The 55,389-nt window shown below is 71.8% G+C and carries 53 protein-coding genes and 1 other RNA gene (1 of these 54 only partly in view); 20 read left to right on the top strand and 34 right to left on the bottom strand.

All coding sequences use genetic code 11. The annotated features are described in order from the left end of the window. A protein-coding gene (locus A7B18_RS02225) for a hypothetical protein (protein WP_146009429.1) crosses the window boundary here: on the top strand, positions 1-11 show its 3' end. Its footprint begins 232 nt before the window's first position; only the last 11 of its 243 coding nucleotides appear in the window; its start codon lies off the left edge, out of view; its stop codon occupies positions 9-11. A 19-nt stretch (positions 12-30) separates the two neighbouring features. Here the strand turns inward: A7B18_RS02225 and A7B18_RS02220 are convergent, their stop codons facing one another. After that, the gene (locus A7B18_RS02220; RefSeq protein ID WP_102125038.1) at positions 31-1,158 is read right to left on the bottom strand and encodes an NADH:flavin oxidoreductase/NADH oxidase; all 1,128 of its coding nucleotides are present in this window, start codon (positions 1,156-1,158) and stop codon (positions 31-33) included. A 72-nt stretch (positions 1,159-1,230) separates the two neighbouring features. Here A7B18_RS02220 and A7B18_RS02215 point away from each other — a divergent pair, with 72 nt between their 5' ends. Next, positions 1,231-1,644, top strand: a complete 414-nt coding sequence (locus tag A7B18_RS02215) for a GNAT family N-acetyltransferase (protein ID WP_102125037.1) — start codon at positions 1,231-1,233, stop codon at positions 1,642-1,644. Positions 1,645-1,793: 149 nt separating this feature from the next. On the opposite strand, the gene A7B18_RS02210 is transcribed toward A7B18_RS02215, so the two are convergent. The 8 genes from A7B18_RS02210 to A7B18_RS02175 all read right to left on the bottom strand — a co-directional run bounded on the left by A7B18_RS02210 (position 1,794) and on the right by A7B18_RS02175 (position 10,949). Continuing rightward, the gene (locus tag A7B18_RS02210) at positions 1,794-2,882 is read right to left on the bottom strand and encodes an XdhC family protein (protein WP_102125036.1); all 1,089 of its coding nucleotides are present in this window, start codon (positions 2,880-2,882) and stop codon (positions 1,794-1,796) included. 360 nt (positions 2,883-3,242) lie between these two features. After that, positions 3,243-5,594 (bottom strand): aerobic carbon-monoxide dehydrogenase large subunit, encoded by a 2,352-nt coding sequence (locus tag A7B18_RS02205; RefSeq protein WP_102125035.1) that lies wholly within the window; start codon positions 5,592-5,594, stop codon positions 3,243-3,245. 76 nt (positions 5,595-5,670) lie between these two features. After that, positions 5,671-6,177: a (2Fe-2S)-binding protein gene (locus A7B18_RS02200; RefSeq protein ID WP_102125034.1), complete on the bottom strand. Its 507-nt coding sequence runs from the start codon at positions 6,175-6,177 to the stop codon at positions 5,671-5,673. Beyond that, the gene (locus tag A7B18_RS02195; RefSeq protein WP_102125033.1) at positions 6,174-7,049 is read right to left on the bottom strand and encodes an FAD binding domain-containing protein; all 876 of its coding nucleotides are present in this window, start codon (positions 7,047-7,049) and stop codon (positions 6,174-6,176) included. Before A7B18_RS02195 ends, A7B18_RS02200 begins: the two co-directional genes overlap by 4 nt. A 220-nt stretch (positions 7,050-7,269) precedes the next feature. Continuing rightward, a complete protein-coding gene (locus A7B18_RS02190) occupies positions 7,270-8,058 on the bottom strand; it encodes an ABC transporter permease (RefSeq protein WP_102125032.1) in 789 nt (262 codons plus the stop codon). A gap of 97 nt (positions 8,059-8,155) precedes the next feature. Beyond that, the gene (locus A7B18_RS02185; protein ID WP_102125031.1) at positions 8,156-8,959 is read right to left on the bottom strand and encodes an ABC transporter permease; all 804 of its coding nucleotides are present in this window, start codon (positions 8,957-8,959) and stop codon (positions 8,156-8,158) included. Positions 8,960-9,059: 100 nt separating this feature from the next. Beyond that, positions 9,060-9,857, bottom strand: coding sequence for an ABC transporter permease (locus A7B18_RS02180; RefSeq protein ID WP_102125030.1), 798 nt, complete (start codon positions 9,855-9,857; stop codon positions 9,060-9,062). 81 nt (positions 9,858-9,938) lie between these two features. After that, positions 9,939-10,949 carry an ABC transporter ATP-binding protein gene (locus tag A7B18_RS02175; protein WP_102125029.1) on the bottom strand — a complete coding sequence of 337 codons (1,011 nt, stop codon included), beginning with the start codon at positions 10,947-10,949 and terminating at the stop codon, positions 9,939-9,941. Positions 10,950-11,086: 137 nt separating this feature from the next. Between A7B18_RS02175 and A7B18_RS02170 the strand changes: the two genes are divergently transcribed. The 5 genes from A7B18_RS02170 to A7B18_RS02150 all read left to right on the top strand — a co-directional run bounded on the left by A7B18_RS02170 (position 11,087) and on the right by A7B18_RS02150 (position 17,328). Next, positions 11,087-11,836 (top strand): spermidine synthase, encoded by a 750-nt coding sequence (locus A7B18_RS02170; RefSeq protein ID WP_102125028.1) that lies wholly within the window; start codon positions 11,087-11,089, stop codon positions 11,834-11,836. 218 nt (positions 11,837-12,054) lie between these two features. Continuing rightward, on the top strand, positions 12,055-12,654 hold the full coding sequence (locus tag A7B18_RS02165) for a chromate transporter (protein WP_102125027.1): 600 nt from the start codon (positions 12,055-12,057) through the stop codon (positions 12,652-12,654). Then, complete coding sequence (locus A7B18_RS02160; protein ID WP_102125026.1) at positions 12,651-13,178, top strand: chromate transporter; 528 nt, start codon at positions 12,651-12,653, stop codon at positions 13,176-13,178. Before A7B18_RS02165 ends, A7B18_RS02160 begins: the two co-directional genes overlap by 4 nt. 280 nt (positions 13,179-13,458) lie before the next feature. Then, positions 13,459-16,479, top strand: a complete 3,021-nt coding sequence (locus A7B18_RS02155; RefSeq protein WP_102125025.1) for a winged helix-turn-helix domain-containing protein — start codon at positions 13,459-13,461, stop codon at positions 16,477-16,479. Positions 16,480-16,560: 81 nt separating this feature from the next. After that, positions 16,561-17,328: a 3-hydroxybutyrate dehydrogenase gene (locus tag A7B18_RS02150; protein WP_102125024.1), complete on the top strand. Its 768-nt coding sequence runs from the start codon at positions 16,561-16,563 to the stop codon at positions 17,326-17,328. 90 nt (positions 17,329-17,418) lie between these two features. On the opposite strand, the gene A7B18_RS02145 is transcribed toward A7B18_RS02150, so the two are convergent. From A7B18_RS02145 to A7B18_RS02130, 4 genes are all read right to left on the bottom strand, one after another. Further along, positions 17,419-18,654 carry a polysaccharide deacetylase family protein gene (locus tag A7B18_RS02145; RefSeq protein WP_245872717.1) on the bottom strand — a complete coding sequence of 412 codons (1,236 nt, stop codon included), beginning with the start codon at positions 18,652-18,654 and terminating at the stop codon, positions 17,419-17,421. Positions 18,655-18,659: 5 nt separating this feature from the next. Next, entirely contained in the window at positions 18,660-19,727 is a 1,068-nt protein-coding gene (locus A7B18_RS02140) for a hypothetical protein (protein WP_102125022.1), read from the bottom strand. A 125-nt stretch (positions 19,728-19,852) separates the two neighbouring features. Then, positions 19,853-21,001, bottom strand: coding sequence for a heparan-alpha-glucosaminide N-acetyltransferase domain-containing protein (locus A7B18_RS02135; protein WP_102125021.1), 1,149 nt, complete (start codon positions 20,999-21,001; stop codon positions 19,853-19,855). 287 nt (positions 21,002-21,288) lie between these two features. Then, complete coding sequence (locus A7B18_RS02130; RefSeq protein ID WP_102125020.1) at positions 21,289-23,349, bottom strand: M3 family metallopeptidase; 2,061 nt, start codon at positions 23,347-23,349, stop codon at positions 21,289-21,291. A 104-nt stretch (positions 23,350-23,453) separates the two neighbouring features. On the opposite strand from A7B18_RS02130, the gene A7B18_RS02125 reads away from it, so the two are divergent. Further along, positions 23,454-24,470, top strand: coding sequence for a GNAT family N-acetyltransferase (locus A7B18_RS02125; protein ID WP_245872706.1), 1,017 nt, complete (start codon positions 23,454-23,456; stop codon positions 24,468-24,470). Between the two features lie 55 nt (positions 24,471-24,525). Here A7B18_RS02125 and queA read toward each other — a convergent pair whose 3' ends face one another. Together queA and A7B18_RS02115 are read right to left on the bottom strand one after the other, a co-directional pair. Then, positions 24,526-25,596 carry a tRNA preQ1(34) S-adenosylmethionine ribosyltransferase-isomerase QueA gene (gene queA / locus A7B18_RS02120; RefSeq protein WP_102125019.1) on the bottom strand — a complete coding sequence of 357 codons (1,071 nt, stop codon included), beginning with the start codon at positions 25,594-25,596 and terminating at the stop codon, positions 24,526-24,528. A 10-nt stretch (positions 25,597-25,606) separates the two neighbouring features. Next, positions 25,607-26,161 carry a LabA-like NYN domain-containing protein gene (locus A7B18_RS02115; protein WP_102125018.1) on the bottom strand — a complete coding sequence of 185 codons (555 nt, stop codon included), beginning with the start codon at positions 26,159-26,161 and terminating at the stop codon, positions 25,607-25,609. A 166-nt stretch (positions 26,162-26,327) separates the two neighbouring features. On the opposite strand from A7B18_RS02115, the gene A7B18_RS02110 reads away from it, so the two are divergent. The 4 genes from A7B18_RS02110 to A7B18_RS02095 all read left to right on the top strand — a co-directional run bounded on the left by A7B18_RS02110 (position 26,328) and on the right by A7B18_RS02095 (position 33,125). Beyond that, positions 26,328-27,623 carry an aspartate aminotransferase type Ic gene (locus A7B18_RS02110; protein ID WP_102125017.1) on the top strand — a complete coding sequence of 432 codons (1,296 nt, stop codon included), beginning with the start codon at positions 26,328-26,330 and terminating at the stop codon, positions 27,621-27,623. Positions 27,624-27,718: 95 nt separating this feature from the next. Beyond that, a complete protein-coding gene (locus tag A7B18_RS02105) occupies positions 27,719-28,231 on the top strand; it encodes a MarR family winged helix-turn-helix transcriptional regulator (RefSeq protein ID WP_102125016.1) in 513 nt (170 codons plus the stop codon). A gap of 53 nt (positions 28,232-28,284) precedes the next feature. After that, on the top strand, positions 28,285-29,937 hold the full coding sequence (locus A7B18_RS02100) for a VOC family protein (protein ID WP_102125015.1): 1,653 nt from the start codon (positions 28,285-28,287) through the stop codon (positions 29,935-29,937). Positions 29,938-30,332: 395 nt separating this feature from the next. Next, positions 30,333-33,125: a M16 family metallopeptidase gene (locus A7B18_RS02095; protein ID WP_102125014.1), complete on the top strand. Its 2,793-nt coding sequence runs from the start codon at positions 30,333-30,335 to the stop codon at positions 33,123-33,125. 75 nt (positions 33,126-33,200) lie between these two features. Here the strand turns inward: A7B18_RS02095 and A7B18_RS02090 are convergent, their stop codons facing one another. From A7B18_RS02090 to A7B18_RS02080, 3 genes are all read right to left on the bottom strand, one after another. Beyond that, the gene (locus A7B18_RS02090; protein WP_102125013.1) at positions 33,201-33,920 is read right to left on the bottom strand and encodes an SDR family oxidoreductase; all 720 of its coding nucleotides are present in this window, start codon (positions 33,918-33,920) and stop codon (positions 33,201-33,203) included. A 77-nt stretch (positions 33,921-33,997) separates the two neighbouring features. Further along, positions 33,998-34,234 carry a hypothetical protein gene (locus tag A7B18_RS02085; protein ID WP_102125012.1) on the bottom strand — a complete coding sequence of 79 codons (237 nt, stop codon included), beginning with the start codon at positions 34,232-34,234 and terminating at the stop codon, positions 33,998-34,000. Positions 34,235-34,319: 85 nt separating this feature from the next. Next, positions 34,320-34,811 (bottom strand): hypothetical protein, encoded by a 492-nt coding sequence (locus A7B18_RS02080; protein ID WP_102125011.1) that lies wholly within the window; start codon positions 34,809-34,811, stop codon positions 34,320-34,322. 118 nt (positions 34,812-34,929) lie between these two features. Between A7B18_RS02080 and A7B18_RS02075 the strand changes: the two genes are divergently transcribed. Both A7B18_RS02075 and A7B18_RS02070 read left to right on the top strand, forming a co-directional pair. Continuing rightward, positions 34,930-35,583: a MazG family protein gene (locus tag A7B18_RS02075; RefSeq protein ID WP_102125010.1), complete on the top strand. Its 654-nt coding sequence runs from the start codon at positions 34,930-34,932 to the stop codon at positions 35,581-35,583. Next, a complete protein-coding gene (locus A7B18_RS02070) occupies positions 35,580-36,200 on the top strand; it encodes an NUDIX hydrolase (protein ID WP_180969984.1) in 621 nt (206 codons plus the stop codon). Before A7B18_RS02075 ends, A7B18_RS02070 begins: the two co-directional genes overlap by 4 nt. Positions 36,201-36,224: 24 nt before the next feature. On the opposite strand, the gene A7B18_RS02065 is transcribed toward A7B18_RS02070, so the two are convergent. From A7B18_RS02065 to mraZ, 7 genes are all read right to left on the bottom strand, one after another. Continuing rightward, positions 36,225-37,247, bottom strand: coding sequence for a PEGA domain-containing protein (locus A7B18_RS02065; protein WP_102125009.1), 1,023 nt, complete (start codon positions 37,245-37,247; stop codon positions 36,225-36,227). 261 nt (positions 37,248-37,508) lie between these two features. Then, positions 37,509-38,681, bottom strand: a complete 1,173-nt coding sequence (locus A7B18_RS02060; RefSeq protein WP_102125008.1) for an ABC transporter permease — start codon at positions 38,679-38,681, stop codon at positions 37,509-37,511. Positions 38,682-38,882: 201 nt separating this feature from the next. Further along, the gene (locus tag A7B18_RS02055; protein ID WP_102125007.1) at positions 38,883-39,575 is read right to left on the bottom strand and encodes an RlpA-like double-psi beta-barrel domain-containing protein; all 693 of its coding nucleotides are present in this window, start codon (positions 39,573-39,575) and stop codon (positions 38,883-38,885) included. Positions 39,576-39,992: 417 nt separating this feature from the next. After that, a complete protein-coding gene (locus tag A7B18_RS02050; protein WP_102125006.1) occupies positions 39,993-41,348 on the bottom strand; it encodes a peptidoglycan D,D-transpeptidase FtsI family protein in 1,356 nt (451 codons plus the stop codon). Next, entirely contained in the window at positions 41,339-41,695 is a 357-nt protein-coding gene (locus tag A7B18_RS02045) for a hypothetical protein (protein ID WP_102125005.1), read from the bottom strand. The genes A7B18_RS02050 and A7B18_RS02045 overlap by 10 nt, the downstream gene beginning before the upstream one ends. Continuing rightward, positions 41,692-42,597, bottom strand: a complete 906-nt coding sequence (rsmH, locus tag A7B18_RS02040) for a 16S rRNA (cytosine(1402)-N(4))-methyltransferase RsmH (protein ID WP_102125004.1) — start codon at positions 42,595-42,597, stop codon at positions 41,692-41,694. The genes A7B18_RS02045 and rsmH overlap by 4 nt, the downstream gene beginning before the upstream one ends. Positions 42,598-42,602: 5 nt before the next feature. Then, positions 42,603-43,031 carry a division/cell wall cluster transcriptional repressor MraZ gene (gene mraZ / locus A7B18_RS02035; protein ID WP_102125003.1) on the bottom strand — a complete coding sequence of 143 codons (429 nt, stop codon included), beginning with the start codon at positions 43,029-43,031 and terminating at the stop codon, positions 42,603-42,605. Between the two features lie 662 nt (positions 43,032-43,693). Here mraZ and A7B18_RS02030 point away from each other — a divergent pair. Both A7B18_RS02030 and A7B18_RS02025 read left to right on the top strand, forming a co-directional pair. After that, positions 43,694-44,290 carry an SGNH/GDSL hydrolase family protein gene (locus A7B18_RS02030; RefSeq protein WP_245872716.1) on the top strand — a complete coding sequence of 199 codons (597 nt, stop codon included), beginning with the start codon at positions 43,694-43,696 and terminating at the stop codon, positions 44,288-44,290. A gap of 71 nt (positions 44,291-44,361) precedes the next feature. Beyond that, positions 44,362-44,715, top strand: a complete 354-nt coding sequence (locus A7B18_RS02025; protein ID WP_102125001.1) for a DUF423 domain-containing protein — start codon at positions 44,362-44,364, stop codon at positions 44,713-44,715. A 91-nt stretch (positions 44,716-44,806) separates the two neighbouring features. Here A7B18_RS02025 and rnpB read toward each other — a convergent pair. The 4 genes from rnpB to A7B18_RS02005 form a co-directional block, all read right to left on the bottom strand. Continuing rightward, an RNA gene (gene rnpB / locus A7B18_RS02020) (RNase P RNA component class A) lies at positions 44,807-45,242 on the bottom strand. 109 nt (positions 45,243-45,351) lie between these two features. Further along, the gene (locus A7B18_RS02015; RefSeq protein WP_102125000.1) at positions 45,352-46,134 is read right to left on the bottom strand and encodes a pseudouridine synthase; all 783 of its coding nucleotides are present in this window, start codon (positions 46,132-46,134) and stop codon (positions 45,352-45,354) included. Further along, entirely contained in the window at positions 46,131-46,502 is a 372-nt protein-coding gene (locus A7B18_RS02010) for a hypothetical protein (protein ID WP_102124999.1), read from the bottom strand. Before A7B18_RS02010 ends, A7B18_RS02015 begins: the two co-directional genes overlap by 4 nt. Positions 46,503-46,507: 5 nt before the next feature. After that, the gene (locus tag A7B18_RS02005; RefSeq protein ID WP_180969982.1) at positions 46,508-47,755 is read right to left on the bottom strand and encodes an MFS transporter; all 1,248 of its coding nucleotides are present in this window, start codon (positions 47,753-47,755) and stop codon (positions 46,508-46,510) included. A 97-nt stretch (positions 47,756-47,852) separates the two neighbouring features. Here A7B18_RS02005 and truB point away from each other — a divergent pair, with 97 nt between their 5' ends. Continuing rightward, positions 47,853-48,785 carry a tRNA pseudouridine(55) synthase TruB gene (truB, locus tag A7B18_RS02000; RefSeq protein WP_102124997.1) on the top strand — a complete coding sequence of 311 codons (933 nt, stop codon included), beginning with the start codon at positions 47,853-47,855 and terminating at the stop codon, positions 48,783-48,785. A 19-nt stretch (positions 48,786-48,804) separates the two neighbouring features. Then, entirely contained in the window at positions 48,805-49,677 is an 873-nt protein-coding gene (locus A7B18_RS01995; protein ID WP_102124996.1) for an alpha/beta fold hydrolase, read from the top strand. A 6-nt stretch (positions 49,678-49,683) separates the two neighbouring features. On the opposite strand, the gene gatA is transcribed toward A7B18_RS01995, so the two are convergent. The 4 genes from gatA to A7B18_RS01975 all read right to left on the bottom strand — a co-directional run bounded on the left by gatA (position 49,684) and on the right by A7B18_RS01975 (position 53,249). Further along, positions 49,684-51,165, bottom strand: a complete 1,482-nt coding sequence (gatA, locus tag A7B18_RS01990) for an Asp-tRNA(Asn)/Glu-tRNA(Gln) amidotransferase subunit GatA (protein WP_102124995.1) — start codon at positions 51,163-51,165, stop codon at positions 49,684-49,686. A gap of 69 nt (positions 51,166-51,234) precedes the next feature. Next, complete coding sequence (locus A7B18_RS01985; RefSeq protein ID WP_102124994.1) at positions 51,235-52,005, bottom strand: DUF4388 domain-containing protein; 771 nt, start codon at positions 52,003-52,005, stop codon at positions 51,235-51,237. A gap of 102 nt (positions 52,006-52,107) precedes the next feature. Next, on the bottom strand, positions 52,108-52,641 hold the full coding sequence (gene scpB / locus A7B18_RS01980; protein WP_102124993.1) for an SMC-Scp complex subunit ScpB: 534 nt from the start codon (positions 52,639-52,641) through the stop codon (positions 52,108-52,110). Beyond that, positions 52,638-53,249 (bottom strand): L-threonylcarbamoyladenylate synthase, encoded by a 612-nt coding sequence (locus tag A7B18_RS01975; RefSeq protein WP_102124992.1) that lies wholly within the window; start codon positions 53,247-53,249, stop codon positions 52,638-52,640. The genes scpB and A7B18_RS01975 overlap by 4 nt, the downstream gene beginning before the upstream one ends. A gap of 72 nt (positions 53,250-53,321) precedes the next feature. Here A7B18_RS01975 and pilC point away from each other — a divergent pair, with 72 nt between their 5' ends. Continuing rightward, entirely contained in the window at positions 53,322-54,542 is a 1,221-nt protein-coding gene (gene pilC / locus A7B18_RS01970; RefSeq protein ID WP_102124991.1) for a type IV pilus assembly protein PilC, read from the top strand. A gap of 246 nt (positions 54,543-54,788) precedes the next feature. Here pilC and A7B18_RS21800 read toward each other — a convergent pair whose 3' ends face one another. Then, positions 54,789-54,950 (bottom strand): hypothetical protein, encoded by a 162-nt coding sequence (locus tag A7B18_RS21800; RefSeq protein ID WP_180969981.1) that lies wholly within the window; start codon positions 54,948-54,950, stop codon positions 54,789-54,791. A gap of 49 nt (positions 54,951-54,999) precedes the next feature. Between A7B18_RS21800 and A7B18_RS23060 the strand changes: the two genes are divergently transcribed. Next, positions 55,000-55,272 carry a helix-turn-helix domain-containing protein gene (locus A7B18_RS23060; protein ID WP_102124990.1) on the top strand — a complete coding sequence of 91 codons (273 nt, stop codon included), beginning with the start codon at positions 55,000-55,002 and terminating at the stop codon, positions 55,270-55,272. Positions 55,273-55,389: the final 117 nt, after the last annotated feature.

Below are 55,389 nucleotides of genomic sequence, written 5' to 3'. Positions count from 1 at the left end.
TGCCGAACTGACGGCCCTGGCGCCTGCCCCTCACCACCCCGCCCGCGCGTACACGTCGGGCAAGGTGGGGGTCAGGCCGAACTCGCGTGCGGCCCGCTGCGGCCAGTGGGGGTCGCGCAGGAAGGGGCGGCCCAGGGCCACGAGGTCGGCGGCACCCTCCTGGAGGACGCCCTCGGCCTGGGCGGGGGTGTCGATCAGGCCGACTGCCATCGTCAGCAGGTCGGGCACCTCGCGCCTCACGCGGGCGGCGAAGGGGGCCTGGTAGAGCGGGCCGGGGGTGATCTGCTGGGCGGGCGTCAGGCCGCCGCTGCTCACGTCGAGCACGTCCACGCCCTCGAAGCACAGGGTCCTTGCCAGGGTGACGGTCTGGTCCGCGTCCCAGCCGCCGGGCGCCCAGTCGGTCGCGCTGAGGCGCACGAAGAGGGGCAGGTGCATCGGCCACGCCGCCCGCACGGCCCGCACGACCTCCAGCAGGAAGCGCGTGCGGTTCTCGAAGGAGCCGCCGTACTCGTCCGCGCGCGCGTTGGCGAGGGGCGAGAGGAACTGGTGCAGGAGGTAGCCGTGCGCGGCGTGAATCTCCACGGCGTCGAAGCCCGCCATCTGCGCCCGGCGGGCGGCGGCGGCGAAGTCGGCGGTCACCCGGCGGATGTCGTCCGGGGTCATGGCGGTGGGGTGCGGGTAGGCGTCGTTGTAGGCCTCTTCGCCCGGGCCGATGACGGGCCAGCCCCCGGCCTCGGCAGGCACCGCGCCGCGCCCGCGCCACGGGGCGGAGGTGCTCGCCTTGCGGCCCGCGTGGGCGAGCTGCACCCCGATCAGCCCGCCGAAGCGGTGCACGAAGTCGGTGATGTGCCCCAGCGGCACGATCTGCTCGTCGGTCCACAACCCGAGGTCTTCCGGGCTGATGCGGCCCTCCGGGGACACGGCGGTCGCCTCGGTGAAGATCAGCCCCGCCCCGCCGAGCGCGAACTGCCCGAGGTGGGTGAGGTGAAAGTCGTTTGCCAGCCCGTTTTGCGCGCTGTACATGCACATGGGCGAGACGACCGCCCGGTTGGGCAGGGTCAGGCTGCGCAGTTTGAGCGGCGTGAGCAGCAGGGGCGGGGTCGCCCCCCCGCCGGACGTGGAGGTCGTGACGCTCACCGTGATGCCGGGCTGGGTCATGCCTCCGAATCTAGCCACCCCCCGCCCCCCTGCGCCAGATGGCGGACGCTTCATGTGGGGGAAACTGGGCGGGTGGAACTTCGGGACTCCCTGGACGGCATCGGCCCCACGCAGCTACAAGGCTTCTTCGAGGGGTGGCCGGACCCGCCCTCGCCTGAGACGCTGCGCCGCCTTCTTTCCCAGTCGTACCGCGTCTCGCTCGCGGTGGACGGGCAGGGGCGGGTCGTCGGCCTCGCCCAGGCGGTCAGCGACGGGGTGCTCACCGCCTTCGTTCCCCTGCTCGAAGTCCTGCCGGAGCACCGGGGCAAGGGGGTGGGCACGGCCCTGATGCGGCACCTCCTCGGTCAACTCGCGCACCTGTACGCCGTGGACCTGGGTTGCGAGGGCGACCTCGTGCCATTCTACGAGCGGCTGGGGATGCAGCGGGGGAACGCGATGATCCTGCGGAGATACGACCGGCAAAGCGGCACGCCCTCCGGGTTGTGACCCGTGGACGGGGTGGGGTACGGGCGACCACGCCGTCGAGAGGGGGCTGGACAGGCGCAGGCACGGAAGGGGTGAGGGGGACGCGCTCCCCGGCCCGAGAAGAACAGTCCGCCTCCACGGGAGAGGCCGAGCCGCGGGGGCGCCCAGGTTCAGGTCCCCGGCTGGGGCGCCGTCAAGTACCGCCCCGGGTCTTTCAGGAAGCGGCGTTTGCAGTTGGGGCAACTGAAGTAGTAGCGCGTGCCCTCGTGGTCGGCGAAGTGCAGCGCCCCCGCGATCCGCACCCGCTCGCCGTCCACCGGGCTGACGGCGAACTCCGAATCGTTCTCTGACCCGGACACGGCAAGCTCGCTTCCCCGAGGCGTCTCGACCGGCGGTGGGGGCGAGCTCCCGACCCCCCGGGCCTCCACGTCACGCCGCCCGCCCCGGCGCTCCTCGATCAGCCCGGCCAGGATGGACACGGCGACCTCGCCGGGGGTGCGCGCGCCCAGGTCCAGGCCCGCCGGGGCGCGGACGCGGGCGGTCTGCTCGGGGGTCAGGCCCTGGAGGTGCAGCAGTTCCAGCACGCTCGCCGCCCGGCGACGGCTCGCCAGCAGCGAAACCGACCGGACGCCCGCGCGCAGCAGGGCCTCCAGCGCCAGCTCGTCGTAGTGGCCCTGGGACGCGACGACGGCGGCCACCCGCTCCAGGGCCGGGGCAGGCAGGGCGGCCAGCGCCGGGCCCAATTCCTCCAGCGTCAGGCCCTCGGCGCCGGGGTCGAGGTCGCGGCGTTCCTCCTCGCTCACCACGCGGCGCACGCGCTCACCCATCGCCTCCGCCAGCCGCGCGACCATCTCGGCGACCGGGGTCAGGCCCACCACCAGCAGGGTCTGGGCGGGCAGGTGGGGCTCCAGGTACACGTTCACCGACCCCTCCGAGGCGCAGGTCATGGGCACGACGACCTCGGTCTCGCTCACCCCCGGACCCGGGAACTCGGAGGCGTCGGGGCGGATCATGACCAGGCGAGGCTCGCCGCGCTCCAGCGCGAGCAGCGCCTGCTTGCGCACAATCTCACGCGAGCAGGCGCCGCCGACAAAGCCCTCCATCCGCCCGCCTTCGTGGATGATTGCCCGGTCCCCCAGGTGCGAGGACACCGGAGCCCGGCGCAGGACGACCGTGGCGGTCACGAAGCTCTGCCCCGCCGCCTCCAGCGCCGCGACGCGGGCGAAGTGGCCGGTTCGGGAGGAGGAATCGAGGGACATGGTTGAGGTTACCTCCTGGGGGTGTGACGTGCGAGAAGGCGTGATGGATGGGGTCTTACGCTCCCTCTCCCCTCGCGGGACTCGGAGAGCTGCTTGCAGAGAGAGCCGGGGTGAGGGGGCGACGGGGCAAACGCCGAAGCGGGGAAGATGCCTTCGCCCTTCTATTGGCCTTGGGACGGCGTGACGGTTCACCCCCTCCCAGCCTCCCCCCTCAAGGGGGAGGAGCTAAAAGCACCGTCTCAGCCGTCCTTATTCTGCCGAAGTCCAACAAGGTTCGTATGGGTCCCTGAGCCTAAAGGCCAGAGGGGAGCGAACCCAACCCGGCATCCGCTGCCCCTCCTTATCCAGCCGCGCCCAGCCTCAGACCGGCTGACCCTCCGCCTCGCGGATGGCGCTCCACACCTTCTCGCGGGTCAGCGGCATGTCGATGTGGCGCACGCCGAGGGGCGAGAGGGCGTCGATCACGGCGTTGACGAAGGCGGCGGGCGAGCCGACGTTGGGGCTCTCGCCGATGCTCTTGGCGCCGATGGGGTGGTGGGGGCTGGGCGTGACGGTGCTGCCGGTCTCCCATTTGGGGGTCTCCAGCGCCGTGGGGATCAGGTACTCGGTGAAGTTGGTGGCGAGGTTGTTGCCGTACTCGTCGTAGGGGATCTCCTGCATGAAGGCGATGGCGAAGCCCTCCGCCAGCCCGCCGTGAATCTGGCCCTCCACGATCATCGGGTTGATCACCGTGCCGCAGTCGTCCACCGCCAGGAAGCGCCGCACCCCCACCTCGCCCGTCTCGCGGTCCACGTCCACCACCGCGACGTAGGTGCCGTGGGGGAAGACCATGTTGGGCGGGTCGTAGTACAGGGTCGCCTCCAGGCCGGGCTCGTTGTCGCCGGGGTTGGTGTAGGCGGCGAAGGCGACCTGCTGCATGGTGACCGACTGGCTGGGGGCGCCGATGACCTGGAACTTGTAGTCCTTCCACTCCACGTCGTGCTCGTCGGCTTCGAGCAGGTGCGCGGCGATCTTCCTCGCCTTGTCCCTGATCTTGCGGGCGGCCAGGGCAAGCGCGCCGCCCGCGACCGGCGTGGAGCGGCTGGCGTAGGTGCCCAGGCCGTAGGGCGAGGTGTCGGTGTCTCCCTCCTCCACCAGGAAGTTCTGCGGGTCGAGGCCCAGTTCCTCGGCCACGATCTGCGCCCAGGTCGTCTCGTGGCCCTGGCCCTGCGACTTGCTGCCGGTGCGGATGATGCCCGAGCCGCTGGGGTGAATGCGGATTTCGGCGCCGTCGAACATCTTGATCCCCAGGATGTCGAACTGCTTGGAGGGCCCCGCGCCCGTGACTTCGGTGAAGGAGCTCAGGCCGATCCCCATCAGTTCGCCGCGCGCCCGCTTCTCGGCCTGCTCTTTCAGGAGGTCGGCGTACCCGATCTTCTCGAGCGCCACGTCGAGGGTCTTCTCGTAGTCGCCGCTGTCGTAGGTGAAGCTCAGGGGTGAGGCGTAGGGGAACTGCTCGGGGCGCAGGAAGTTTTTCCGGCGCAACTCCACCGGGTCCATCCCGAGGTCGTCGGCGAGGATGTCCATCGCGCGCTCGATGCAGTAGGCGGCCTCGGTCACGCGGAACGAGCAGCGGTAGGCGATGCCGCCGGGCATCTTGTTCGTGAAGTAGGCGTCCACCTTGGCGTACGCCTGCGGCACGTCGTAGGAGCCGGTGATGATGCCGAACATCCCCGCCGGGTATTTGCTGGGGTCGGCGGCGGCGTCGAAGGCCCCGTGGTCGGCGACCGTGTTCACCTTCAGGGCGGTGATCTTGCCCCCCGCGTCCGCGCCCAGCTCGATGTCCATGTGGTAGTCGCGGGCGAAAGAGGAGGCGAGGTTCTCCGTGCGGGTCTCGATCCACTTCACGGGCCGACCGATCACCAGCGCCCCCGCGATGGCGCAGACGTAGCCGGGGTACACGGGCACCTTGTTCCCGAAGCCGCCGCCGATGTCGGGGGCAATCACCCGGATCTTGTCCTCCGGGATGCCGGTCACCAGGAAGAGGGCCGTGCGGTACACGTGCGGCGCCTGCGAGGTCACGTAGAAGTTCAGCCGCCCCATCACGTCGAACTCGGCGATGCAGCCGCAGGTCTCCAGGGGCGCAGCGTGCACCCGCTGGTACTTGATGTGCTGGCGAACGACGTGGGCGCTTTCCGCGAGGGCACGGTCGGTCTCCTCCTCCGCTCCAACCTCCCACTTGAAGATGTGGTTGGTCTGGTCCTCGCGGTCGGCGCGGATGACCACCTCGTCCGTGCGGGCCTGGTAGGGGTCTACAACGGCGGGCAGCGGCTCATAGTCCACCTCGACGAGTTCGGCGGCGTCGTAGGCGGCCTCACGGGTCTCGGCGAAGACGGCAGCGACCTCCTGATGCTGGTACAGGACCTTGCCGTCGGCGAGGACCATCTGGGTATCGAAACCGTGGAAGGTCGGCAGGCGCCCGACCCCGTGGGCGTTCAGCTCCTTGGCGGTCACGACGGCGACCGCGCCAGGCACCTTCATGGCCTCGGTCGAGTCGATGTTCAGGATGTTGGCGTGGGGGTAGGGGCTGTGGACGAGCGCCATGTAGAGCTGGCCCGGCAGGTTGATGTCGTCGAGGTAACGGCCCTTGCCCTGGAGGAAGCGCGGGTCCTCGCGGCGCTTCATGGACTTGCCGATGGCGTGCTTTTCGGGGGTGGAATCGGGAATGCCCATAGGAGTCCTCCGGCGGAGTCGGGTGCAGGGTTGACGTTCGGGTGAAGGGCGCGGTTCTACATTTCGGGAGGCGGGCTCAGTCGTCCGCCGCCGCGCTCTCGCCCGCGCTCATCGCCCCCGCCGCCTGCTGCACGGCCTTGACGATGTTGTTGTAGCCCGTGCAACGGCAGAGGTTGCCCGACAGGCCTTCCCTGATCTCGTGCTCGGTGGGGTCGGGGTTGCGGGAGAGCAGGGCGAGGGAGGTCATCATCATCCCGGGGGTGCAGTAGCCGCACTGGAGGCCGTGCTGGTCGGAAAACGCCTGCTGGATGGGGTGGAGCTGCCCGCCCTGGGCCAGCCCCTCGACCGTCTGGATGGAGTGACCCTCCGCCATCGGGGCGAAGACGGTGCAGGACTTGACGGGGGCGCCGTCCATGAGGACCACGCAGCAGCCGCAGCTCGACGAGTCGCAGCCGACGTGGGTGCCGGTCAGGCCCGCCTGCTCGCGGATGAAGTGGGCGAGCAGGGTGCGGGGCTCGACGTAGCCCGTGACGGCGCGGCCATTGACGGTCATGGAGACGGGAAGCTTGGTGGGGGTGGTCATGCGGAGACTCCCAGGCGCGAGAGGGACTGTTTCAGGCCGCGCAGCACGAGGACGCGGGCCATGTCTTTCTTGTAGGCGACGCTGCCGCGCGCGTCGGCCATCGGGGAGGCGAGGGTGGCGGCCTCGGCGGCGGCGGCCTGGAGGAGGTCCAGGGTGGGACGCTGGCCGCGCAGCATGGCCTCGGCCTGGGCGACCCGCAGGGCGGTGCTGCCCGCCGCCGTGATCGCCACGCCCGCCTCGCGCACGGTGCCGTCCTCGGCGAGGCTGAGCTGCACGGCGGCGGCGGCGGTCGCGTAGTCGCCCACCTTGCGCTCGATCTTCTGGTAGGAGCCCTGGGTGCGGGCGTCGGGGGTGGGGATGCGGAGTTCGACGGCCAGCTCGCCGTCCTGCACCGCGGTCGTGTAGGCGTCCACCAGGAACTCGTCGATGGGGACCTCGCGCTCCCCGTCCGCCCCGTGGACGAGCATGGTCGCGCGGGCGGCGAGCGCCGCGCTCGTCCAGTCCCCGGCGGGGTCGTTGTGGCACACGCTGCCCACGACGGTGCCCAGGTGCCGCACGACCGGATCGGCCACCACCCGCGACACGTCGGCGAGGAGGCTGTAACGCTCACCCACCCAGGGGGTGAACTCCAGCGCGGCGTCGCGCAGGGTCGCGCCGATGCGCAGTTGCCCGCCCTCCTCGCGCAGGAAATCGAACTCGCGCACCGGGTTGATGTCCACCAGGACGGCGGGGCGGGCCAGCCGGTACCGCATCGCGGGAATCAGGCTCTGCCCGCCCGCCAGGACCCGGGCTTCCCCCCCGTGTTCCTGAAGAACCGCCAGAGCCTCCTGCGCCGAGTGGGCCCGCCTGTACTCGAAGTTGACTGGAAACATCGCAAGCTCCTTTACGCGCCTCGTTGGAAGAAGTGGGACCGTCCGGGCAGGCCATTTCACGCCGGCTTCCGTCACAAAACTCTGACGGCCCGGCCCAGCAGGCGACCGACCACGTCCACGCATTGAGGCAGCTCACACCATACCTTTACAGAACGTGAATGTAATCCCCCGGCCTCTCATGGTCGGGGGGCGGTGGGGACGCCCGGTGAGGGGAGAGCGCCTAGCTGCTCGCGCTCGTGTAGCTGCCGACCGCCTTGAGCCAGAAAAGCCGGGCGCCCACGAAGAACACGGCGGCGACGAGCGGCGAGGCGACGGCGAGGGCGGGCGTGAGTTCCCCGGTCAGCGCCTGCGCGGGCACCGTCGTGATGAAGGCGACGGGCACGACGAAGGTGAGGAAGGCGCGCACGGGCAGCGGGAAGGCCGTGACCGGAAAGCGGGCGGCCCCGAAGACGCCGTTGAAGAGTTCGGTGACGTTTTGCGTCTTCACGAACCAGAAGGCGGTCGTGGAGAGCACCAGCCAGATGCAGTACACGATGACGAGCGCGGAGACGTACAGCGCGGCGGCCCCCAGCACCCCGAGGGGGGTCACGGTCAGGTGCGAGGCGGCGTAGACGGTCAGGCCCAGGCCGATCAGGAGGTCGGTCACCCGCAACACGTTCATGTTCCGCGTGCTCACCCCGAACTGCGCGTCGATGGGCTTGAGGAGGGTGAAGTCCATGCTGCCCGTGCGCACCGCCTCGGCGATCTTGGAGAGGTTGGGCTGGATGAAGACGCTGATGAAGCCTTCCGTCAAGGTGAAGAGCCCCACGACGAGGAGCGCCTCGTGGAAGGACCAGCCCCCCACCGAGGTCGTGCCCGGCTGCCCGAACAGCACCGCGATGCCGAGCAGGGCCACGCCGACCTCCCCCAGCGAGGCGAGCACGGCCCCCACGAAGTTCGCCCGGTATTCGAGCTGCGCGGCGAGGGTCGCCCCCGTGAAGATGCGGATGAGGCGGAGGTAGCGGGTCACTTGCGCCTCCGGCGCGGTGAGTGGGAGGTGGGGAGTGGGGCGTGGAGAAAGACAGGCCCCCGATCCACTGACCACTGCCCGCAGACCACCAACCCGTTCACGCTCCCACCGCCCCGTATTTCCTGAGCCCGCGCCGCCACACGAAAAGCCGCAGCCCCCAGAAGACGACGAGCCAGGCGAGCAGGACGAGGGCGCCCCGTCCGGCGTCCCCTAAGGTGGCCTTGCCCGCTAGAAGCTGCGCGGGAAGGCCGAGCATATAGGGGAAAGGGGTCCACACCGCCACCCGCTGCACCCACTCCGGGTAGAAGGCGAGCGGCGCGAACATCCCGCCGAGCGCGGCGTAGACCAGCCACACGACCTCCTGAAAACTGGTGCTCGATTCGGTCCAGAAGGCCAGCAGCCCGAGGCAATACTCCCACAGGAAGCGGGCGCAAAAGCCCAGGAAGGCGAGGCCGAGGGCGGCGAGGTAGGCGGTGGGGTCGGTCGTGAAGCGGGCCCCGGCGAGCCACGCGAAGAGGGCGACGAGGCCGATCAAGAGGGGAAAACGCACCACCCGCTCGGCGAGGTGGCTGGCGTACCACATCCAGAGGGGGTCGAGCGGGCGCAGCAGTTTGGGCGAGAGGGTGCCCTGCCGGATGTCGAGGTCGAGTTCCCACGAGACCCACACGACCATCAGTTGCGAGATCAACCACGTCGAGAGGAAGTAGGTGGCGAACTCGGCGGGGCTGTACCCGCCGATCTGTCCGCCCGGAGCCGCCCCCGCCTGCGCCATCCAGACGAGCATCATCACCAGGCTCAGGGTCCCCGAGAGCATCCAGATGACGATCTCGGCGCGGAACTCGGTCATCTCGGCGAACTGGGTGGCGAAGAGGGTGCGGACCTTGCGCCAGGTGGCGGTCATGGAGTGCCTCCGGTACGGGGCTCGGTGAGGGCGGAAGACCGGTGCGCGGGACGAAGTGCACGGGGGACAGCGGGGGCTTTCTCCGCGTCCCGCCTCCCCCTCACGCCCCCACCGCCCCGTACCGCCGGAGTCCCCGCCGCCACACGAGCAGGCGCAGGGCCCAGAAGACGGTCAGCCAGACGAGGAGAACGAGGGCGCCGCGTCCAGCGTCGGTGAGGGTCGCCTTGCCCGCCAGAAGTTGCGAGGGCAGGCCGAGCATGTAGGGGAAGGGGGTCCAGACCGCCACCCGCTGCACCCACTCGGGGTAGAAGGCCAGCGGGGCGAACATGCCGCCCAGCGCGGCGTAGACGAGCCACGCCACCTCCTGAAAACTGGTGCTCGATTCGGTCCAGAAGGCGAGGAGGCCGAGGCAATACTCCCACAGGAAGCGGGTGTTGAAGCCCAGGAAGGCGAGGCCGAGAGAGGCGAGGTAGGCGGCGGGGTCGCTGGAGAAGCGCGCGCCCGTGATCCAGGCGAAGAGGGCCGCGAGGGCGAGCAGGGCGGGGAGCCGCACGATCCGGCCCGCGAGGTGGTCCATGTACCGCAGCCACAGGGGGTCGAGGGGCCGCAGCAGTTGAGGCGAGAGGGTGCCCTGCCGGATGGCGAAGTCGAGGTCCCAGGCGACCCACACGACGAGCAGTTGCGACATGACCCAGGTGGCGAGGAAGTACCCCGCGAACTCGGCGGGTGAGTAGCCGCGAATCTCTCCACTCGCCGCCGCCGAAGCCTGCGCCATCCACACCAGCATCATCACCAGGCTGAGGGTGCTCGACAGCATCCAGATCATGATCTCGGCCCGGTACTCGGTCATCTCGGCGAAGTGGACGGAAAAGAGCGTGCTCATCTTGCGGCGGGTCATGGGCGCCCCCGGCGCCGTGAGTGGGAAGTGGGGAGTGGGGGGTGGAAAAGCTGAAGCCCTCCACCCACTGACCACCGACCACTAACCACCGACCACCTCCCGCCCCCGCCCGAACAGCTCTCCCATCACCTGCTCGATGGGCGGGTCCTCCACCGTCAGGTCGGCCACGTCGAGGTCGGCGAGCAGCCGGGCGGCCCGCACGCTGACCTCGGCGCGGGGGACGGTGAGTTCGGCGGTCAATCCGTCTACGCGCACGTCCGAGCCGTAGCGCGCGAGGTGGGCTTCGGTGACGGGATGCCGCAGTTGCAGCCTCACGGTCTTGCCCGCGCTGCCCTGCGCGGCGAGGTGGGCGAGGTCGCCGTCGAAGACGAGTTCGCCGCGGTCGATGACGAGGATGCGGCGGGCGAGGGCCGTCACGTCGGCCATGTAATGACTCGTGAGGATGACGGTGGCCGCGTACCGCTCGTTGTAGTCGCGGATAAAGGCGCGCACCGACTCCTGCATGTTCACGTCGAGGCCGATGGTGGGCTCGTCGAGGAAAAGCACCCGCGGGCGGTGCAGGAGCGCGGCGGCGAGTTCGCACTTCATCCGCTCGCCCAGGGAAAGCTTGCGGACCTGCTTTTTCAGGATGCCCGAGAGCCCCAGGACCTCGGTGAATTCGCTCATCGTCGCCCGGTATTGCGCGTCGGGGATCTCGTAGATCGCCTGGTTGACGAGGAAGGAGTCCAGCGCAGGAAGGTCCCAGATGAGCTGCTGCTTTTGCCCCATGACCAGCGTGATGCCCTTGAGGAAGGCGGTCTCGCGGCGCCGGGGTTCGAAGCCCGCCACCCGCGCCACGCCGGATGAAGGGTGCAGCAGACCCGAGAGCATCTTGAGGGTGGTGGTCTTCCCCGCCCCGTTCGGTCCCAGGAAGCCCACCACCTCGCCCGGAGCGAGGTCGAAGGACACGCCGCGCACGGCCTCGACCTGCCGGGACTTGCGGCGGACGAACGAGCGCAGGCTGCCCAGGAAGCCCGGCTCCTTGTCGTGGACCGTGTAGCTCTTGCGCAGGTCGCGGACGTGCACGGCGGCGTCCGGTGTGGGTGTCGTCATAGGTGGCCCCAGAGTACGCGGCGGGGGGGTCGGCGCAATGGGCGAAATGGCGTGCTGTGCCGGTCAGGGTACAGCCCGAAGGGGTAGAGTCGGCGGATGCCTGACCGTCTCCCGTTCCTGCCGCCCCGGACGCCCGCGTGATCCCCTGGAAGCCCCTGGGCCGCGCGCCCATCCCCGGCACCGGGCAGTCGCTGTGTCTGTACCGCCGGGGCGAGTTGCCGGAGTTTTCCATCCAGATTTCCGGGTACGTCAGCGAACTGATGAACAGCCGCCAGCACGCCTCGGAGGACGCGCTGGCCCACCTCGCCTGCGCGGCCATCGCGGGGCGGGCGCAGCCGCACGTGCTGGTGGGCGGCCTGGGCATGGGCTTCACGCTGGCCGCCGCCCTGGGGACGCTGGGCCCGGCGGGGGTGGTCACGGTCGCCGAACTCGTGCCGGAGGTCGTGGAGTGGAACAAAGGACCGCTGGGCGAGTGCGCGGGCTACCCGCTGAACGACCCGCGCACCCGCGTCCACCTCGGCGACGTGGCCGAGCTGCTGCGGCGGGGGCAGGCCGCCTACGACGCCGTGCTGCTCGACGTGGACAACGGCCCCGAGGGGATGACCCACCACGGCAACGACTGGCTGTACTCGCCGCAGGGGCTGGCCGCCGCGCGGCGCACGCTGCGGCCCGGCGGCGTGCTGGCGGTCTGGTCGGCGACGCCGGAGCCGCGCTTCACCACCCGCCTGAACCGGGCGGGCTTCCGGGCCGAGGTCCACACCGTCCGCGCCCGCCCCGGCAAGGGCGCCCACCACACCATCTGGCTGGCGCACGCGGGGACGGAACGGAGCCGCGCGGCGGACGGGGCGGGGGGCCGCCCGGCTGGAGCCCGGACCAGGAACGCCTGATCCCGGTCCGCTCGGATTCGGGGAAACAGCCCGACACCCACCGGACGCCTTTCACCGGCTGCCCGCTCGCCTCCAGACTCGCCGAGCTGCTTGCAAAGCCGTGCCGACCCCCCGCGAGCTGGCCTGAGCCCCGGCGCCACCCTTTCGTGCGTTGCGTGCGCGTCTGTTCCCCCGCCAGTCACGGGCAGGGGCGGCGGGCGCAGGCTTACCCTCCGGACATGACCCGCGCCCACCCCGCCGCGCCGGAGGACGACCCGCCCACCACACCCGCCCTCTCCCCCACCCCGCTCGCCCTCGCCCGGATGTTCGTGGGCGTGGCGCTCGCGGGGATCGGCGGGGGCCTGCCCGCCCACACGCGCCGGGCCCTCACGTCGCGCGGGTGGATGACGGACGAGAATTTTGCGGAGACCTTCACCCTCGCGCAGCTCACGCCGGGGCCGAACGCGGTGAACCTCGCGGCGATGGTGGGGGCGCGTCTGGGCGGGCGGACGGGAGCGGTGGCCTCGACGCTGGGCGTGCTCACACCCGGCCTGATCGCCATGCTCGCGGTGAGCGCGCTGACGCTGGGGCGGCCCGGGGGCCTGCCGCCCGCCTTGGAGAGTGCGCTGCACGGGGCGGCGTGCGCGGCGCTCGCGGTGCTGCTCACGGCGGCGCTGCCCGTCGTGCGGGTGGGGTGGGGGGTGCGGGGCGGCCCGGCGGTGACGGTGCTCGCCTTCCTGGCGCTGGGGGTGTGGCGGCTCGACCTCCTGCCCGTGCTGCTCGTGCTCGTGGGGGCGGGGCTGCTGATCCACCGGCCCCGGGGAGGCGGGCGGCCATGACGGGCGATCCGGTCGACCTCTGGGAGTTGCTGCTCGCCTTCGCCCGGCTGGGGCTGATCAGCTTCGGGGGCACGAACGTGGCGGAGATCGAGCGGGCCCTCGTGCTCCAGCACGGCTGGATCGACGCGCGGACGCTGGCGAACGGGTTTGCGCTGGGTCAGCTCATGCCGGGGCCGAATATGCTCGCCGTGACGCACTACGGGTACGCCGCCGCCGGGTTGCCGGGCGCCCTGGCCGCCACCCTGGGCTTCTACGGCCCGACCGCGCTGCTGAGCGCCGGGGCGGTCCTGGTGTGGCAGCGGCACAGCGCGCAGCCGTGGGTGGTCGCCTTCCGGAATGCCCTGCTGCCCTTCGGAGGCGGGGTGATTCTGGCCGGGGCACTGGTGCTGGCGCGTACCTCCGTGACCTCGTGGCCCGCCGCGCTGCTCGCGGCCCTCGCCTTCGGGCTGCTGTGGCGCACGCGGGTGAACAGCGCCCTGGTCGTGCTGGGGGCGGCGGCGGTGGGGGCGTGGCTGGGGTTGTAGGGGCGTGGGTGGAAAGGACTCTTATGGGCGACGGAGGGCGCTGATAGGGCGTTCGCGTTTCCCCCCTCCCCAGCCCTCCCCCACAAGGAGGGAGGGAGCAAACGACTCTGCCAACACGCCCTATCTCCCTATTGCACATCAGGCGTCTTGAGGAGGGGCAAAAACTGCGTCTTCACCCCAGGCATGAGGCAGCCCGGCTCACTTCCCAGACAGGTTCCGAGCGGGGGCTGGCGGTCGGGCCCGGCTCCTTTGCTCCGCCCCCTCCCCACCATGCTCTAGCATGGCCCGCGTGACGACCGACTGGCGCGAGCACGCCTCCTCGCGGCGGGCGCGGCCTCCGCAGGTGCGGGGGGCGGTGGCGCGGCCCCGGCTGCTCGCCCTGCTGGGGGCCTCGCGGGTGGTCGCGGTGGTGGCCCCGGCGGGGTACGGCAAGACGACGGCCCTCGCCGCCGGGCTGCCGGACCTCGGGCGGGCGGCGTGGCTGACCCTCGACGCGGACGACGCCGACCCGCAGGTCCTCGCCTCAGGGCTGGCGGTCGCGGTGGCGGGGCTGCCGGGGGGCGAGGGACCGGGGACGCTGCTCGACGCGGGCGCGGCCCCGGGGCGGGTGGCGGCGCGGGTGGCGGACGTGCTCGACCAGTCGGGCGCCCTGCTCGTGCTCGACGAGGCCCAGTACCTCGCCGGGGGGCTCACCGAGGGGATGCTGCGCGAGGTGCTGGGCGGGAGGGTGGCCCTGCTCTCCCGCACGCCGCTCGGAGGCCCCGACCTCACCCGGCTGGAGCTGGGCGGTGACCTCACACGCGTCTCGGCCCCCGACCTGGCGTTCACCCCTGCCGAGCTCGCCGAGCTGTTCGCCTCTCAGGGCGTGCGGGCCACGGGCGCCGAGGTGCGGCTCGCGCACGCGGTCACGGAGGGGTGGCCCATCGCGGCGCGGTTTCTGGCGCAGGCGGCGGCGCAGGGGCGGGTGCCCCTCGCGGCGCTCGCCGACCTCGACGGGGGGGAGGCGCAGCTCGGCACCCTCTTTGCCTACCTCGCGCAGGAGGTGCTGGGGCCGCTCGACCCCAGCCTGCGGGCGCTGCTCACGCGCGGGAGCGTCTTCGAGGAACTCACGCCAGAGCTCCTCGCGGACGTGCTGGGGGAGACGCAGGCGGGCACCCTGCTGGGGGCGTTGGCGAGCGGCGGCACCTTCCTGACCCGGACGGGGGACACCTTCCGCGCCCACCCCCTGCTGCGGGCGCACCTGCGCGGCCTGCTCGCCCCCGGCGAGGCGCAGAGCGTCGCGGCGCGCGGCGCAGCCTACTTCGAGCGGACGGAACGGCCCCGGCGGGCTCTGGCCGCGCACCTCGCGGCGGTGAACACGGCCCGGGCCGCCGAACTCCTCGCCGAGCACGGGGGCCGCTGGCTCGACGGGGGCCGGGTCACCCTGGTCGAGCGCAGCCTCGCGCGGGTGCCGCCCGCCGCGTGGACGCCGGAGCTGCACGCCCTCTCGGGGGACGCCCTGCGGCTCTCCTCACGGTACGCCGAGGCGCTGGCGGCCTACGGGCGGGCGGGGCCCCTGGCACGCTCACTCGGGGAGGCGCAGGTGGCCCTCGACACCGTGCAGCCGGACCTCGCGTGGGGGCCGCTGGAGACGGCGGCGGACCTCGCGGGCGGGGCGGAGGCGGCGCGGGTGGAGCGGATGCGGGCGGAGAACCACCTCAACGCGGGGGACCCGGCGCGGGCGCTGGCGCTGCACCCGGGGCTGGCGGGCGGCGCACGGTACGCCCTGCGCTCGGGGCGGCTGGGGGACGCGCTGGAACTCGCCCTGCACGCGGCCCGGGGGGAGACGGGGGGCGCGCGGGCGGCGCAAAACCACCGCGAGGGCCTGCTCCTCGCCAGCTTCCTGCACGCGGTCCTCGGCGAGCCGGAGGAGGCCGCCCGCCGTGCCCGCGAGGGGCTGGCCGAGGGAGAAAGGCTGGAGAGCCGCTTCGTGCGTTCGCTCGCCCTGGCGCGGCTGGGGCACGCCGAAGTGACCGCCGGACGCGAGGGGGAGGCGCGGGCCGCCTACGAGGGGGCGCTCGACCTCGCGCAGGACGTGGTGCCGCGCCTCCAGGTCGAGCCGCGCCTGGGGCTGGCCTACCTGGAGGCGTGGGCCGGTCACCCCGCCCCCGCCGCCGAGCAGGAGGCCCAGGCCCTCGCCCACGCGGGCGGCGACCGCTACGTGGGGGGCCTGACCCGGCTCACGGCGGCGCTCGGGCGGCTGCACGGGGGAGACGCGGCGGGGGCGCTGCCGGGATTGAAAGCGGCGCACGCGGTCTTCACCGCCTGCGGGGACACCTTCGGGACGGGGGCGGCGGCCCTCGCGCTGTACGCCGCGACGGGGGGGGCGGGGGACGCCCCCGGGGCGGCGCGGGCCGTGACCGCCTTTCCCTTCCTGCTCGCCCGGCGCTCGCTGCTCTCCCCCGCCCCGGGGCGGGCGGCCCGCGCCGCGCTCCTCGCCCGGCTCGCCGCCCACGTGCCGGAGGCCGGGGCCGGGCTGCTTCCCGTCGCACACGCCCTGGGGTACGGGCACCTGCCCCGCCCGGAGGAGGTGCCCGGGGTGGAGGTGCGGGTGCAGGTGCTCGGGCGGGTGGCGGTCACGCGCGGGGGCGGGGCGGCGCGCGAGTGGGGCCGCGCCCGCGCCCGCGACCTGCTCGCGCTGCTCGCCGTTCACGAGGGCGGGCTGGCGCGCGAGGCGGCGCAGGAGGCCCTCTTCCCCGGCGCCGAGCCCCAGGTGGGCGAGCGCAACTTCCGGGTCACCCTGCACGCGCTGGGGCAGGTGCTCGAAGAGGGAGTGGCGAGCGGCACCCTCCTGGAGCGCGGCGAGTGGCTGCGGCTGCGGGGCGGGCCCGACCTGAGCGTGGACCTGTGGGAGGCCCGCGCGCACCTGGACGCCTCCCCCGGCGCCCCGGGCCGCGCGCAGGCCCTGCTCGCCCTGCCGGGGAGGGTGGCCGACAGCGACCTGGAGGGCGTGCAGGCCGAGGCCGAACGCTACGCCGCCCGGCTTCCCGAGGCCCTGGCGGCGGAGGCGGATCACGCCCTGCGCGCGGGTCAGCCCGACCTCGCCGCCCGGCTGGCGGAGCGGGCGCTGACCCTCGACCCTGCCCACGAGCCCGCCGCCCGCGCCCTGATGCGCGCCTGGCACGCCCGCGCCCACCCCGCCGCCGCCGCCCGCGTCTACCACGCCCTGCGCGCCGCCCTCGCAGAGCTGGGCCTCACGCCCCTGCCCGAGACGGAGGGGCTGTACCGGGCGCTGACGGGAGGGATGAGGGACGAGGCGTGAGGCGAGGCCATTCTTCCTCGTTCCGTCACCGGGTCCCAGCACTGCAACCGCGCCGTGACGCCCTCCCCCTACACTCCGCGCATGACTTCTCCTGAAACCCGCGCCGCCCTCGTCACGGGCGGCACGAGCGGCATCGGCCTCGCCATCGCGCGGCGGCTGCAACGTGACGGCCTGCGGGTCGCCGTGCTCGACCTCGACCGGCCCCAGGCGCGCGGGGTCGCTTCTCAGCACGGACTGACCTTCATCCCCGGCGACCTGACCCGCCGCGCCGATTGTCTTCAGGCGGTCGAGCAGGGGGTCGCCTCTCTCGGCGGGCTCGACGTGCTCGTGAACAACGCGGGGTTTCAGCATATCGCGCCCATCGCGGAGTTCCCGGAAGACACCTGGGACGCCATGCTGCACGTGATGCTCACCGCCCCCTTCCTGCTCAGCAGGTACGCCTGGGCCTACCTGACCCGCTCGGGGCAGGGCCGGATCATCAACGTGGCGAGCATCCACGGGCACGTCGCCAGCCCCTACAAGAGCGCCTACATCAGCGCCAAGCACGGCCTTGTCGGCCTGACGCGCACGGCGGCGCTGGAGGCGGGGGACCAGGGCCTGACCGTCAACGCGATCTGCCCCGCCTACGTCCGCACACCCCTCGTGGAAAACCAGATCAGAGACCAGGCCCGCACCCGCGGCATGAGCGAGGCGGAGGTCGAGGGCAAGGTCCTGCTGGAGGCCGCCGCCATCAAGCGCCTCCTTGACCCGGAGGACGTGGCCGCGCTTGCGAGCTACGTCGCCAGCCCCGCCGCCTGGGGCATGACGGGCGCGGTGCTCGACCTCGACCTGGGGTGGACGGCGCGCTAGCTGGAGGGCAAGGGATCGGGGCGGAAAGCAGAAGGCCAAGGACGAGTCCCTGGAGCCCTGGGCCTTCGACCTTCCGCCTTCGCCCGACGGCTACTTCGGCAAGCCGCCCACCGTCGTGAGCACCACGCCCTCGCGGCCAGCGAGACGCAGGAAGGGGCGCAGGACGCCCAGCATCTCGGGGGCGTTGTCGTGCAGGAGGACGATGCCGCCGGGGCGGAGGTTGCGCCGCAGCCGGGATTCGAGCACCGCGTCCCCGGGGTTGGCGAAGTCGCCGGGGTCGTCGGTCCAGAAGACGGTGACGAGGCCCTGGCTGCGCGCGGCGCTCAGGGTCTCCTGGGTGTAGTCGCCCCCCGGCGGGCGGAAATAGCGGACGGGCAGGCCGGTGATGGACGTGATGGTCTGGCTGGCGAGGCGCAGCTCCTCGGCGGCGTCCCCGGGGCTCAGGGGCGGCAGCCGGACGTGGTGGTAGGTGTGGTTGCCGACCTCGTGCCCCCCGGCCACCATGTCGCGGACGAAGTAGGGGTAGGCCTGGGCGTTGCGCCCGATCACGAAGAAGGTGGCCCGGGCCCCCGTGCGCCGCAGCAGGTCGAGGAGCAGCGGCTCGTACAGGGGGTGCGGCGCGTCGTCGAAGGTCAGCGCCGCGACGCGTCCGGCGTCCCGCCTGCCCTTGAACAGCAGCCCGCCTTGCACCCCGCCGAGGACACGCGCCGTCGTCACCCCCAGGTCCGCCCGGTTCTGCGCCGCCTGGCTCGCGCCCGCCGCGGGGGTGAGGGGCTGGGTGGTCTCGCGCACGCGGTCGGGGGCCCGGAAGGTGGGGAGGGTGCCGGGACCCACCCACGCGCGCTCGTACCCGCCCTGCCCGTTCACCCAGCCCTCGAAGTCGCCCAGCCGCGCCCGGGGCACCGAGGCCGTCAGCAGCGGGGGCGGCCCGCCGAAGCCCCCGTAGGTCGCCTTGTCGTACACGCTGAGGTCCACCTCCGCGAGCCCGGGCCGGGCGGCGAGGACCCGGCGGGCCACGGTGCCCATCAGGAGCCGCGCCCCCGCCCTCTGCTCCGGCGTGAGGGTCAGGACGGCGTGCGCGACCTCGATGTAGCCGTTGCCGAGGTACTCCACCCGCTCGACCCCCGGCACGGGCGGACTCAGGGTCAGGGTGGGCACGCCCGGCGCGGGCCGGACACCGGGCGCGACGGGCTGGACCTCGCCGGGCACCGTCGGGGCCGCCTGGGCGTGGACGGGCCGGGAACCCGGCGTCTGCGCGTTCGAGGCGCAGACGAGCGGGACGGCGAGCAGCAGGGCGGACAGCGGGGCGAGGGGACGCAAGCACACGCGCATCAACGCACCCCCGCCGCGCCCACGCCCGCCTGACCGGTCTTCCCCGTCGCCCAGGCCAGGTTCACGGCCATGGTCGCCGGGATGTGACCCTGCGCCGCGTAGAGCCGGGCCGCCGCGAGGTACTGCGCCCGCGCCTCGGCCTCCCGGCCCTGTTTGCGCTGCACACTGCCCAGGACCCCCGCCGCGAGCGCGTTCTGCGGGTTGTCACGCAGGGCGGCGCGCAGGAAGCGCTCGCTGTCCCTGAGCCCCTCCGGGGTGGCCTTGCCCGTGCCGGTGCCCAGGAAGCCGCCGGGCGCCCGCTCGCCGCGGTAGTAGTTGAACTGCGAGCGCACGTAGGGCAGGTCGAGGAAGGTGAGCGCGGACGCCTTCACGTTGCCCTTGCCGTCGGCCCGGGCGTAGGCGGTCATCACGTCGCCGCCAAAGCGCGGGGTCAGGAAGCGGTAGCCCCCGTCCGCCCAGGCGAGGACCCCCTGGTGGCGGGCGAAGGGCTCGGGCTCGCTGGCGTCCACCTGCACGTCCCCCGCGCCCGACGGCAGGCGCAATACGCTCGTCACGTGGCCCAGGTTGCTCTCCTGCCCGCTCTGGCTCTTCCAGACCATCACCAGGCCGGCGTCCAGGCCGACGCGCTGGAGGAGTCCCGCGATCACCACGCTTTGCAGCAGGCACTGCCGCTCGCCCGCCCCCGCGATGCTGGCGAACTCGAAGCCGCGCTCCAGGCTGAACCGCGGCACCGCCTTCTTGATGAAGCGGTGCGCCCAGGCGGCGGTGCCCTGGGCCAGCCGGTCACGCTCCGCTCCGCGCGCCGAGGCGAGTGCGGCCTTGCGGGCGTCGAGGGCCGCCGTCAGGGACCGCCGCTCGCCACCCAGCGGCACCCCCGCGCGGGCGTAGGCGTTCGGCAGCCAGGGCTCGAAGGACCCCGTTAGCCCCGCCAGCCGGTACGACTCGGCGGCGAGCGCCCGGAAGTTGGCGCCCCCATACGTGAGGGAGGCGGGGGCGGGCGTGGCCCCGGCGGAGGGCGAGGCGAGGGAGAGCAGGGCCAGGGCGGAGAGGATCAGCGGTCGGCGCATGGGACACCTCGGGGGAATGGGAGACCGGACGAAAGGGGGCGAACCGGGGCCGGGTGGGGACCCCGAACGTTGGGCTTCACACGCGAGTCACGCCAAAACGAGCCGGGGCCTCCACCCCGTCACAGTCACAGCTTCCAGATCAGGCCCCGCCGCGCCATCCACGCCAGCCCCAGCCACGCGGCGAGCACGTACCCGAGGGTGTAGGTCCAGCCCCCCGCCAGCGCCCCGAGGTGGGTGCGCGCGAGGCTGAGGAGGGCCGCGCCCATGGGCTGCGCCTTGCCCGCCCAGGTCACGGTGAGGCCCTGGAGCACCCACACTTTGAGCAGGATGGGCAGGACGTACCCGGCGAGGGCGTTGCGGCCCGGGATGGTCAGCGGCGCGAGCAGACGCTGACCCTGGGAGAAGCGCCCCGCGTCGGCGAGGAGATAGAAGGCGAGGATGCCCAGGGTGGCGAGCCCCGCGCTCGCGAGGATGTAGGGCGGCGTCCAGATCGCCTTGGCGAAGGGCAGGTGTCCGCTCAGCGCCCAGCCGTACCCCAGGGCGGTGAGCACCCCGCCCAGGACGAGCAGCCGCAGCGGTGCCTTCTGGTCACGGGCCTGGAGGGGCCGGGCGGCGAGGCTCCCCAGCAGCACGAGCGCAGTCGTGGGGATGACGGACACCAGCCCGCGCAGGCCCAGCGGCGTGAGCAATGTGTCGTTCACGGCTTGCACCGGGTTGGCCGCCTCGGAGATCACGCCGATGCCCGCCGCGTGGGGCGTGTAGGCCAGGAAGGCGCCGTAGCCGACGAGCAGCCCGGCGGCGATGACCGCCTGCCAGCGCCCGCGCAGGCCCCCCAGCAGCGCCCCGCAGAACGTGGCGAGCGCGATGAGTTGCAGCACGCCCAGCCCGAGGTAGAAGGCCCCCAGCGTCACGCTGGTGACGAAGGCGCCCACGAGGTAGAGGAGCACCGCGCGCCCCAGCAGCCGCCGCACCCGCGCCCACCCCGTCACCCCGGCCCGGCTCATCGCCGCGAGCGAGAAGGGGAGCGCCGCCCCCGCGCAGAAGAGGAACCACGGGAACACGAGGTCGGTCAGGGTGAGTCCGCCGAAGGGCGCGTGGATGAGCTGCGCGGGCGTGCGCCCCCCCAGCGCCACGTTGTTGACGAGCAGCATGAGGAGGACGGTGAGGCCCCGCCAGGCATCCAGGGCGGTCAGCCGCCCCGTGCGCCGGGCGGCGACGGGGGCGTCCGCGACGAGGGTGGAGGGTGGGGGGGCGGTCGCGGGAACGCCTGTCATGCCCCGATCGTCCTCCCGCTCCGTGACGTGGGCGTGAGGCCACGAAACGCCACCCTGGCCCTGCCCTCACGGGGAACACAGGCGGGCAAACCGAGCGGCCTAACCCCCCCGCGCCCGGGCCTCGGGGCCGAAAAAGTACGTCCTGGGCGCTATCGCCGGAAGAAGCGGCGGGGAGCCTCCTCCGTCCCGTCCTCCTCGCCGTGTCCAGCCGACTGGGACACGGGGGGTGCAAGGGAAAACCGGCCTCCCCGTGGGAAAGCCGGTCAACCGTTCCACCCTGGTCTCCGTTAAGCCTCCACGAGCCCGCTGCGCCTCAGAAGGGCCTCGGCGTCGGGGTCGCGGCCCATGAACTCGCGGTAGAGGTCGGCGGCGTCGGCGCTGTTGCCACGGCTGAGGATGGCGTCGACATACGCGCGGCCCGTCTCCCGGTTGAAGACGCCCTCCGTGGCGAAGCGGGAGAAGGCGTCGGCGTCGAGGACCTCCGCCCACTTGTAGGAGTAGTACCCGGCCCCGTAGCCCACCGGGTTGGAGAACAGGTGGGTGAACTGCGCGATCCGCGCGTAGCCCTCCGGGAAGCGGTAGGGGTAGAAGCGGCCCATCACCTCGCGGGCGACCCGGATGGGGTCGGCGCCGGGCGCCTCGGGATCGAACTCGACGTGCAGCACGAGGTCCACCGTCCCGAAGGAGAGCTGACGCATCGTGGCGGTCGCGGCGCGGTAGTTGCGGGCGGCGATCAATCGTTCAAAGAGGTCGTCCGGCAGCCGCTCCCCTGTCCGGTGGTGCCGCGCGAAGAGGTCGAGCGCCTCCCGCTCGGTCACCCAGTTCTCCATGATCTGCGAGGGCAGCTCCACGAAATCCCAGGCGACGCGCGTGCCGCTGAGGCTCCGCACGGGCACCCGCGAGAGGGCGTGGTGGAGCAGGTGGCCGAACTCGTGGAAGACCGTCTCCACCTCGCGCAGGGAGAGCAGGGCGGGCGTGTCGCCGCTGGGGGGCGTCATGTTGCCGCACATCAGGCCGAGGTGGGGCGCCACCCCGTGCTCTCTGGGCCCGCCCGTCACGAAGCCGTTCATCCACGCGCCGCTGCGTTTGGTGTCCCGCGGGAACCAGTCGGTGTAGAAGGAGGCGACGTGCGTCCCCCCCTCGTCGAGGATGTCGTAGTACCGCACCTCGGGGTGCCAGCCGGGAGCGTCGCTCTGGCGCACCGTGATCCCGAAGACGCGGCTGACGATCTCGAACAGGCCCGCGAGCACCCGGTCCAGCTCGAAGTAGGGCCTGAGGGCCTCCTCGTCGAGGTCGTACTTCGCCTGCCGCTGCTTCTCCGCCCAGTGGCCCACGTCCCAGGCTTCGAGGGGGGGCGCGTCGCCTCCCGCCTGCTCGCGGTAGAAGGCTTCCAGCTCGGCGTTCTCGCGCTCGAAGAAGGGGCGGACGCGCTGTTCCAGGTCGCGCTCGAAGGTCAGCGCCCGCTCGCCGCCGCCCGCCATGCGGTCTTCGAGCACGTAGTCGGCGAAGTCGCGGAAGCCCAGGAGGCGGGCCTGCTCGCGGCGGAGCTTCAGGATGTCGAGGACCAGGGGCCGGTTGTCTCGGCCCTCCTGCGTGCCCACCGAGTTCTGGGCGAGCCACACCTCGCGGCGCAGTTCGCGGTCGTCGGCGTAGGTCAGGATGGGCTCGGCGACGGGCTGGTGCAGGGTGAGGCGGTGGCCTTCCTTGCCGTGCGCCTCGGCGTCGCGGCGGGTGGCCTCCTTCACGCGCTCGGGCACACCCGCCAGCCGCGACCCGTCCACGTACCGCTCCCAGGCGGCGGTCGATTCGAGGACGTTCTTGGAAAAGTCGTTCGTGACCTGCGCGAGCCGGGTGTTCACCTCCAGCAGCCGCGCCTTCCCCTCCTCGGGGAGGTCGGCGCCCTCGCGGCGGAAGTCGTCGATGGTGAGCCTCAGGTGCCGGGCGCGCACAGGGTCGAGCGAGCGGGCCGCCTCCGTCTCCGCGAAGCCCTTGAGGGCCGCCCACAGCCCCGGGTGGAGGCTGAGCCCGGTGTAGAACTCGGTCACCTTGGGCAGGATCGCGCGCTTGGCCGCCTGCCACTCGGGGCTGCTCACCACGCTGTCGAGGTGCGAGACGATCACCCGCACGGTGTCGAGCCCCTCGGTGAGCGTGTCGAGGTCGGCCATGAAGTTGGCGTAGTCGCGCTCCCCCGCCCCCGCGAGCGTCTCCAGCCGTTCCCGGGTCGCCGCGAGCAGAGCGTCCACGGCGGGCTCGGCGTGCTCGGGCCGGATGCGGTCGAAGGGGATGCGGAAGCCGACGTTCAGGAGCGGATTGTCGCTCTGGACGGGCGCGCCTTGGAGGGTGGTCATGGCCGGAAGTATAGAGAGCGGCGGGATGAGAGGGCGGCACATCTGCCGGGTCAAAGCCCCCCACTTCCCCCGCCAAACGGCGGATGGCGCCGCGCGGGGCGGGTGTGCTGGACTTCCGCATGGACGCGCCCAGCCCGGTCGAAACGAGTCCGCCCCTCCCCCCTGGCGTGACGCTGCGCCCTGCCACTCCCGCCGACACCGTTCGGGTCGCCGCCTTCCTGACCGCCGCGCACCCCGAGTCGCCCGTCGCCCCCGAGGACCTGGAGCGGCAGGACGCGGGCCGGGTAGAGGGCGAGTTCCACCGGCGGACCCTGGCCCTGGCCGGAGACGAGATCGTGGGCCTCGCCGAGACGGGCGTGCCCCGGATGGACGGCCACCCCGGCTGGCTGGAGGTGACTGTGCGGGCGGTGCCGGAGCGAGCGGGCGGTCCCCTCGCCGAAGCCCTGCTCACCCACGCGGAGACGGCGGCCCTCGGTCAGGGGGCACACACCCTCGTCTCCCGCGTGCGCGAGAACTGGTGGGAGAGGCCTTTTCTGGAAGCGCGCGGCTACGCCGAACATGACCGCATGTGGCCGAGCACCCTCGACCTGCGGACGCTCGACTTCGCCGGTCTCGCCCGGTACGGGGAAGGCGCGCGAGCGGCAGGCGTCCGCATCCGGCCCCTGAGCGAGCTGGGCGACTTCGACGAAGCCCAGCAACGCCGCCTCTACACGCTCATCGCCGCCCTGCTGCGCGACGTGCCGAGCACCACGCCCGTCAGCGTGTGGCCCTTCGAACTCTGGCAGCGCCGGGCGGCGGGCCGCGTCAACCCGGCGGGCCTGTTCATTGCCGTCGCGCCGGAGGGCGAGTGGGTGGGCCTGAGCGAGCTGCACCTGCCCATCCCCACCCGACCCGGCACCCTTCACAACGGGCTGACGGGGGTGCTGCCCGCATGGCGGGGGCGCGGCCTCGCCTCCGCCCTCAAGCTCGCTGCCGCCCGTGCGGCACTCGAACGCGGTTTTACCCACTCGCGCACGAGCAACCACAGCGTCAACGCGCCCATGCTCGCGGTCAACGCGCGGCTGGGCTTCGTGCGGGAGGGGGCGACGGTGACGCTGACGCGGGAGGTGAGTGGTTCGTAGGGAGTGGTCAGTGGAAAAGGACAGCTCCAACCTGAGCCTTGGCCCTCCTGCCCACTTACCACTGCCCACTCCCCACTGACCTCTCCAGCAGCATCGCGTCCCCCAGCGAGTAGAACCTGTACCCCTCCGAGAGCGCCGCGTCGTAGGCGGCCTTGATCCGCGCCTCGCCCGCGAAGGCCGCCACCAGCAACATCAGGGTGCTGCCGGGCAGGTGCAGGTTGGTGATCAACAGGTCGGGCACCCGCACGGGCGTTCCCGGCGTGATGAAGATGCGGGTGTCGCCCTCGCCGGGGTTGACAGTGCCGTCCCCCTGCGCGCTGCTCTCCAGGGCACGGACGGTCGTGGTGCCCACGGCGACGACGCGGCGGCCCTCCGTCTTCGCGGCGTTGATCGCCCGCGCCGTCCCCTCGCCGATGGCGTACCGCTCGGCGTGCATCACGTGTTCGGCCACACTGCCCGTGATGGGCCGGAAGGTGCCCGCGCCGACGTGCAGGGTGAGGGTATGCCGCTCGACGCCCATCTCGTCCAGTCGCGCCAGGAGTTCGGGCGTGAAGTGCAATCCCGCCGTCGGCGCGGCGACGCTGCCGGGCTCGCGGGCGTACACCGTCTGATACCGCTCGCGCCACCGCTCGTCGCTGTCCCCTGCGTCGATGTAGGGGGGCAACGGCAGCCGCCCGATCTCGTCCAGGTGCGGTTTGAGATCGTGGTCGAAGCGGAGGAGACGGGCGCCGTCCTCCAGGACGCCGACGACCTCCGCCTGGTGCTCGCCCAGCCACAGCTCCTTCCCGGCCCTTTTAGCGGGTTTGAGGTAGGCCGACCAGACGTTCGCCTCCTCTTCCCTGAGCAGCAACACCTCGACCTGACCGCCGCCGAAGCCGTTGACGACGGGCTTGCGGGCCATAACGCGGGCCGGGATGACGCGGCTCTCATTGAAGACGAGCACGTCGCCGGGGCGCAGGAGGTCCGGCAGGTCGCGGAAAAGAAGATGCTCGATCCTCTCTCCCACCACCATCAGGCGGGAGGCGTCGCGGGGTTCGGCCCCCGTCTGGGCGATGCGCTCCGGGGGCAGGTCGAAGGCGAGGCGGGCGAGCACGGCGTCCGCGTCGGTGGGGGCGGGCTCGGTCATCCTGCGGCGCTCATTCCTCGGGGCGGGCGACCTTCTCGGCCTTCTGGCGGGCGGGCATCAGGGCGTCTTCGAGGTCGGGGAGGTGGGTGAAGCGGTCGGCGGCGTCGATCAGCTTCTGGGCGGTGTGCTCGCGGAAGGCGATGACCTCCACCCGCTTGCCGCGCTCCTGAAGCACCTCCACGATGTCGGTGAAGTCGCCGTCGCCGCTCCCGAGCACGGCCACGTCGAGGTGGTCGATCAGCCGCACCATGTCGGCCACGATGCCCATGTCCCAGTTGCCCTCGTAGATCGCCCGCCCGCCCTCGGTGACGTGGTGCAGGGTGAGGTTCATCCGGCGCACCTTGTACCCCAGCGCGCTGAGCTTGTAGATGAAGGGCCGCGCGGTCGCCTCGCCCTCGCGCTCGACCGTGTAGGCGATGGCGTGGACGAGTTCGCGCCCCCCGGTGGCCGAGCGCAGGATCGTCTCGAAGTTGACCGTGCGCTCCACGAGGTCGCGCGCCGAGTGGTAGAGGTTCTGGGTATCGATGAACACGCCCACGCGGGGGCGGGAAACGACGTACTGCATGGTGGGTTCTCCTGTTGGGTGATGCCGGAAAGGGACGGGATCAAAGGCGGGAATTTGAAAGGACCGCGTTCAAGCGGACGCAGGCAGTGTAGCAGCGCCCCCCCTCGCCTCGCCCCGCTAACCAACCCCCCTCCCCCGGTGGGGGCGGCGCGGGTAACGTGGGGGCATGACGACCGACACGGTGCAACCCAGCTCCGGGCAACCGAGCGACGCCCTGACGGCGGCCCAGGCGGCCTACGACGCCTTCAAGGCGCGCGGCCTGGGGCTCAACATGCAGCGCGGCCAGCCCTCCGACGCCGACTTCGACCTCTCCAACGGCCTGCTCACCGTCCTCGGCGAGGGCGACCTGAAGATGGACGGCCAGGACCTGCGCAACTACTCCGCGGGCGGCACGGCGGGCCTGCCCTCCGCACGGGCGATGTTCGCCCACTTCCTCGACGTGAAGGCGGAAAACGTCGTCGTCTGGAACAACTCCAGCCTGGAATTGCAGGGACTGGTCCTCTCCTTCGCCCAACTGCACGGGGTGCGGAACAGCACCGGGCCGTGGTTCACGCAGAGCCCCAAGATGATCGTGACCGTCCCCGGCTACGACCGTCACTTCCTGCTGCTCCAGACGCTGGGCTTTACGCTGCTCACCGTCCCCATGCAGCCCGACGGTCCCGACGTGGAGGCCATCGAACGCCTCGCGGCGGCGGACCCTTCCGTCAAGGGCGTGCTGTTCGTGCCGACCTACTCCAATCCGGGCGGCGAGTCGATCAGCTTGGAAAAGGCGCGGCGCCTGGCCGGGGTGAAGGCGGCGGCCCCCGATTTCACGATCTTCGCGGACGACGCCTACCGGGTGCACCACCTCGGGGAGGACCGCGACGAGCCCGTGAATTTCGTGGTGCTCGCCCGGGACGCGGGCTACCCCGACCGGGCTTTCGTCTTCGCCAGCACGAGCAAGGTGACCTTCGCGGGGGCGGGGCTGGGCTTCGTGGCGAGCAGCGAGGACAACATCAAGTGGCTCTCCAAATATCTCGGCGCCCAGAGCATCGGCCCCAACAAGCTGGAGCAGGCGCGGCACGTCCGCTTCCTAGAAGGCTATCCCGGTGGCCTGGAGGGGCTGATGCAGGCCCACGCCCGGCTGATCTCCCCCAAGTTCCGGGCGGTGGACGAGACCTTGCGGGCGGAACTGGGCGGGAACGGCGAGTACGCGACCTGGACCCTGCCGAGGGGCGGCTACTTCATCAGCCTGGACACGGCGGAGCCGGTGGCGGCGCGGGTGGTGCAGCTCGCGGGTGAGGCGGGGGTCAGCCTCACGCCCGCCGGGGCGACGTATCCGGGGGGGCAGGACCCGACGGGGCGCAACATCCGCCTCGCGCCGACCCGCCCGCCTGTGGAAGAGGTCTTCACGGCGATGCAGGGGGTCGCGGCGTGTATCCGGCTGGCGACCGAGGAATACCGGGCGGGCAGGCGGAGCTGAGGCAGGGGGCGTCCAGACCAGCTCGTCTGGACGATGAGCGAAAAGCTCGCCCCCGGACGCTTGATTTCCCTCCCCGGGGCACCGACCATAGACTCATGCCCACCCGTTACTCCGGCTCGGCCGAGGAGCGCGCCGCGCTGGACGCGTACATCAAACTCTGGCGCGCGGCGCACGCCGTCGAGGTCGCCGCCAACCGCCACCTGGGCGACCACGGCCTGACGATCAGCCAGTTCGGGGTGATCGAGGCGCTCTACCACCTCGGGCCGCTGAGCCAACGCCAGCTCGCCGACAAGATCCTGCGCTCCAGCGGCAACCTCACGATGGTGATCGACAACCTGGAGCGCGACGGGCTGGTGCGCCGGGAACGCGACGCCCAGGACCGCCGCGTCATGAACGTCTTCCTCACCGACGCGGGCGAGGCGCTCGTGGCGCGCGTGCTTCCCGCCCACGTGCGCGGCATCCGCGCCGCCTTCGGCGTCCTCGACCCCGCCGAGATGGCCGAGCTTGCCGCCCTCACCCGCAAGCTCGGCCTGGCCGTCGGCGAGAGGGAGCGCGAACGCGAGGAGGAGCGGCTCACTTTCCGGGGCCGCGCCCGGGTCGACGGATAACTGCGTTGGCCGAATTCACACCAGATCGTTTAACGTTGAGATACCTTAGTGACATGACTTCTCCGACTCCCCGTATTCCCGGCACGACGCCCGTGCAGGGCCTGCACCACGTCACGGTGATGGCGCAGGACCCGCAGCGCAATATCGACTTCTACTCGCAGACGCTGGGGCAGCGGCTCGTGAAGGTGACGGTCAACTTCGACGACCCCGGCACCTACCACTTCTACTACGGCGACCTCACCGGGCAGCCGGGCACGATCATGACCCACTTCCCCTGGCCGGGCGCCAAGAGGGGCACGCGGGGCAACGGCGAGGTCGTGGCGACGGCGTACAGTGCCCCCCGGGAGAGTCTGGACTATTGGCGAGGCCGCCTACGGGAACACGGCTTCGACCCGCGCCAGGGCACGCGCTTCGGCGAGACGGTGCTCACCTTCGAGGACCCGGACGGGACCTGGGTGGAGCTGATCTTCGAGGACGGCCAGCCCGTGCAGCCCTGGCCCGCGAGCCCCGTTCCCGGGGAGCACGCCCTGCGGGGGTTTCACTCCGTCACCGCCTGGGTCGCGGACACGGGGGCGGTGCGCGACCTCCTCGTGGGGCAGCTCGGCTTCAGCGAGGCGGGGAGCGAGCCCGACGCGGAGGGGACCCGGACCCGTTTCCGGGGCAGCGGGGAGGGCGTGGGCCTCTTCGTGGACGTGGTGGAGCGGCCCGGGAAGGGGCGGGGGAACTTCGGCGCGGGCAGCATCCACCACGTCGCGCTGCGGACCCGGAACGACGCCGAGCAGGAGGCGTACCTCGCGGGGCTGACCCAGGCCGAGTACCGCCCCACCCCCGTGCAGGACCGCCAGTATTTCCACTCGATCTACTTCCGCGAGCCGAACGGCGTGCTTTTCGAGATCGCCACCGACGCCCCCGGCTTCCCGGACGACGAGCCCGTGGAGGAACTCGGCAGGCACCTCAAGCTCCCCGCGTGGTTCGAGCCCCGGCGCGCGACCATTGAGGCGCACGTCCCGAAGATCGTCAGCCGCGAGTACGGGGTCACCATCGGCACGCGGGACCTGGGAGCTACTCCACAACCGGCGCCCGAGGTGGACGGCGTGCAGGTCTACACGGCGGGCCGCCCACTGGAGGAAGCGCGGGTGGCGATGGTGCTCCTCCACGGGCGGGGCGGGACGGCGCCCGACATCCTGACGCTCGCGGATGAACTCAACCTCAGCGCCTACGCCTACCTCGCCCCGCAGGCGGAGGGGAACACGTGGTATCCCCTCTCCTTCCTCGCGCCCGTGGAGCGCAATCAACCGCACCTGGACCGCGCCCTCGCCACGGTGGACGGGGTGCTGGGCGAGTTGGAGGCACGCGGCATCCCTCCCCGCAACGTCGTGCTGGGCGGCTTCTCGCAGGGCGCGTGCCTGGCGCTGGAGTACGCCAGCCGGGCGGGGAGGCGGCTGGGCGGCGTGGTGGCCCTCAGCGGCGGGCTGATCACGCTGGACCAGCGGGGCGACCTCGGCGGCACGCCCGTCTTCATGGGGGTCGCGCCCGACGACGCGCACATCCCCCTCACCCGCTTCCAGGAGAGCGCCGAGCACCTGCGGGGTCAGGGGGCGGAGGTGGACGCCCGCGTCTATCCGGGCCTGGGGCACGCGATCAACAAGGACGAACTCGACGCCGTGCGGGCGGTTATGCAACGGGTCGTGGGCGAGAGCCTGTAGACCATCAGGGCGGGAGGCGCGCCCCTTCATCCCGAGGAGGCGCGTTTCTTGCCTTGACCGAGATTTGGAGCGATTGACGAACAAATCATCACCCGGAGAAAAGCGAAGGGTCCCCGGCAAGGAAGACTAGCTGCTTCGCTTTGCTCTGTGGTGCAGCTTTGCAAGTCAGCATGACTCCGTTGTTGTCTCAGATGCCCCAGGAAGGGTTCCGCCCCTTTTCGCCCTCGCCCAGGTCTTCCCAAACCGCCGACATGGTGAGCTGAGCCGCCGTGCCCAGAGGACTCCACCTCCAGGGCGTCCTATACTCCCGGAATACCCACCCGTTCACGACGGGCGCGTCCCGGCGCGGAGGACCTGACCTTCCCGCACGTTCGCCCGACTCCCGGAGGTTCGAGATGAAGAAACGCTCGCTGGCGTCGCTCCTGCTCCTCTCCACCCTCTCCCTCGGCGCGGCGCAGAGTGTCGCCGCCGAGCAGTACCGGCTGCCCAACGGCCTGAACGTGGTGCTGCACGTCGACAAGACCCTGCCGGTGACGGCGGTGAACGTCTGGTACCGGGTGGGCAGCAAGGACGAGGTGGCGGGCCGCTCGGGCTTCGCGCACCTCTTCGAGCACCTGATGTTCATGGGGACGAGGCGGGCGCCCAATTTCGACACGATCATGGAGTCGGGCGGCGGCAGCAACAACGCGAGCACCTCGCGCGACCGCACGAACTACTACTCCAGCGGCCCGAGTTCCTTCCTGCCCACCCTGCTGTGGCTGGAGGCCGACCGGATGGAGGCCCTCGGCGCGAGCATGACCCAGGAGAAGCTGGGCCTCCAGCGCGACGTGGTGAAAAACGAGCGCCGCCAGCGCTACGAGAACTCCCCCTACGGCCTCGTCCCCGAGACGCTGAGCCGCCTGCTCTACCCCGCGAACCACCCGTACTACCAAATTCCCATCGGGACCACCGAGGACATCGACGCGGCCACGGTGGACGACGTGAAGAGTTTTTTCCAGACCTACTACGTGCCGAGCAACGCCTCGCTGGTGGTGGCGGGCGACTTCGACCCGGCGGTGGTGAAACCGCTGATCGCGCGGCTCTTCGGGGACCTGCCGGGCGGGAGGGCGGTGACCCGCAAGCCCGTGCCGCCCGTCAATTTCCAGGGGGTAAAGCGCACTACCCTGAACGACCGGGTGCAGGCCGCGAAGACCGTCATGGCGTGGCACAGCCCGGCGCTCCTGGGACCCGGCGACGCGGAACTCGACCTCGCGTCGCTGCTCCTCTCGGACGGCGTGACGAGCCGCCTGTACCAGAAACTGGTGGTGGAGACGGGGCTGGCGTCGGACGTGAGCGCCTACCAGCAGTCGCAACAGCTCGGGTCGGTCTTCGTGATCGACGCGACGCTCGCGCCCGGCAAGAGCCAGGACGAGCTGGAGGCCGCCATCGACGGGGTGCTGCGCGACTTCAGCGCGCGGCCCGTGGACGCCGCCGAGCTGAGGCGGCAGGTCGAGAAGTACGAGTTCGCCACGCTGAGTTCCCTGCAATCGGTGGAGGACAAGGCGGACTCGCTGAACGCCTACGCCTACTACTTCGGGCAGCCGGACGGCTTCAAGCGTGACCTCGACCGTTACCGCAACGCGACCCCGGAGGGCGTGCGGGCGACCGCGGCCCGGGTCCTCACCCCGCAAAACCGCGTGATCCTGCGGGTGGTCCCCCAGACCCAGGCTCAGGCGCAGCCGGGCGCCCAGACGCAGACGACCCAAGCCGCGGCCCAGCCTCCCCAAGCTCCGACCCAGGCCCAGGTGCCCCAGGCCGCGCCGACGGCGCCCCAGACTCCCCGGAGCGGCCCCAACCCGCGCGACCAGCGCCCGGCGGACTTTCCGCAGCGGGCCTTCACGCCGCCCGCCCCCACCGAGTTCACCCTCTCCAACGGCATCCGGGTGCAGTACTGGCAGCGCGCGGCGGTGCCGCTGGTGAGCCTTCAGACGGTCGTGCGCGGCGGGAGCGAACTCGACACGCCCCAGACGGCGGGCCGCGCCTCGATGCTCGCGGACATGCTCGACGAGGGCGCGGGGAACCTCGACGCGCGGGGCTTCCAGAGCGCGCTCGACGAACTCGGGGCACAGTTCGGGGCGGGGGCGGCACGCCGCTTCACCACCGCGAGCCTGTCGGTGACCGCCGAGAACCTCTCTCCCGCCCTGCGGCTGTACGCGGACGCCCTGACTCGCCCCCGCTTCGACGAGGCCGAGTTCGCGCGGGTGCAGCGGGTGGACGTGCAGGCCCTGGAGCGCGCGCGCGACAACGCGGGCACCGTGGCGAGCATCGTCTCCCAGCGCGAGTTCTTCGGGCAAAACCACCCCTACGGGCGGCCCCTGAGCGGTTACGCGGCCACGGTCCGCAACCTGCGGCTGGCGGACGTGAAGGCCCTGCACGCCCGGCTCTTCCAGCCCCAGAACGCGGCGATCTTCGCGGCGGGCAGCCTCAGGCCCGAGGAGTTCCGCTCCCGCCTCGAACAGGCCCTCGGCACGTGGCGAAACACGGGCGCGGCGTACACCTCGCCGACTCCTCCCGCCCCCGCCAACCGGGCGCTGCGGGTCCTGGTGGTGGACAAGCCCGGCGCCCCCCAGACGGTCGTGCGCTTCCTGATGCCCGCGCCGCCCGCCGAGGACGCGCGCAGCAACGCCCTGAGGAGCCTGAACACCCTGCTGGGCGGGAGCTTCACCAGCCGTCTCCAGCAGAACCTGCGCGAGGACAAGGGCTACACCTACGGGGCGGGCAGCGGGTTGCTTCAGGACGTGGGCACCGGCTACCTCGTCGCCACCGCCAACGTCGAGACGGGCGTGACCGGGCCCGCCGTCCGCGAATTCCTCAACGAGTTCGCCCGGTTGCGCCGGGGCGACGTGACCGCCGACGAGGCCGCCAAGACCGCCGCCACCCGCCGGGCCGACACGGTGGCCTCCCTCGGCACGCTGGAGGGGCTGGTGGGCACCGCCGCCGGGCTCTACACGCAGGGCAAGCCCTTCTCCGCCCTGGGGCAGGAGCTGGAGCAGCTCTCGCGCTTCGGCACCGCCGACCTCAACCGCCTCGCCCCCGCCGCCCTCCCCTACGAGCAGGGCGTGCTCGTCCTCGTCGGGGACCGGGCAAAGATCGTGCCGCAGCTCCAGGGGCTGAACCTGCCCGCCCCGGTCGAGGTGAAGTTCGACTGAGGCACCGGGGGGTCGAGTCGGAGGGGCCGCCCGATCTCCTCGCGCGGCCCCTTCCCTTTGCCCGTCTTCAACCCGTCACTTCTGCGGCGGCCTGCTCGGGCGCACCTCGACGCGGCTGGGCAGGGTGCGCGCGGGCATCTCCAGCAGGTCGAGGGTGAGCTGGGCGATGTCCTCGGGCTGGATCTTCCAGGCGTCCGCCTCGCTCGGCGTGTGCCCGGCGAAATGGGTGGCGACGCTGCCCGGCATGATCTGCGTGACCTTGATGTCGTGCCCGCGCAGGTCGAGGGTCAGGACCTCCGAGAGGCCGTTGAGCCCGAACTTGCTCGCGTTGTACGCGCCGCCGCCCGCGAAAGGGTTCCTCCCCGCCAGGCTAGAGAGCGTGAAGATGTAGCCACCTCGCCGCTTGAGAGCCGGAATCGCCGCCTTGACGGTGTAGAAGGCGCCGCTGAGGTTGGTGTCGATCACGTCCTGCCACTGCTCGATGCTGAGATCGGCGACGTTGGCGAAGTGGCCGACCCCCGCGTTCACGAAGAGCACGTCGAGCCCGCCGAAGGCCTCGACGTGGGCGTCCACCTCACGCTGGAGGGCCTGGGGGTCGCGCACGTCACAGACGACGCCCCGCGCGCCCTTCCCGATCCCCCGCGCGGCGGCCTCCACCTCGTCTGCCTTGCGGCTCGTCAGGGTGACCCCGTACCCCGCTTCCGCCAGGGCCCGCGCCACCGCGAGCCCGATGCCCTTGCTCGCCCCGGTCACGAAGGCGCTTTTCGCGGCGGCACCCGAATCGTTCTGCGTCATCCGCGAACGCTAACACGCCCGGACACGGCCAAGGGGGCAGGTGAAGGGGCCCTCAACCCCCGCGCCTGCCCCCGTCGTCAGGAGCCGAGGAAGGTCTGCGCCTCCGGGTCGCCCGAGTGGCGCCGCACCGAGTCGAGCGCCACCGCCAGCACGGAGATCACCAGCGCCAGCCCGAAGGTGACGAGGGCCAGCTCCATCCCACCGCCGAGCACGAAGGCGATCACGCCCAGCAGCAGGGCCAGAGGCACGATCCAGTACAAGCGTTTTCGTACGCTCACGAAGGCGCAGTACCGAAGGTGAGCCGCCCTGTTCATCTCTGTTCCCCGCACATCATCTCTTAATGATAGCGGGGTTTTGTGAGAAATTCGTCATCCGGTTCGGCCTATCGGCGGGGTCCTGCTACGGGAGCCGTTTGACGAGCTCGCCGTAGACGTAGTTCGCGGCCTCGGCCTGGTACTGCCAGAGGACCAGCAGGCCGAAGGAGTCGTTGAGGCTGACGCGCTCGCCGCCCGGCAGGTCGAAGTCGAGGCGGGCGCTGAGCTTGGCCCAGGGCACCAGGGCGCCCGGCGCGACGAGGACGGGCGTGACCCGGACGGCCCCCGGCGTGGCGGGGTCGGCGGCGACGGTGGCCCCCGGGTAACGGCGTTTGATCGCGCCCCCCGTGTCGCGCCGCATCGCCCCCAGGATTCCGGCGCGCTGCTCGGGGTTGAGCACATTGGGGTTGCCCTCGATGCGCGGGTCGAGAATCACGTAGGTCGCGGTGCTGAGCCTCGCGGCATTCCAGGCGGGGCCGGGCTGGGCGGGCGCGGTCCCGGCGAGGGCGGCGCTCAGCCCCGTCAGGGCGGTGAGGGCGAGGGTGGTCCGGGCTTGGCGGCGGGCGGGCGAGGTCATGACGAACAGTGCAGCACACTATGGCTGACGCACCATGAAGGGGTCGTGAGCGGGATCGCCTCCCACCCGTCCCATCGGCGTCACCGTCCTGCCGCGGTGCCGGGCCTTAGCATGGCTCATGCAAGACCTGCTGCACACGCTGCGACGACTGCGGGCCCCGGACGGCTGCCCGTGGGACCGCGAACAGACCCACGCGTCCCTGCGCCCCTACCTGCTGGAAGAGGCCGCCGAGGCGGTGGACGCCGTCTCCGAGGGCGGCGAGGCGCTCGCCGGGGAACTCGGGGACGTGCTCCTCCAGGTGGCCTTCCACTCCGTCATCGCCGAGGAGGCGGGCACCTTCGAGTACGCGGATGTCGAGCGCCTGATCGTCGAAAAGCTCGTGCGGCGCCATCCGCACGTCTTCGGGGAGGTGCAGGTCTCGGGGGCCGACGAGGTGGTCACGAACTGGCAGGCGATCAAGGCCGCCGAGCGCGGCGGCAGGCCCCGCAGCGCCGCCGAGCGGGTGCCCGCCGCGCTAGGAGCGCTCGCCCGCGAGACGCAGGCCCAGAAACTCGCCGGGCGCGCGAAGGGAGGCCGCGAGGGGGTCGAGGCCGCCTTGCAGGGGGCGCCCGACTCCAGCGAGGGCGTCGCGGACGTGCTCGCGGCGGTCGTCGCCTGGGCGCGGGGGCTGGGCGTGGACGCCGAGGTGGCCCTGCGTGAGCGGACGCACGGGATCCTCACGGCGCTGCCCGACCCCGAGGCGCCCGCGCAGACCGTGCAGGCGGTGCAGTGACGCTCCCCGGCGAGGCGCCCGACCTGCTCGACGCCGCGCAGGCCGACCCGTGGGCCGTGTGGGTGGGGGGCCGCACCCGCATCCCGCTCGACCTGCCCGAGTACCGCCGCGCCGCCGTGCTCGTGGCGCTCACCCGCGAGCCCGACCCGCGCGTGCTGCTCACCGTGCGCTCGGCGGAGTTGCCGACCCACCGGGGGCAGATCAGCTTTCCGGGCGGCAGCCTGGAGCCGGGCGAGACGCCGGTACGGGGCGCCCTGCGCGAGGCGCAGGAGGAGGTGGGCCTCGACCCCGCCGCGGTCACAGTCCTCGGCGAACTCGACGATGTGTTCACCCCCATCGGCTTTCACGTCACGCCCGTGCTCGCCCGCGTTCCCGCCGCTCCAAGCCTCACCCTCTCCGCCGAGGTCGCGCAGATCATCACCCCCACCCTGGGTGAGCTGCGCGCCCTGCCCCTGGGTACCGAGTGGCGCACCCTCCCGGGCGGCGAGCGCGTGCCCCTCTACCGCTACCCGTGGCGCGGGCACGACATCTGGGGCATGACGGCCCGCGTGCTGCATGACCTCCTCACCCACGGGCCGACGGGGACGGAACGGCAAGAACCCCCACCGCGGGGGTGAGGGTCCAGGCGACTCGGTTGGAGTTCAGCGGGCGGGGGTGATGGTGATCTGGGCGTCGCGGTTGACGTTGTAGTTGCCGATGAAGGTGCGGAAGCCCGGGGCGATCAGGACGACCTCGCGGCCACCGCGGGGCACGGTCACGCTCAGGACGCCGCCGCGGATGGTGCCGACCTCCTGGCCGTCCACGAAGACCCGGGCGCCCTCGACGCGGCTGCGGATCGAGAGGGTGAACTGGTTGCTCACCACGGGGGCGGGCGTGACGGCCTGGGCGAACTCGACGTTCAGGTTGGTGGTGCTGCCCGCACGGACCGAGATGGTCGTGGTGTAGTCGCGGAAGCCGGGGGCCTGCACGCGCACGGGGTAGGTGCCGGGGCGGATGTTCGTGTAGGTGACGTTCGCGCCGCCGAGCCGCTGCCCGTTGAGGATCACGGTCGCACCCGCGACGTTCGTGCCCACGAAGAGGCTGCCGGTCTGCACGGGGTTCTGGGCGACCACGGTGAAGAAGGCGGTGTCGCTGACCCAACTGTTCTGGGGAATGGGGTTGACCACGATGCTCAGCGCCTGGGCGAGCTGCTGCTGGCCGCGCGCCGTGACGGTGGCGAACTGGTCTTGCTGGGTCTTGAAGGAGCTGATCTGGTCGAGGTTCAGCGGCGTCAGGCTGGCGAGCGCGAGGACCTTGTTCAGGCCGACGTCCTCACCGACGGTGAAGGTGAAGTTGGCGCCGGGGGCCGGGAAGACGGTCGCGGTGTTCGCCTTGACGAAGTTGCCCTCGCTCAGGCGGTTGGGGAGGATCTGGGTGACTTCCCCGTTCGCGTCCACGTTGAAGAGGTACACGTAGGCGTCGCGGTTGACGGTCGTGCTGATGCGGATGTTCTCGCCGACCCGGTAGGTGGGGTTGCTGTTCCCGCTGGCGTCGCGGTCCACCTGCACGCTCACCGCGAGGTCGGGCTGCGTGGGGTTCACGATGATGCTCTGGGCGCTGATTCGGGGAGCCGCGGCGGCGGTGCCGAGCAGCATCGCGGCGGGGATCATCAGAAGCTTTTTCATGGGTACCTCCGACAAGAAGCCTACGGGGAGCAACTTGACGGGCCATGAGCGGGCCGGGGCCGAACGTTAATAGGGATTCAGCCCACCGTCAGGAAGGTGACCCCCGTCTGACACGGCTTTTTTCACACTCCGGCCCTGTTTCCGGACAGCCGAAGTTAAAGGCCGGGATTAGACTCCCCGCCAAGAGCGCAGAAGGCGAAAGGCAAAAAGCGGAAGGTCCAGCCGGGGCGCCTTTGGCCATCTGCCTTCCGCCTTCGGCCCTCACCGGATGATCCGCGCCGGTTCCACGTTTGCCGCCCGCCGCGCCGGGATCAGGGCGGCGAGCAGGGTGGTCCCCAGGCCGACCGCGTTCACCCACAGCAGGTCGGTGAGCCGCACCTCGACGGGCAGCGCCGTGATGAAATAGAGGTCCCCCGGAAGCTGAAAGGGCCGCACGGTGAAATACGCGCTGATGGCGAGCCCCAGCAGATTGCCCAGCAGCAGGCCGCCCAGCCCGAGCGCCGCCCCCTCCAGCAGGAAGGTGCGGGTGATCACCCCGCGCGTGGCGCCAATCGCGCGCAGGATGGCGATCTCCTGCGTCTTCTCGAACACCGCGAGGGTGAGCACGTTGGCGATCCCGAAAGCCGCCACGATCACGATCAGGAACACCACAAAGCCGATCACCCGCTTCTGGAGGGCGAGCTGGTCGAGCAGCGTGCCGTAGAGGCTCTGCCAGGGAATCGGGGTGTAGGCCCGGGTGCGGGTCAGCTCGCTCCCCACCGCCGGGGCGAGGTCCGGGTCGTGCAGCCGGAGCTGGTAGCCCGTCACGTTGCGGGTGCCTTGCAGGCGCTGGAGGGTCCCCAGGCTGGTGAAGGCGTACCCGGAGTCGATCAGGTAGTTCCCGGTCGTGAAGACGCCCTTCACGCGCAGCGTCGCGCGGCGCTGGGTGCTGTTCAGCAGCCGCACCTCGTCCCCGGTGAAGGCCCCCACGCTGCGGGCGAGGGCCGAGCCGAGGAGCACCTCGCCGCCCTCCAGGCCGCGCAACAGGGCACCCTCTTCCGGGTTGAGTTGCAGCACCCGCGCCGCGTCGGGCGTCACGCCGAAGAGGGTGGTGAAGTCCACGCCCGCGCCCCGGCCCGCGCTCGCCGGGCGGGTGAGCAAACCCTTGTCGCCGAGAAAGGGCACGAAGGCCTGCACCCGGGGGTCGGCGCGCATCTCGGCCTCCAGCGCCGGGTCGCGCGGGGTGGGCACGAAGGCCGTGACACTGAGGTGGGGGCTCGCCCGCAGGGTCGCGTCCACCAGGGCCCGGGTGAAGCCGTTCGTCAGACTGAGTGCGGCGATGAGCACCATCACGCCGACGGCGATCCCCAGCACCGTGAGGACGTTCTGGGTGCGCCGCCGGGCGAGGTGCGCGCGGGCGAGGGTCCAGGCGAGGTCGGGAGGAGTGCGGGCCACGTTCCGGGGAGGATAACAGAGGGGCCCGGAGCGCCCGGGGGACGCGGCACCGGGTTGGAGGGCGTTTTGCAAAAAATTTCAAGGCGGCAAGGACCCTCACCTTTGCCGCTCACTGTCCTCAAGCGCTCCAGTCTCCAAAAAGGAGCCGTGGGCCGAGCCCCCTGGGCCGCCCACGCTCCTGTTCTCGAACTGTTTCCGCGCTCAGCGCACGGCGGTGATGCGCACCTGGCGGGCGCCGAAGCGGATCGCCTGGCTGCGGCTCGCCATCCAGATGTCGATGCTGTTCGTCTTGCGGGCGGCCATCGTGTCCTCCACGCTGAAGACCTGACCGCGCAACAGGCTGCCCGTCCTCCCGCTGAGGTCTTCCACGGTGACCTTGCTGCCGTAGGGAAACACGCGCAGCAGGTCGCGGCTGAGGGCCACCACGCCGCTGCGCACCCGGGTCCCCGTTGCGGTGATGAAGGGCGTGCTGTCCGTCTGGCCGGGAGTGCTGTTGTACGCCGTGGCCCGCGCGATCACGCTGCGGCCCGTGCGCCTCGTGTTCTGGGCGATCCTGGCTTCGGCGGCCTGAATAGCGCGGGCGCGGGCCTGCGCCGCTTGGGCCGCCTGTTGCGCGGCCTGGGTCCGGGCCCGGCTGATCTCGGCCTCCCGAACCTGGGCGGGCGTGGGCTGCGGGCGCGTCGCCTGTGGGCGGGCGCTCTGCACCGGGGCGGGAACCGCCACCCGCGCGGTTGGGGCCTGCACCCTGGGCTGGGCCACGGGAGCGGCAGGCGCGAGGGCGTCACGCACCGCCGCCTCGGCGAAAGAGGCGGCAGGAAGGGCGGGGGCGGCACTCGCGGCGCCGAACACGCTGAGCAGGACGACGGGCATCCAGCGCTTGAACTGTGAAGGCATGAAACTCCTGCGAACGCCCGTCCCGGCACGTCCGGTCATAGTCGATTGAGTTGAATCCCGGCCCCTCGGGCCGCGTCTCGTTCGCCCAAGATTAAGAGGGGTTTCTAAGCACTTTGTGTGTGGAGTTGATCAATCTTCTCACAAAGCGTGCCCCTCTCAAGGAAGATCGACATCGGGAACATAAGTTCCGGCGATCTGGGCGGCGTCGCATAGATGAGCCGAGTTCTAATGTCCTCACTCATTCTCTCATTCAACAAGACGCTGTAGAGGAAGAATTGACCCATCCCTCGCCCTGTTGGAGCCGCCAGAAGCGGAGGAGAGGTCCTTTCATAACCTCTCTTGCCTTAGGTGAATCAGCCTGACCATGTTCCCATGGCAGAAACAGAGGCCAAGCATGAGATGTCGCTCACGCCGCTCTCAATTCTGATCCTCGGGCTTTTTCGGGGTGGGGCGAGGGGCGGCGGCCCAGCGCGAGAGGACCTCGGAGGCGACCTCGCGGTAGATGGGCGCGGCGAGCTGGGAGCCGTGGTAGTCGAGGCGGGCGCCGTGGACCATGACGGCGACGGTGACGCGGGGGGCGTCGGCGGGGAGGAACCCGGCGAACACGCTGTCGTAGATGTCGGCGGCGTACCCCTTGGCGCCCTCCGAGACCTGGGCGGTGCCCGTCTTGCCCGCGAGCGCGTAGCCCTTGAGGCCCGCCTGGTGGGGAATGCCCTCCTCGATGACGGACTGGAGCATGGCGCGGGTGGTGCGGGCGGTCCCGGGGCGCAGGACCTCGCGGCGCTCGCCTGCGGGCTCGCCCTCGACCAGCCGGGGCGAGACGTACAGGCCGTCGTTGGCGACCGCGTTGTAGGCGGCGGCGAGTTGCAGGGTGGTGCCGCTCATGCCCTGCCCGAAGGCGTTCGTGGCGCGCACGAGGTCGTCCCACTTGCGCAGGGGCTGGAGCCTGCCCGTGCTCGTCATGACGGTGGGAATGCTCACGTCCGTCCCGAAGCCGTAGCGGCCCAGGTAGGCGCGCATCTTCCCCGCGGGAAAACGCTCGACGATGTGGCTCATGCCCACGTTGCTGCTGTAGCGCAGCACCTGCCGGGTCGTCAGCTCCCCCGGGTGATCCACGGCGTCGCGGATCGTGCTGCCCCAGCGGCCCCCCACGAAGCGGTGCATGGGCGTCTCGTACTTCGTGTTCGGGGTGGTCAGGCCCTCGTTCAGGGCGGCGGCCACGATCAGCCCCTTGATCGTTGAGCCCGGCTCGTACACGTCGAGAAAGGGGCGGTTGCGGCGGTCGTCCCCGCTGTACTCGCGCCAGCGGTTGGGGTCGAAGGAGGGGTAGCTCGCGGCGGCGAGCACCCGGCCCGTGCGGGTTTCGAGCACGACCACCGAGCCGTACTCGGCCTGGTGCTTGGGAATGGCGGTCGCCAGCGCCGTCTCGGCGGCGGCCTGAATGCCGGGGTCGAGGGTGAGCCGCAAGTCCTCGCCCGCCGCCAGACGGCGGTTGTAGGCGTACTCCAGCCCCTCGAGCCCTTCGGTGGTGCCCAGCATCCCGACGACCTGCCCGGCGAGCTTGCCCTGGGGGTACACGCGCTTGCCGTTCACGCTGCGGGCGAGGACGGAGCCGTCGGAGGCGGTGATCGTGCCGCGCGACTGCACGGCGGTCTTTTTCACCCCCTGCGGAACACCCCATTCGAGCTGCGCGTAGGCCCACACGAGGGTCAGGAACATCACCAGCGCGATGAGCTGCATCAGGCGGGAGCGGGAGCGGATCTTTACCTCCATGCGGTCGTCACCTCCACGGTCGTCCGGGCAGACAGGGGCCGGGGGGCGGGCACCCCGGTCAGTTCGGCGGTCGTCTTGGGCGCCTCGGCGAAGCGGCGCATCCCGTTGGCAAAAGCCCAGTCGCGCACGCGCTGGGGAGTACTCAGGGCCTGCACCCGCAGTTCGAGTTCGTCGCGCTCGGTGGTCAGGGCCGCCTCGCGTTCCTGGGCGGCGCGCAGGTCCGGGCGCACATCCTGGGTGAAGTAGCGCGCGGCGACCAGGGCGAGCGCGAGCAGCAGGTAGATCGCCACGTAACGGATCGCGCGCGCCCGCCACGTCGCGGCGCTGAGGTCGAGCCGGGCGGTCACGCGGCCACCTCCCCCGGGGCCCGCTTCTCGGCCCCGCGGAGCTTGGCGCTGCGGGAGCGGGAGTTGCGGGCCTGCTCTTCCCCGGAGGCCTCCACGGGCCGCTTCGTCAGCGGGACCAGGGTGGAACTGCCCCGTAGGAAGCGTTTCACGATGCGGTCCTCGAGCGAGTGGAAGGAGATCACGGCGAGCCGCCCACCCGGCGTGAGGAGGGCCTCCGCCGCCGACAGCCCGCCCCGCAGGGCGCCCAGCTCGTCGTTGACGTGAATCCGCAGCGCCTGGAAGGTCCGCCGCGCGGGGTGGATGCCCTTCGAGTAGCCCGGGTAGGCCCGCTTGACGATCTCCGCGAGGCGCACGGTGGTCTCGATGGGACTCTCCCCGCGCGCCTGCACGATGGCGCGGGCGATGCGGCGCGAGTGACGCTCCTCGCCGTACTCGTAGATGATCGCGGCGAGGTCCTCTTCCGGGGACGTGTTCACCACGTCGGCGGCGCTCTCGCCCGCCTGGCTCATCCGCATGTCGAGGGGGGCCTCGGTGTGATACGAAAATCCCCGCCCCACGTCGTCGAGCTGGAAGCTGCTCACGCCGATGTCGAGGAGCACGCCGTCCACCCGCGTCACGCCGAGGGGGGCGAGGAGGTCCTGCATGTCGCGGTAGTTGCCCTCCACGAGGGTGAGGCCGGGGAGGTTCTCGGCGCGGGCGCGGCCCAGCGCGTAGGGGTCCTGGTCGATGCCGATGACGCGCGCGCCCGCCTCCAGCAGCAGGCGGGTGTGCCCGGCGCCGCCGAGGGTGCCGTCCACGATCACCCGGCCCGGGGCGGGAGCGAGGGCTTCGACGACTTCGGCGGCGAGGACGGGGGTGTGGGAGAGGGAGCCTGGGGTGGGGACGCCTGGGGCAATATTCATGTTGGTCACGCCACGAAGTTGGCGAGAAGGTCGGGTTGGGGCGGGTCACTCTGGACGGCCTGGATGGCGGCCTCCCAGCGGGCCGGGTTCCACAGTTCCAGGCGTCCGGGGGCGCCCGCCACGATCACGTCGCTCTCCAGCGCGGCAAAGGCGCGCAGCGTCTGCGGCACCGACACGCGGCTTTGGTTGTCGAGCCGCGCCTTGTTCGCGCCGGAGTAGAAAAAGCGCACGAACGCCCGCGACGCCGCGTCCGTGAGCGGAAGACCCTCGAGCTGCTCCTCGACCCGCCGCCAGCTCGCCAGCGGAAAGACGTAGAGACAGCCCTCCATGCCGCGCGTGAGCACCATCCCGTCCTCGACGAACTCCCGAAAGGGCGGCGGCATGACCACGCGCCCCTTGTCGTCGATGGTGTAGGGGTACTCTCCAAACGGCAAAGTCTCCTCGGTTCCCACCCGCGACCCACCGGCCCGCGCCGGAAACTTCACAGGTGTGACAGCCCATTCCCGCGCTGTGGACGCAATTTCTGGGCTGTGCGCGGAGTGTAACAGCCTCACCCACGAATTACCACCAATTCCCACAATTCCCCCGCACTTTCCAGCCACGCCTCCCCCCCGTCCCACTTCCGCGCCGGAAGCGGGCGACCAGCCCACGTGAACTGGCTCACCCCCGGAAGTCCCTGTTCGGGCGGACCGACACATGGCGCTTTCGTCTAGACAGCCCAACTCTACCGAAGAGCTTAGGAAAGCGTCCTGTCAGAGGCGCTCTTCTGCTCTGCCTCCGAGCACCGTGGAGGCACGCGGCAAAGGTGGGAATGCGGTCAGTTGCGCAAAACATTGCATCTCAAGGGGGGGCGGGTTAATGTCCACGCGTTGAGTCGTTCAACGTGATTCGGTCCTCGACCGCCGGGGCAGCGTCCCGGTGGGAGGTTCATTCACCCCACAGGAGCGTTCCCATGCCGATTTCGTTTGGGCGCCGGTCTTCTCGGGCCGCCGCCGGTTCAGCCTTGTTGGCCCTCAGTCTGTTTCTCAGCGGGTGCGGGGGGCCGGGGGCAGCCGTCACCGCTCCCCCGACCCCCTCTGCGGGCGCCGTGCACCTCATGCCGCTGGGCGACTCTATCACCGACGGGTACAACATCCCGGGCGGGTACCGCATTGAGCTGTTCGAGAAGCTCTCGGCGCAGGTGCCCGGGCTCGATTTCGTGGGCTCGCTCAGCAACGGCCCCGCGGAGCTGGCAGACCCGCACCACGAGGGCCGCAGCGGCTGGCGCATCGACGAGCTCGCGGCACAGGTAGACGGCTGGCTCGACAGGCACCAGCCCAGCACGGTGCTGCTGATGGCCGGCACGAACGACATGATCCAGGGGTACGACGTGGGAGGCGCCCCGGCCCGGCTGGGCGCCCTGCTCGACGAGATCACGGCCCGCCGCCCGGACGCCCGGATTCTGGTCGCGTCCATCCCGCCCATGCGCGACGCCACCCACAACGCCCGGGGCCAGCAGTTCAACGCGGCCCTGCCCGGCGTCGTGCAAAGCCGGGCCGATCAGGGCAAGAAGGTCACCTTCGTGGACGCGGGGGCGGCGCTCACGCCCGCCGACCTCGCCGACGGGGTTCACCCCAACGCGGGCGGGTACAGCAAACTCGCCGCCGTCTGGGAACGGGCCCTCCTGAACACCCCGGGCGCCCTGACCCCCTGAACCCGGACCCGGGCCAAGCGCGGGGGGCGGTGGGGACAAACTCCCACCCGCCCCCCGCGTAGCCTCGGCCCATGCGAAGCCTCAACCCCACCGCCGCGGGCGCGCTCCTCGCGGCCATCGGCGTGGCCCTCGGGGCGTTCGGCGCCCACGCCCTGCGCGAGCGGCTCGGCCCCGGCGCCCTCGCCAATTTCGAGACGGGCGTGCGTTACCAGATGTACGCGGCCCTGGCCCTCATCGCCCTCGGGCTCCAGTCCGGGCAGCGGCGTGCGCCGGGCCTTCTGCTCGCGGGCGCCGTGATCTTCAGCGGCACCCTGTACGTCCTCTCGCTGACCGGGCTGCGCTGGCTGGGCGCGGTCACGCCCGTGGGGGGCGCGCTCCTGATCGCGGGCTTCGTGGTGGCCGCCCTCGACGCCCGGAGGAGGTAGCGAGCGGGCGGGGTGAGCCAGGCCCGCCTTCCTTCCTCGCTTCCCCAGCCTGAACCCGCCGCCCCACGGGAAGGGGGGCGGCGGGCTCTGTGGGTACGGGGGGGCGGTAAGCCGGGTTCTGTCTCCCGCCCGGGGGCGGGGCACGGTCATCTCTCTGGGACGCACGTCGCCGCGCGCCTCGAGCGACCATCCTGGCGGTCACGGGGACGGGCCGTCCCTACCGCGCTGTCGGGTCTTGCACCAGATGGGGTTTACCAGCGCTCCCGGTCTCCCGGGCGCCTGGTGCGCTCTTACCGCACCGTTTCACCCTCACCACCCCCGCCCGCGCCCGGGCCCTGCGCTCTGCACGCTGGAGGTGGCGGTCTCGTTTCTGTGGCACTGTCCTTCGGCTTCGCCGCCTCCCGCGTGACGTGGCGCTTCAAGCGGGCGCTCTGACTCGCCGACCAGCCGTTAGCTGGCATCCTGCCCTGCGGTGCCCGGACTTTCCTCACCCCTGTCTCCAGAGGCGCGACCGTGGACCCCCCCGCACGGAGAGTGTAGCAGGGCGAGAGGAAAGTGGTCCGTGGGGAGCGGAGCCCGGGCTCAGGCTTCGAGCCTTCGCCCCAGTTTCCCACGGACCCCGCACCCTTCCCCGAGTCACCCCCACCGCTCCAGCGTCTCCCGCTCGGCGCGCTCCCACAGACGCCGGGGCACCTCGGCGGGGTGGAGGAGGTCGTGCAGATCGCGCTCCGAGAGCGGGCGGTACTCGCCGGGGCCGAGGTCGCCGAGCCACAGGCCGCCCACCCGCAGGCGCAGCAGCCGGGCGACGGGGTGCCCGAGGGCCTCCAGCATCCGGCGCACCTGGCGGTTGCGGCCCTCGCCGAGGGTGACGAGGGCGCCCCCCGGGGCAGGCCGGGCCGCGAGGGCGCGGGCGGGGCCGTCCTCCAGCTCGATGCCGTCCACGAGGAGCCGCAGCTCGGCCTCGCCCGGGTCCCTCTCCCCCGCCGTCCAGGCGCGGTAGACCTTCTCGTGGCCGTAGCGGGGGTGGGTGAGGGTCAGGGTCAGGTCGCCGTCGGTGGTGAGCAGCAGCAGGCCCTCCGAGTCCTTGTCGAGGCGCCCGACCGGGTGGAGGCCGGGGACCGGGGGCATGGCGGAGAGGACCGTGCGGCGCCCGTACTCGTCGCTGGCGGTCGTGACGTACCCGGCGGGCTTGTGGAGCAGGAAGGTGACCTTTTCCGGGGCGGCGGTCTCGATGAGGTGGCCGTCCACCCGCACCTCGTCGGCGGGGGTGACAGTGCGCCCGAGCGTGGCGAGGTCGCCGTTCACGGTGACGCGGCCCGCCGTGATGAGGTCCTCGGCGGCGCGGCGGGAGGCGATCCCGGCCCGCGCGAGGCGTTTTTGGAGGCGCTCGGCTCCGCCCGCCCGGTGCGGGCCCGTCACAGGCGGCTCCGGCGGGGGGGCACGGCGAGGAGGGCCACCACCGCGAGCAGGGCCAGGGCGAGCGCCAGGGCGAGCATCGCGGTGCGCAGGGGAGCGGGCAGGGTGTCCTGGAGCCGCAGGGCGGGCGGCACGAGGGCGGCGACGGTGAGGAGGTTCCCGGCGGCGAGGGGGAAGACCGAACCCTCGTCGGCCCGGACGCCCGCCACGAGCAGGTAGGCCCCCCACGCGGCGAGCACGCCGCCCGCCACCCGCGCGAGCCACAGCGGCGAGACCCCCAGCAGGGTGGCCGCCGTGGGGGGAAGGAAATACAGGAACAGCCCGACTGGCAAGAACACCAGCGCCGTCAACCAGAACGCGGCCCGCAACACGCCCGTCAGTGTACGCGGGGCGGGCGCCCCAGGCTCAGCCCGTCGCCGGGTTCGCCCGCTTCCGCGCCCCGCCGCCTCAGCCACGGCAGCGCCGCCAGGGCCCCGAGCACGCACCCCAGCCCCGACAGGGCGATCACCCACTCGGCCCGCCACCCGATCAGGAGCAGCCCGCCGAGCGCCGTTCCCAGGGGCGCCGCCGGGCCGAGCAGCATCGCCCGCACGCCGAAGAGGCGGCCATGCTCCCCGGACGGCACGCTGCGCTGGAGCAGGGTCGTTTCGAGCGCGGTGTAAGGCCCCCAGATCAGCCCGCCCGCGAACATGACGGCGAGCGCGGGGCCCACCCCCGGCGTCAGCGCCAGCCCCACCACGGCCACCCCCCACAGCGCCATGATGCCCGCCAGGGTGAGGCCGACCGGGAAGGCGCGGCTGAGAAGACCGACGAGCAGCGTCCCGAAGAGGCTCCCCACCCCCAGCGCCGACCACAGCGCCCCGTACCCCTGCGGCCCGGTGCCCAGGTCCTCCCGGGCGAAGACGGGGAGGGCGGCCTCCAGCGGCCCATACACGAAGTAGAAGAGCGTGGTGAGCCCCAGGGTCGCCAGCACGGTGGGCGTCCAGCGCTGAGCGCGGGCCGCTCCCCACCGGTCTTCCGTCCGTCCGCCCCGGGGCAGGCGCGGCATCCCCCGCAAGGCCCACGCCATGAACACGAAGGTGAGCGCGTCCACGAGGAGAGCCCGCGGCGCCCCCCACGCGGCCACGAGCAGCCCCGCGAGCGCCGGGCCGAACACGGTGGGCACCTGGGTCGTCAGGCTGTACGCGGCGTTGCCCTGCTCCAGCTCGTCGTCGGGGAGGAGGGCGGGCACGAAGAGCCGCGCGCCGATCTGCGTCGCGGGGGCGAGGGCGCCCATCAGGGCCGCGACCACGAAGACCATCCACATCTCCAGAACGCCCAGCGCGTCGAGAAGTGGGATCAGGGCGATGAGCCCCGCGCGGGCGAGGTTGTCCAGCCCCATCAGGGGCGCGGGCTGGGCACGGTCGAGGGCCCGGCCCCACAGCGGCCCCGTGACGACGGCGGGCAGCGCGAAGCACAGCAACAAGACGCCCACCGACGCTCCCCCGTCCGTGCGCTCCAGCACGAACCACGTCAGGGCCAGCCAGCTCAGCGTGTCCCCCAGCCCCGAGACGAGCGCCCCCAGCCACAGCCGCGCGAAGGCGGGCCGGGTCCGCAGGACTTCGATGAGGGGAACGCGGGGCATAGGCGGCCAGTATGCCGGGCGGGACTCCGCGGGATCGGAGCGGCGGCACCCCCGAACCCTGAGAGGCACTGGCCCTGCCCCTGCTACCCTGCCTCCCATGCCGGTGATCGCCGTGGACAAACCCCTGCGCCTGACCTCGCACGACGTGGTGAACCGGGCGCGGCGGGCGAGGGGCACCCGGCGGGTGGGCCACACGGGCACCCTCGACCCGCTGGCGACCGGCGTGCTCGTCTTGTGCGTGGACGACTCCACCAAAGTCGTGCAGTTCATGGAAGCCGACTCCAAGGATTACCTCGCCTGGATCAGCCTGGGGGCCGGGACGCCCACCCTCGACGCGGAGGGGCCGCTCGGGGAGGTGGTGGAGGTCGCGCCACCCACCGAGGCGGAGGTCACGAGCGTGCTGGCGGGCTTCCTGGGCCCGCAGACGCAGGTGCCGCCCCAATACAGCGCCGTACAGGTCGGAGGAAAACGGGCCTACGCGGTCGCGCGCTCGGGGGGCGAACTCGACCTGCCCGCCCGCAACGTCGTCATCCACTCGCTGGAACTGCTGGGGGTGTACCCCAGCGTGGAGGACTCACCCCACACCTTCTCCCGTGGTGAGGCGGGCTGGACACCGGACCCGGAGGGCCGCACCTTCACCCTGCCGCCGCCCCTGGGCCACTTTCCCACCCTGCTCGTGCGCGCCCGAGTGGGGAGCGGAACGTACCTCCGCTCGCTCGCCCGGGACCTGGGAGCGGCGCTCGGCGTTCCAGCCCATCTGGCAGGTCTGGTCCGCACACGGGTGGGCCGCTATGACCTCGCGGACGCGGTGAGCGTCGAAAATTTGGCCGAAGCGGAGGGGATTTCCGATCTCGCCGCGCTCGACTTCCCGCGCATCGAGGCGGACGAGCGGCTGGCGCGCGAGCTGCGGCAGGGCAAGCGGCCCACGCACGAGGCGGTGGGGCGGCACGTCGTCACCCTGGACGGTACCCTCGTCGCGGTCGTGGACGGGGACGGGGAGGCGCTGCGGGTGGTGCGGGCGTGGGCCTAGCTCCCCTTACACTGGGGGCATGGACGAACCTCGGCGGCTCGACGTGGGCGACACCCGGCTGCACGCCGTCTTGCGGGGACCCGCCGACCTCCCTCCCCTGATCATGCTGCACGGCGGGCCGGGGCTCGATCACACCGAATTCGCGGACTACCTCGACCCCCTGACGGACACCGTGCGGCTGGTGCTGCTCGACGAGCGGGCGCAGGGCCGCAGCGACCGGGACGCGCCCGCCGAGACCTGGACCCTGGAGCAGATGGCCGCCGACGTGGGTAGCGTCGCCCGCGCGCTGGGAGCTCCCCGCTACGCCGTGTTCGGGCACTCGTACGGGGCCTTCGTGGCGCTGCAACACGCGGTGGAGCACCCCGGCGCCGCGGCAGCCACGGTCGTCTGCTGCGGGGTGGGGTCCGCCCGCTGGTTGGAGGACATCCCGCAGCGGCTCCAGAGCTTCGAGCCGCCCGACCTCAGAGAGCAGGTGCAGACCTCCTGGGCGAACGAGGCGAACGTGCGGACGGAGGCCGACCTCGCCCGCCTGATGCACGAGCAGATGCCCTGGCACTTCACCGACCCGCGCGACTCCCGCATCGCGGCCTACGAGGCACGGGTGGAGGCCGCCGGACCCCGCTACGCCCCGGACGTGCTGCGTCAGTTCAGCGTGGCCGGGTACGGCGGGATCGAGGTGGAGGACCGCCTGGACCGGGTGACCCAGCCGCTGCTCGTCCTCGCCGGGCGGCACGACCGCACCTGTCCGCCGGAGGCGAGTGAGCTGATGGCGGCCCGCATTCCCCAGAGCCAACTTCACATCTTCGAGGAAAGCGGCCACATGCCCTTCGTGGAGGAACCGGAGGCGTTTCTGGACGTGGTGCGGGTCTTCCTGCGCCGCAATCTGGGCTGAACGGGTCTACCCGCCCACCGGGTCGGACGTGCGCGCGTACCCCGGCGCCACCTCGGCCCGCACCGCCCCGACGCCCTCCAGCCCGCCCGCCAGCGTGACGAGCAACTCGTCCTTGAGGGCGGGCGCGATGAACTGGATGCCGACGGGCAGCCGCACCCCGTCCACCGTCTCGAACCCGGCGGGCACGCTCAGGGCCGGGAGTCCCGCGAGGTTGACCGCCACCGTGTCCACGTCGGCGGCGTACATGGCGAGGGGGTCGCTCGTCCTCTCGCCGCGGCGGAAGGCGGGGAAGGGGCTCGTCGGAGTCACGAGCAGGTCGACGTCCGCCAGCACCCGGCTGAAGTCCTGGGCGATCAACCGGCGGACCTTCATCGCCTTGGAGTAGTAGGCGTCGTAGTAGCCGCTGGAGAGCGCATACGTCCCGAGCAGGATGCGGCGCTTGACCTCGCGCCCGAAGCCCCGCTCGCGCGCCCGGGTCATGCTCGTCACCACGTCGGGGGCCGGGGCGCGCTCGCCGTACACCATGCCGTCGTAGCGGGCGAGGTTGGAGCTGGCCTCGGGGGTGGCGATCAGGTAGTAGGCGGCGATGGCGTGCCGCACGGTGGGGACGCTCACCTCGGAGACGGTCGCTCCCGCATCCCGCAGGGCGGCCAGGGTCTCCTCCAGCACCGCCTCCACCCCCGGCGTGTTGCCCCCCAGGCTCTCGCGGATCACGCCGACTTTCAAACCTCGCAACTCGTCCGGGGTGCCCGCGCGGAAGGCGGGGGGCGCGTCGAGGCTGGTCGCGTCGCGCGGGTCGTGCCCGGCGATCACGTTCATCATCAGGGCGAGGTCCTCCGCCGTGCGCGCGAAGGGGCCGATCTGGTCGAGGCTGCTGGCGAAGGCGACGAGGCCGTAGCGGCTGACCCGCCCGTAGGTGGGCTTGAGGCCGTACACCCCCGTGAAGGCGGCGGGCTGGCGCACGCTGCCCCCGGTGTCGCTGCCGAGGCTGACGGGCGTGACGTTCGCGGCGACGGCCACGGCGCTCCCCCCGCTGCTGCCGCCGGGCACCCGCTCCGGGTCCCAGGGGTTGAGGGCGGGCCCGGCGGCGCTGCTCTCGTTGCTCGACCCCATCGCGAACTCGTCCATATTCGCCTTGCCGACGGTAACGGCCCCGGCATTGCTCAGGCGCTCCACCACGGTCGCGTCGTAGGGGGAGACGTAGTTCGCCAGGATGCGGCTGCCGCAGGTCGTGCGGGTGCCCGTCACGTTGAGGTTGTCCTTCACGACGACCGGGACGCCTGCCAGGGGCAGCGTCTCCCCCGCCTCCAGCCGGGCCTGGACCCGGGCGGCCTGCTCGTCCGCGCGCCCGTTCAGGCTGATCAGGGCGTTGAGGTCGCGGGCGGCCTCGGCGCGGGCGCGGGCGGCTTCGAGGAGGGCCTGCGGGGTCGTTTCGCGCGCCTGCACGGCGCGGGCGAGCTCGGCGGCGGTGGGGAGGGCGTCCGGCATAGGACCCAGTGTAGCCGCGGGCCCCCCGGCGGGCGGACCGCGCAGGGCAGAGAACTCCGTGAAGAGCGCTCAGCCCCCCGGCGCGGGCCGGACGAGCACGCTCTCTCCCGCGCGCAGCCCGGCCCGCAGCAGAACCTCGGGCGGCACGAGCAGGTGCGTGCTGAGGTTCGGCCCCGGGCGCACGGGCAGGGTGACGACCCCGCCGCTCGGGGCCCGGATGGCGACGTGGGCGACGTGCCGCGCGAGGTCCTCGCGCCAGCGCTCCCAGATCAGGCCGTCCACGACGGCGACGCCCGTCACCTCCCGCGTCACGGAGACGGTGAGGCGGGCGACCCGCACCTCCCGGCGGGCGAGGAGCCCGAGGCGCACGAGCCCCGCGAGCAGGCGCCGCGCCTCCGGGCTCCCCGCGAGTTCCGAGAGGGGCCGGCCCGCCTCGACCTGCCCGAGGAGGTCTTGCTCCTGAAGGGTCCAGCGCAGCCGCGCGAGGCGCTCCGGGGCCGTCACGCGCGCCGGGCCGGGAAAGGGCAGCTCGGGAACGGGCAGGGCGGCGAGCGCCTCCAGGGCCACCTCGTCCACGCTCGCGTCGAGGCCGGGGCCGGGGTGCCTGAGGCCCTCGTCGAAGTGGAACCGGCCCCTCGGCTCGCGCAGCACCCGCACGAGCGCGGCGGCGCCCCGGTCCGGCCCGCAGCCCAGGTGCCGCACGCGCCCGCCCTCCAGCCACGCCTGGAAGGCCCCGTCGTGACGCTCCACCCGCAACGCGCCCGTGCGGCCCTGCCCGGCGAGCAGCGAGAGCAGTTCCAGAAAGTCGAAGGTTTCGAGGCTGGCCGAGGATTGGGTCATGGGGAGAGGCGGGCTGGACCGGAGTCCCTGCCGCTGATCCCCCGTTCTCTCACGAACGCCGCGAACGCACAAGCGGCCCGGTAGGGGGGGGAGGGCCTGGGCCTACCCGCGCAGGAGGTGCGAGAAGTCCGCGCCGTCGAGCGGCGGGAGGTCGTGCAGGCTGCCCAGGCCGAATTCGAGCAGGAACTTCTCGGTCGTGCCGTAGAGCAGCGGCCCCCCGACGGCGGGGCTGCGGCCCACGACCTTCACGAGTTCGCGCTCCTGAAGGGTGAGGACCGTGCCCGCGCTGCCGCCGCGCATCGCCTCGATCTCGGCCCGCGTGACCGGCTGGCGGTAGGCGATCACGGCGAGCACCTCCAGCGCGGCGGGGCTGAGGGGCGGCAGCGCGGGCGGCGCGAGGATGGGCGCGAGGCGCGCGGCCAGCCCCGGCGGCACGACCAGCCGGTAGCCCCCCGCGACCGCCTCCACCACGAAGCCCAGCCCCGCCCCCTCCACCGCCTCCCCGAAGGCCCGCACGGCGCGGTCGGCGGCCTCCTCGGGCAGATCGAGCAGGTCGGCGACCTCGCGCCGGGTGACGGGCCGACCCGCGGCGAGGAGCGCGGCGCCGATCAGGGCGTGGGTCCCGGGCGGCGTCACGTCCCCACCCCGCGGGCCTCCAGCCGCTCCCGGATCAGGGAGGCGGGCACGGCCCCCTCGCGCAGCACCTCGACCCCCTGCCCAACCGCCCCCACCCGGACGACGGTGCTCGCCGTGCCCGACGCCGGGACGCCCCCGTCCGGCAGCAGAAGGTCCGCGAGAGCATACGCCCGCGCCTGCGAGAGGGTCCGCGCGGCCTCTGCCCCGCTGGGGTTGAGGCTGGTGGTGGCGAGGGCACCCCCGCACTCCCGCAGCAGGGCGAGCGCGACCGGGTGGTCGGGCACCCGCACGCCGACCCAGCCTCCCGGCGCGACACCCGGCGGGCAGCCCGGAGCGGCGGGCAGCACGAGCGTGACGGGACCCGGCCACAGCCCCGCCAGGGCGTCGAAGGCGGCGCCGCCGAGGGTCAGGGGGCGCGCCGTCTCCGCGTCCGCACACGAGACCTGCACGGGCTTGTCGGGGTCACGTCCCTTGAGGGCGTACAGGCGCTCCACGGCGTCCAGGCGCACGGCGAGGCCCCAGACGGTCTCGGTGGGGTAGCCCACCACGCCGCCCGCGGCGATGACCCGCGCGGCCCGTGCGACCTCGTGTGTCCAGTCCTCCCTCACGCTCCGGCACCCTTTCCCGCGGCGCCCGCGCTGTAAGGCGGACGCAAGACGGCCCTGACTATACTCGCGCCCATGCCGGTCTACGAATACCGCGTCCGGGACCGTTCCGGGAAGGTCCTGAAGTCCCAGATGGAGGCCGAGACCCAGGCACAGGTGCGCGACGCCCTGCGCGCGAAAAACCTCCTGATCGTCGAGATCAAGGCCCCCAAGACCGGCCTGAACGCCGACGTCAAGATTCCCGGCCTGGGCGACCGCCCGCCCAACCTCAAGCAGGTGGCGGTCTTTTCCAAGCAGCTCGCCACCCTGATCAACGCGGGCGTGCCGCTCGTGCAGTCGCTCGCCATCTTGCAACGTCAGATCGAGAGCAAGGCCCTCCAGGGCGTCATCAAGGCGCTGCGCGCCGACGTGGAGAGCGGCACGCCCCTGAGTGAGGCGCTGCTCAAGCACCCCAAGGTCTTTAACCGCTTGTACATCAACCTCGTCAAGGCGGGCGAGACGAGCGGGACGCTCGACAGCATCCTGGAGCGCATCGCCGCCTTTCAGGAGAAAGAACTCGCCCTGCGCGGCAAGCTCAAAAGCGCGCTGACCTACCCGGTGGTCGTGCTCGTCTTCGCCATCGGGATCACGTACTTCCTGCTCACGACCATCGTGCCGCAGTTCGCGGGCATCCTCGCGCAGCTCAACGCGCCGCTCCCCTTGATCACGAAGGTGCTGATGGCGGTCTCGGACTTCCTGAAGAATTCCGGGCTCCTCATCTTCGTCTTCATCGCCGTCTTCGTCTTTGCCTACCGCTGGTTTTACAAGACGCCGAAGGGGCGCGTGGTCGTGGACCGTCTCAAGCTGCGCCTGCCCGTCTTCGGCGGCCTGCTGCAAAAGAGCGCGATCAGTTCTTTCGCGCGCACCTTCGGGCTCCTCATCAGCTCCGGCGTGAATATCATCGAGAGCCTGGAGATCACCAAGGGCACCGCGAACAACGCCATCGTGGAGGACACCATCGAGAACGCCAAAAACGTGGTGATGGTGGGTGACCCGATGAGCGCGAGCCTGGCGACGAGCAAGGTCTTTCCCCCGATGGTCGTCAGCATGGTCTCCATCGGCGAGGAGACGGGCTCGCTCGACGACATGCTCGCCAAGGTGGGCGACTTCTACGACCGCGAGGTGGACGAGGCGGTCGACAGCCTCACCGCCGCCATCGAGCCGCTGATGATCGTCTTCCTGGGCGGCATCGTCGGCACCATCGTGGCAGGCATGTTCCTCCCGATGTTCAGCATCATCGGCCAGCTCAGCAAATAAATTGTCAAGACGAGCTGAACACGTCGTTTTCCAGATGAATAGGTCGGCAGCTGGACTTTGTGTGTCAGCCACCGGCCTACTCATCTTCTACACGCTTAGGGAGCCAGCTAGATCAACAGGGGACGGTGTAACGACATGTTGGATGCTAAATAGCTTTGGGGGCAAAGCTTGCACTGCCAGCTCCACGGCAGAGGAGATACTTGCCGTTTTTGAAGCGAAAACGCCGCTGGCCTCCGTGTGGCGATGTCAGGCGTTCCAGCGCTCGAACAGACCGGTCCAACTCAAGAGGTACTTGTCGGTCAACTCGAACTTCTTCCCTTCGAGAACGCGCTGCTTCACGCGCCTGGCGGCCTCGACCTTCCAACCGGGTTCGAGCGTGATCTGATGTGCCTGCGCGAAAGCGAGCACTTGGGGCACTAGTGGACGACCACAGGGGATATTAGAGCTAAAGTGGGACATGGGGCAGCGGAAACGGTTTGAAGTTCGGCTCAATGAAGAGCAGCGTCAGGAGCTTGAACACTTGGTCAGGCAAGGGACAGGGCGGGCACGGGTGATGACCCGTGCCCGCATCCTGTTACACGCCGATCAAGCACAACACGATCATGAAGTGGCAGCGGCGTTACATGTTCACAGCGCAACGGTAGCGAACATCCGACGTAAATTTGTCGAACATGGTTTAGCAGGACTTTGTCAGTCAGGGGCGGCGCTCAGCCGCCCCTGGCCGTGGTGACCGATCCTGGCAGGCGTGCCCGTCCCCCACAACTGGCAGCGGTCGTTTTCCGACTTCCTGTCTCCTTGTCTGAAAATCTTCGACCATCCCAAGCAGCGCACCTGCCTCCCCAGATAC

It is taken from the genome of Deinococcus planocerae (genome assembly GCF_002869765.1).
In the GTDB taxonomy this organism is placed as follows: Bacteria; Deinococcota; Deinococci; order Deinococcales; family Deinococcaceae; genus Deinococcus; species Deinococcus planocerae.
The sequence above is the reverse complement of the archived record's forward strand: the minus strand, read 5'-3'. Positions and strand labels throughout refer to the sequence as shown.

Coding starts and splice junctions, on each gene's coding strand:
- A7B18_RS02220 (WP_102125038.1), bottom strand. CDS start 1,158: ATGACCCAGCCCGGCATCACGGTGAGCGTCACGACCTCCACGTCCGGC.
- A7B18_RS02210 (WP_102125036.1), bottom strand. CDS start 2,882: ATGTCCCTCGATTCCTCCTCCCGAACCGGCCACTTCGCCCGCGTCGCG.
- A7B18_RS02205 (WP_102125035.1), bottom strand. CDS start 5,594: ATGGGCATTCCCGATTCCACCCCCGAAAAGCACGCCATCGGCAAGTCC.
- A7B18_RS02200 (WP_102125034.1), bottom strand. CDS start 6,177: ATGACCACCCCCACCAAGCTTCCCGTCTCCATGACCGTCAATGGCCGC.
- A7B18_RS02195 (WP_102125033.1), bottom strand. CDS start 7,049: ATGTTTCCAGTCAACTTCGAGTACAGGCGGGCCCACTCGGCGCAGGAG.
- A7B18_RS02185 (WP_102125031.1), bottom strand. CDS start 8,959: ATGACCGCCACCTGGCGCAAGGTCCGCACCCTCTTCGCCACCCAGTTC.
- A7B18_RS02180 (WP_102125030.1), bottom strand. CDS start 9,857: ATGACCCGCCGCAAGATGAGCACGCTCTTTTCCGTCCACTTCGCCGAG.
- A7B18_RS02175 (WP_102125029.1), bottom strand. CDS start 10,949: ATGACGACACCCACACCGGACGCCGCCGTGCACGTCCGCGACCTGCGC.
- A7B18_RS02165 (WP_102125027.1), top strand. CDS start 12,055: ATGACCCGCGCCCACCCCGCCGCGCCGGAGGACGACCCGCCCACCACA.
- A7B18_RS02160 (WP_102125026.1), top strand. CDS start 12,651: ATGACGGGCGATCCGGTCGACCTCTGGGAGTTGCTGCTCGCCTTCGCC.
- A7B18_RS02155 (WP_102125025.1), top strand. CDS start 13,459: ATGGCCCGCGTGACGACCGACTGGCGCGAGCACGCCTCCTCGCGGCGG.
- A7B18_RS02150 (WP_102125024.1), top strand. CDS start 16,561: ATGACTTCTCCTGAAACCCGCGCCGCCCTCGTCACGGGCGGCACGAGC.
- A7B18_RS02140 (WP_102125022.1), bottom strand. CDS start 19,727: ATGCGCCGACCGCTGATCCTCTCCGCCCTGGCCCTGCTCTCCCTCGCC.
- A7B18_RS02135 (WP_102125021.1), bottom strand. CDS start 21,001: ATGACAGGCGTTCCCGCGACCGCCCCCCCACCCTCCACCCTCGTCGCG.
- A7B18_RS02130 (WP_102125020.1), bottom strand. CDS start 23,349: ATGACCACCCTCCAAGGCGCGCCCGTCCAGAGCGACAATCCGCTCCTG.
- queA (WP_102125019.1), bottom strand. CDS start 25,596: ATGACCGAGCCCGCCCCCACCGACGCGGACGCCGTGCTCGCCCGCCTC.
- A7B18_RS02115 (WP_102125018.1), bottom strand. CDS start 26,161: ATGCAGTACGTCGTTTCCCGCCCCCGCGTGGGCGTGTTCATCGATACC.
- A7B18_RS02110 (WP_102125017.1), top strand. CDS start 26,328: ATGACGACCGACACGGTGCAACCCAGCTCCGGGCAACCGAGCGACGCC.
- A7B18_RS02105 (WP_102125016.1), top strand. CDS start 27,719: ATGCCCACCCGTTACTCCGGCTCGGCCGAGGAGCGCGCCGCGCTGGAC.
- A7B18_RS02100 (WP_102125015.1), top strand. CDS start 28,285: ATGACTTCTCCGACTCCCCGTATTCCCGGCACGACGCCCGTGCAGGGC.
- A7B18_RS02095 (WP_102125014.1), top strand. CDS start 30,333: ATGAAGAAACGCTCGCTGGCGTCGCTCCTGCTCCTCTCCACCCTCTCC.
- A7B18_RS02090 (WP_102125013.1), bottom strand. CDS start 33,920: ATGACGCAGAACGATTCGGGTGCCGCCGCGAAAAGCGCCTTCGTGACC.
- A7B18_RS02085 (WP_102125012.1), bottom strand. CDS start 34,234: ATGAACAGGGCGGCTCACCTTCGGTACTGCGCCTTCGTGAGCGTACGA.
- A7B18_RS02080 (WP_102125011.1), bottom strand. CDS start 34,811: ATGACCTCGCCCGCCCGCCGCCAAGCCCGGACCACCCTCGCCCTCACC.
- A7B18_RS02075 (WP_102125010.1), top strand. CDS start 34,930: ATGCAAGACCTGCTGCACACGCTGCGACGACTGCGGGCCCCGGACGGC.
- A7B18_RS02065 (WP_102125009.1), bottom strand. CDS start 37,247: ATGAAAAAGCTTCTGATGATCCCCGCCGCGATGCTGCTCGGCACCGCC.
- A7B18_RS02055 (WP_102125007.1), bottom strand. CDS start 39,575: ATGCCTTCACAGTTCAAGCGCTGGATGCCCGTCGTCCTGCTCAGCGTG.
- A7B18_RS02050 (WP_102125006.1), bottom strand. CDS start 41,348: ATGGAGGTAAAGATCCGCTCCCGCTCCCGCCTGATGCAGCTCATCGCG.
- rsmH (WP_102125004.1), bottom strand. CDS start 42,597: ATGAATATTGCCCCAGGCGTCCCCACCCCAGGCTCCCTCTCCCACACC.
- A7B18_RS02030 (WP_245872716.1), top strand. CDS start 43,694: ATGCCGCTGGGCGACTCTATCACCGACGGGTACAACATCCCGGGCGGG.
- A7B18_RS02025 (WP_102125001.1), top strand. CDS start 44,362: ATGCGAAGCCTCAACCCCACCGCCGCGGGCGCGCTCCTCGCGGCCATC.
- A7B18_RS02005 (WP_180969982.1), bottom strand. CDS start 47,755: ATGCCCCGCGTTCCCCTCATCGAAGTCCTGCGGACCCGGCCCGCCTTC.
- truB (WP_102124997.1), top strand. CDS start 47,853: ATGCCGGTGATCGCCGTGGACAAACCCCTGCGCCTGACCTCGCACGAC.
- A7B18_RS01995 (WP_102124996.1), top strand. CDS start 48,805: ATGGACGAACCTCGGCGGCTCGACGTGGGCGACACCCGGCTGCACGCC.
- gatA (WP_102124995.1), bottom strand. CDS start 51,165: ATGCCGGACGCCCTCCCCACCGCCGCCGAGCTCGCCCGCGCCGTGCAG.
- A7B18_RS01985 (WP_102124994.1), bottom strand. CDS start 52,005: ATGACCCAATCCTCGGCCAGCCTCGAAACCTTCGACTTTCTGGAACTG.
- pilC (WP_102124991.1), top strand. CDS start 53,322: ATGCCGGTCTACGAATACCGCGTCCGGGACCGTTCCGGGAAGGTCCTG.
- A7B18_RS23060 (WP_102124990.1), top strand. CDS start 55,000: ATGGGGCAGCGGAAACGGTTTGAAGTTCGGCTCAATGAAGAGCAGCGT.